Annotated in this window: 57 protein-coding genes, 1 pseudogene and 1 riboswitch (1 of these 59 only partly in view); of the genes and pseudogenes, 26 read left to right on the top strand and 32 right to left on the bottom strand. The window is 72.2% G+C overall.

Features of this window, described 5'->3' with window-relative positions:
- The 3 genes from AB0C59_RS02125 to AB0C59_RS02115 form a co-directional block, all read left to right on the top strand.
- Nucleotides 1–761: the 3' portion of a glutathione-independent formaldehyde dehydrogenase gene (locus tag AB0C59_RS02125; protein WP_363000214.1), read on the top strand. Its footprint begins 415 nt before the window's first position; only the last 761 of its 1,176 coding nucleotides appear in the window; the start codon falls outside the window, past its left edge; its stop codon occupies nt 759–761.
- Between the two features lie 315 nt (nt 762–1,076).
- The gene (locus AB0C59_RS02120; RefSeq protein ID WP_363000213.1) at nt 1,077–3,254 is read left to right on the top strand and encodes an FUSC family protein; all 2,178 of its coding nucleotides are present in this window, start codon (nt 1,077–1,079) and stop codon (nt 3,252–3,254) included.
- Nucleotides 3,255–4,255: 1,001 nt separating this feature from the next.
- Nucleotides 4,256–4,465 (top strand): hypothetical protein, encoded by a 210-nt coding sequence (locus AB0C59_RS02115; protein WP_363000212.1) that lies wholly within the window; start codon nt 4,256–4,258, stop codon nt 4,463–4,465.
- 206 nt (nt 4,466–4,671) lie between these two features.
- On the opposite strand, the gene AB0C59_RS02110 is transcribed toward AB0C59_RS02115, so the two are convergent.
- The gene (locus AB0C59_RS02110) at nt 4,672–5,187 is read right to left on the bottom strand and encodes a GNAT family N-acetyltransferase (RefSeq protein WP_363000211.1); all 516 of its coding nucleotides are present in this window, start codon (nt 5,185–5,187) and stop codon (nt 4,672–4,674) included.
- A gap of 483 nt (nt 5,188–5,670) precedes the next feature.
- On the bottom strand, nt 5,671–6,255 hold the full coding sequence (locus AB0C59_RS02105) for a TetR/AcrR family transcriptional regulator (RefSeq protein ID WP_363000210.1): 585 nt from the start codon (nt 6,253–6,255) through the stop codon (nt 5,671–5,673).
- A 213-nt stretch (nt 6,256–6,468) separates the two neighbouring features.
- Between AB0C59_RS02105 and AB0C59_RS02100 the strand changes: the two genes are divergently transcribed.
- Nucleotides 6,469–7,407, top strand: coding sequence for an alpha/beta hydrolase (locus tag AB0C59_RS02100; RefSeq protein WP_363000209.1), 939 nt, complete (start codon nt 6,469–6,471; stop codon nt 7,405–7,407).
- A 545-nt stretch (nt 7,408–7,952) separates the two neighbouring features.
- On the opposite strand, the gene AB0C59_RS02095 is transcribed toward AB0C59_RS02100, so the two are convergent.
- Together AB0C59_RS02095 and AB0C59_RS02090 are read right to left on the bottom strand one after the other, a co-directional pair.
- Entirely contained in the window at nt 7,953–9,074 is a 1,122-nt protein-coding gene (locus tag AB0C59_RS02095; protein ID WP_363000208.1) for an FAD-dependent monooxygenase, read from the bottom strand.
- A 319-nt stretch (nt 9,075–9,393) separates the two neighbouring features.
- Nucleotides 9,394–9,777, bottom strand: a complete 384-nt coding sequence (locus AB0C59_RS02090) for a hypothetical protein (protein ID WP_363000207.1) — start codon at nt 9,775–9,777, stop codon at nt 9,394–9,396.
- A gap of 221 nt (nt 9,778–9,998) precedes the next feature.
- On the opposite strand from AB0C59_RS02090, the gene AB0C59_RS02085 reads away from it, so the two are divergent.
- Together AB0C59_RS02085 and AB0C59_RS02080 are read left to right on the top strand one after the other, a co-directional pair.
- Nucleotides 9,999–10,391, top strand: coding sequence for an SgcJ/EcaC family oxidoreductase (locus AB0C59_RS02085; protein WP_363000206.1), 393 nt, complete (start codon nt 9,999–10,001; stop codon nt 10,389–10,391).
- 427 nt (nt 10,392–10,818) lie between these two features.
- Nucleotides 10,819–11,469, top strand: coding sequence for a hypothetical protein (locus AB0C59_RS02080; protein ID WP_363000205.1), 651 nt, complete (start codon nt 10,819–10,821; stop codon nt 11,467–11,469).
- 159 nt (nt 11,470–11,628) lie between these two features.
- Here the strand turns inward: AB0C59_RS02080 and AB0C59_RS02075 are convergent, their stop codons facing one another.
- From AB0C59_RS02075 to AB0C59_RS02065, 3 genes are all read right to left on the bottom strand, one after another.
- A complete protein-coding gene (locus AB0C59_RS02075; protein WP_363000204.1) occupies nt 11,629–12,501 on the bottom strand; it encodes a CbtA family protein in 873 nt (290 codons plus the stop codon).
- A 31-nt stretch (nt 12,502–12,532) separates the two neighbouring features.
- On the bottom strand, nt 12,533–12,748 hold the full coding sequence (locus AB0C59_RS02070; protein WP_363000203.1) for a CbtB-domain containing protein: 216 nt from the start codon (nt 12,746–12,748) through the stop codon (nt 12,533–12,535).
- 62 nt (nt 12,749–12,810) lie between these two features.
- Nucleotides 12,811–12,880, bottom strand: a riboswitch (cobalamin riboswitch).
- 132 nt (nt 12,881–13,012) lie between these two features.
- Nucleotides 13,013–13,666 (bottom strand): biliverdin-producing heme oxygenase, encoded by a 654-nt coding sequence (locus AB0C59_RS02065; protein WP_363000202.1) that lies wholly within the window; start codon nt 13,664–13,666, stop codon nt 13,013–13,015.
- A gap of 164 nt (nt 13,667–13,830) precedes the next feature.
- Between AB0C59_RS02065 and AB0C59_RS02060 the strand changes: the two genes are divergently transcribed.
- Nucleotides 13,831–14,187, top strand: a complete 357-nt coding sequence (locus AB0C59_RS02060) for a PadR family transcriptional regulator (RefSeq protein WP_363000201.1) — start codon at nt 13,831–13,833, stop codon at nt 14,185–14,187.
- Nucleotides 14,184–15,227: a hypothetical protein gene (locus tag AB0C59_RS02055; RefSeq protein WP_363000200.1), complete on the top strand. Its 1,044-nt coding sequence runs from the start codon at nt 14,184–14,186 to the stop codon at nt 15,225–15,227. The genes AB0C59_RS02060 and AB0C59_RS02055 overlap by 4 nt, the downstream gene beginning before the upstream one ends.
- Nucleotides 15,228–15,248: 21 nt before the next feature.
- Here AB0C59_RS02055 and AB0C59_RS02050 read toward each other — a convergent pair whose 3' ends face one another.
- From AB0C59_RS02050 to AB0C59_RS02035, 4 genes are all read right to left on the bottom strand, one after another.
- Nucleotides 15,249–16,640, bottom strand: coding sequence for a HAMP domain-containing sensor histidine kinase (locus AB0C59_RS02050; protein ID WP_363000199.1), 1,392 nt, complete (start codon nt 16,638–16,640; stop codon nt 15,249–15,251).
- The gene (locus AB0C59_RS02045) at nt 16,637–17,341 is read right to left on the bottom strand and encodes a hypothetical protein (RefSeq protein WP_363000198.1); all 705 of its coding nucleotides are present in this window, start codon (nt 17,339–17,341) and stop codon (nt 16,637–16,639) included. The genes AB0C59_RS02050 and AB0C59_RS02045 overlap by 4 nt, the downstream gene beginning before the upstream one ends.
- 164 nt (nt 17,342–17,505) lie before the next feature.
- Nucleotides 17,506–18,507 (bottom strand): SRPBCC family protein, encoded by a 1,002-nt coding sequence (locus tag AB0C59_RS02040; protein WP_363000197.1) that lies wholly within the window; start codon nt 18,505–18,507, stop codon nt 17,506–17,508.
- Between the two features lie 3 nt (nt 18,508–18,510).
- Nucleotides 18,511–19,452 (bottom strand): histone H1-like repetitive region-containing protein, encoded by a 942-nt coding sequence (locus tag AB0C59_RS02035; RefSeq protein WP_363000196.1) that lies wholly within the window; start codon nt 19,450–19,452, stop codon nt 18,511–18,513.
- A 153-nt stretch (nt 19,453–19,605) separates the two neighbouring features.
- Between AB0C59_RS02035 and AB0C59_RS02030 the strand changes: the two genes are divergently transcribed.
- The 8 genes from AB0C59_RS02030 (at nt 19,606) to AB0C59_RS01995 (ending at nt 23,554) form a co-directional block, all read left to right on the top strand.
- A complete protein-coding gene (locus tag AB0C59_RS02030; RefSeq protein WP_363000195.1) occupies nt 19,606–19,968 on the top strand; it encodes a gas vesicle protein in 363 nt (120 codons plus the stop codon).
- 85 nt (nt 19,969–20,053) lie between these two features.
- Complete coding sequence (locus AB0C59_RS02025) at nt 20,054–20,542, top strand: gas vesicle structural protein GvpA (protein WP_363000194.1); 489 nt, start codon at nt 20,054–20,056, stop codon at nt 20,540–20,542.
- A 2-nt stretch (nt 20,543–20,544) separates the two neighbouring features.
- Entirely contained in the window at nt 20,545–21,258 is a 714-nt protein-coding gene (locus tag AB0C59_RS02020) for a GvpL/GvpF family gas vesicle protein (RefSeq protein ID WP_363000193.1), read from the top strand.
- A gap of 47 nt (nt 21,259–21,305) precedes the next feature.
- Nucleotides 21,306–21,560, top strand: a complete 255-nt coding sequence (locus AB0C59_RS02015) for a gas vesicle protein GvpG (protein WP_363000192.1) — start codon at nt 21,306–21,308, stop codon at nt 21,558–21,560.
- A gap of 57 nt (nt 21,561–21,617) precedes the next feature.
- Nucleotides 21,618–22,034 carry a gas vesicle protein gene (locus AB0C59_RS02010; protein ID WP_363000599.1) on the top strand — a complete coding sequence of 139 codons (417 nt, stop codon included), beginning with the start codon at nt 21,618–21,620 and terminating at the stop codon, nt 22,032–22,034.
- The gene (locus tag AB0C59_RS02005) at nt 22,027–22,899 is read left to right on the top strand and encodes a GvpL/GvpF family gas vesicle protein (RefSeq protein ID WP_363000191.1); all 873 of its coding nucleotides are present in this window, start codon (nt 22,027–22,029) and stop codon (nt 22,897–22,899) included. Before AB0C59_RS02010 ends, AB0C59_RS02005 begins: the two co-directional genes overlap by 8 nt.
- The gene (locus AB0C59_RS02000; RefSeq protein WP_363000190.1) at nt 22,896–23,144 is read left to right on the top strand and encodes a gas vesicle protein; all 249 of its coding nucleotides are present in this window, start codon (nt 22,896–22,898) and stop codon (nt 23,142–23,144) included. Before AB0C59_RS02005 ends, AB0C59_RS02000 begins: the two co-directional genes overlap by 4 nt.
- Complete coding sequence (locus AB0C59_RS01995; RefSeq protein WP_363000189.1) at nt 23,141–23,554, top strand: gas vesicle protein K; 414 nt, start codon at nt 23,141–23,143, stop codon at nt 23,552–23,554. Before AB0C59_RS02000 ends, AB0C59_RS01995 begins: the two co-directional genes overlap by 4 nt.
- Before the next feature lie 36 nt (nt 23,555–23,590).
- On the opposite strand, the gene AB0C59_RS01990 is transcribed toward AB0C59_RS01995, so the two are convergent.
- Nucleotides 23,591–24,067 (bottom strand): hypothetical protein, encoded by a 477-nt coding sequence (locus AB0C59_RS01990; protein WP_363000188.1) that lies wholly within the window; start codon nt 24,065–24,067, stop codon nt 23,591–23,593.
- A gap of 127 nt (nt 24,068–24,194) precedes the next feature.
- Here AB0C59_RS01990 and AB0C59_RS01985 point away from each other — a divergent pair, with 127 nt between their 5' ends.
- Nucleotides 24,195–24,548: a DUF6479 family protein gene (locus AB0C59_RS01985; protein ID WP_363000187.1), complete on the top strand. Its 354-nt coding sequence runs from the start codon at nt 24,195–24,197 to the stop codon at nt 24,546–24,548.
- Here the strand turns inward: AB0C59_RS01985 and AB0C59_RS01980 are convergent.
- Nucleotides 24,534–25,268, bottom strand: a complete 735-nt coding sequence (locus AB0C59_RS01980) for a GAF and ANTAR domain-containing protein (protein ID WP_363000186.1) — start codon at nt 25,266–25,268, stop codon at nt 24,534–24,536. The two genes, AB0C59_RS01985 and AB0C59_RS01980, sit on opposite strands and share 15 nt — an antisense overlap.
- A 185-nt stretch (nt 25,269–25,453) precedes the next feature.
- Nucleotides 25,454–25,909, bottom strand: coding sequence for a hypothetical protein (locus AB0C59_RS01975; protein WP_363000185.1), 456 nt, complete (start codon nt 25,907–25,909; stop codon nt 25,454–25,456).
- A gap of 304 nt (nt 25,910–26,213) precedes the next feature.
- On the opposite strand from AB0C59_RS01975, the gene AB0C59_RS01970 reads away from it, so the two are divergent.
- Complete coding sequence (locus AB0C59_RS01970) at nt 26,214–27,209, top strand: FUSC family protein (RefSeq protein WP_363000184.1); 996 nt, start codon at nt 26,214–26,216, stop codon at nt 27,207–27,209.
- Nucleotides 27,210–27,255: 46 nt separating this feature from the next.
- Here the strand turns inward: AB0C59_RS01970 and AB0C59_RS01965 are convergent, their stop codons facing one another.
- From AB0C59_RS01965 to AB0C59_RS01955, 3 genes are all read right to left on the bottom strand, one after another.
- Entirely contained in the window at nt 27,256–28,722 is a 1,467-nt protein-coding gene (locus AB0C59_RS01965) for a DUF2079 domain-containing protein (protein WP_363000183.1), read from the bottom strand.
- Nucleotides 28,723–28,792: 70 nt separating this feature from the next.
- A complete protein-coding gene (locus AB0C59_RS01960) occupies nt 28,793–29,899 on the bottom strand; it encodes a glycosyltransferase (RefSeq protein ID WP_363000182.1) in 1,107 nt (368 codons plus the stop codon).
- 38 nt (nt 29,900–29,937) lie between these two features.
- Complete coding sequence (locus AB0C59_RS01955) at nt 29,938–30,711, bottom strand: peptidylprolyl isomerase (protein ID WP_363000181.1); 774 nt, start codon at nt 30,709–30,711, stop codon at nt 29,938–29,940.
- 2,594 nt (nt 30,712–33,305) lie between these two features.
- Here AB0C59_RS01955 and AB0C59_RS01950 point away from each other — a divergent pair.
- Nucleotides 33,306–33,518, top strand: coding sequence for a hypothetical protein (locus AB0C59_RS01950; RefSeq protein WP_363000180.1), 213 nt, complete (start codon nt 33,306–33,308; stop codon nt 33,516–33,518).
- Between the two features lie 45 nt (nt 33,519–33,563).
- Here the strand turns inward: AB0C59_RS01950 and AB0C59_RS01945 are convergent, their stop codons facing one another.
- The 9 genes from AB0C59_RS01945 to AB0C59_RS01905 form a co-directional block, all read right to left on the bottom strand.
- Entirely contained in the window at nt 33,564–35,690 is a 2,127-nt protein-coding gene (locus AB0C59_RS01945) for a glycosyltransferase family 39 protein (protein WP_363000179.1), read from the bottom strand.
- 224 nt (nt 35,691–35,914) lie between these two features.
- Nucleotides 35,915–36,868: a UTP--glucose-1-phosphate uridylyltransferase gene (locus AB0C59_RS01940; RefSeq protein ID WP_363000178.1), complete on the bottom strand. Its 954-nt coding sequence runs from the start codon at nt 36,866–36,868 to the stop codon at nt 35,915–35,917.
- 102 nt (nt 36,869–36,970) lie between these two features.
- Nucleotides 36,971–38,941: an alkyl sulfatase dimerization domain-containing protein gene (locus AB0C59_RS01935; protein ID WP_363000177.1), complete on the bottom strand. Its 1,971-nt coding sequence runs from the start codon at nt 38,939–38,941 to the stop codon at nt 36,971–36,973.
- A 191-nt stretch (nt 38,942–39,132) separates the two neighbouring features.
- A complete protein-coding gene (locus AB0C59_RS01930) occupies nt 39,133–39,768 on the bottom strand; it encodes a TetR/AcrR family transcriptional regulator (RefSeq protein WP_363000176.1) in 636 nt (211 codons plus the stop codon).
- A 121-nt stretch (nt 39,769–39,889) separates the two neighbouring features.
- Nucleotides 39,890–40,318 (bottom strand): hypothetical protein, encoded by a 429-nt coding sequence (locus AB0C59_RS01925; protein ID WP_363000175.1) that lies wholly within the window; start codon nt 40,316–40,318, stop codon nt 39,890–39,892.
- The gene (locus AB0C59_RS01920; RefSeq protein ID WP_363000174.1) at nt 40,315–41,076 is read right to left on the bottom strand and encodes a methyltransferase domain-containing protein; all 762 of its coding nucleotides are present in this window, start codon (nt 41,074–41,076) and stop codon (nt 40,315–40,317) included. The genes AB0C59_RS01925 and AB0C59_RS01920 overlap by 4 nt, the downstream gene beginning before the upstream one ends.
- The gene (locus AB0C59_RS01915) at nt 41,073–41,837 is read right to left on the bottom strand and encodes a DUF2071 domain-containing protein (RefSeq protein ID WP_363000173.1); all 765 of its coding nucleotides are present in this window, start codon (nt 41,835–41,837) and stop codon (nt 41,073–41,075) included. The genes AB0C59_RS01920 and AB0C59_RS01915 overlap by 4 nt, the downstream gene beginning before the upstream one ends.
- A complete protein-coding gene (locus AB0C59_RS01910) occupies nt 41,834–42,781 on the bottom strand; it encodes a hypothetical protein (protein ID WP_363000172.1) in 948 nt (315 codons plus the stop codon). Before AB0C59_RS01910 ends, AB0C59_RS01915 begins: the two co-directional genes overlap by 4 nt.
- Nucleotides 42,778–43,176, bottom strand: coding sequence for a DoxX-like family protein (locus AB0C59_RS01905; protein WP_363000171.1), 399 nt, complete (start codon nt 43,174–43,176; stop codon nt 42,778–42,780). Before AB0C59_RS01905 ends, AB0C59_RS01910 begins: the two co-directional genes overlap by 4 nt.
- Before the next feature lie 109 nt (nt 43,177–43,285).
- On the opposite strand from AB0C59_RS01905, the gene AB0C59_RS01900 reads away from it, so the two are divergent.
- Nucleotides 43,286–44,389 (top strand): MerR family transcriptional regulator, encoded by a 1,104-nt coding sequence (locus AB0C59_RS01900; protein WP_363000170.1) that lies wholly within the window; start codon nt 43,286–43,288, stop codon nt 44,387–44,389.
- Between the two features lie 32 nt (nt 44,390–44,421).
- Here the strand turns inward: AB0C59_RS01900 and AB0C59_RS01895 are convergent, their stop codons facing one another.
- From AB0C59_RS01895 to AB0C59_RS01885, 3 genes are all read right to left on the bottom strand, one after another.
- On the bottom strand, nt 44,422–44,649 hold the full coding sequence (locus tag AB0C59_RS01895; RefSeq protein WP_363000169.1) for a hypothetical protein: 228 nt from the start codon (nt 44,647–44,649) through the stop codon (nt 44,422–44,424).
- 167 nt (nt 44,650–44,816) lie between these two features.
- On the bottom strand, nt 44,817–46,331 hold the full coding sequence (gene glpK, locus AB0C59_RS01890; protein WP_363000168.1) for a glycerol kinase GlpK: 1,515 nt from the start codon (nt 46,329–46,331) through the stop codon (nt 44,817–44,819).
- 44 nt (nt 46,332–46,375) lie between these two features.
- A complete protein-coding gene (locus AB0C59_RS01885) occupies nt 46,376–47,143 on the bottom strand; it encodes an IclR family transcriptional regulator (RefSeq protein ID WP_363000167.1) in 768 nt (255 codons plus the stop codon).
- Between the two features lie 146 nt (nt 47,144–47,289).
- Between AB0C59_RS01885 and AB0C59_RS01880 the strand changes: the two genes are divergently transcribed.
- Nucleotides 47,290–47,724, top strand: coding sequence for an ATP-binding protein (locus tag AB0C59_RS01880; protein ID WP_363000166.1), 435 nt, complete (start codon nt 47,290–47,292; stop codon nt 47,722–47,724).
- A 15-nt stretch (nt 47,725–47,739) separates the two neighbouring features.
- Here AB0C59_RS01880 and AB0C59_RS01875 read toward each other — a convergent pair whose 3' ends face one another.
- Nucleotides 47,740–48,726: a hypothetical protein gene (locus AB0C59_RS01875; RefSeq protein WP_363000597.1), complete on the bottom strand. Its 987-nt coding sequence runs from the start codon at nt 48,724–48,726 to the stop codon at nt 47,740–47,742.
- Nucleotides 48,727–49,657: 931 nt separating this feature from the next.
- Between AB0C59_RS01875 and AB0C59_RS01870 the strand changes: the two genes are divergently transcribed.
- The 4 genes from AB0C59_RS01870 (at nt 49,658) to AB0C59_RS01855 (ending at nt 52,691) form a co-directional block, all read left to right on the top strand.
- Nucleotides 49,658–50,548, top strand: coding sequence for an LLM class F420-dependent oxidoreductase (locus tag AB0C59_RS01870; RefSeq protein WP_363000165.1), 891 nt, complete (start codon nt 49,658–49,660; stop codon nt 50,546–50,548).
- 82 nt (nt 50,549–50,630) lie between these two features.
- Nucleotides 50,631–51,197, top strand: a complete 567-nt coding sequence (locus tag AB0C59_RS01865; RefSeq protein ID WP_363000164.1) for a cysteine hydrolase family protein — start codon at nt 50,631–50,633, stop codon at nt 51,195–51,197.
- A 100-nt stretch (nt 51,198–51,297) separates the two neighbouring features.
- The gene (locus AB0C59_RS01860; protein ID WP_363000595.1) at nt 51,298–52,155 is read left to right on the top strand and encodes a pentapeptide repeat-containing protein; all 858 of its coding nucleotides are present in this window, start codon (nt 51,298–51,300) and stop codon (nt 52,153–52,155) included.
- Nucleotides 52,152–52,691: a hypothetical protein gene (locus AB0C59_RS01855; RefSeq protein WP_363000163.1), complete on the top strand. Its 540-nt coding sequence runs from the start codon at nt 52,152–52,154 to the stop codon at nt 52,689–52,691. The genes AB0C59_RS01860 and AB0C59_RS01855 overlap by 4 nt, the downstream gene beginning before the upstream one ends.
- A gap of 111 nt (nt 52,692–52,802) precedes the next feature.
- On the opposite strand, the pseudogene AB0C59_RS01850 reads toward AB0C59_RS01855, so the two are convergent.
- Nucleotides 52,803–53,090: pseudogene (locus AB0C59_RS01850) on the bottom strand (HTH domain-containing protein); the annotation flags it as partial.
- The gene (locus AB0C59_RS01845; protein ID WP_363000162.1) at nt 53,087–53,716 is read right to left on the bottom strand and encodes a helix-turn-helix domain-containing protein; all 630 of its coding nucleotides are present in this window, start codon (nt 53,714–53,716) and stop codon (nt 53,087–53,089) included. The gene AB0C59_RS01845 and the pseudogene AB0C59_RS01850, both read right to left, overlap by 4 nt.
- Nucleotides 53,717–53,797: 81 nt before the next feature.
- Here AB0C59_RS01845 and AB0C59_RS01840 point away from each other — a divergent pair, with 81 nt between their 5' ends.
- Nucleotides 53,798–54,439: an MBL fold metallo-hydrolase gene (locus AB0C59_RS01840; RefSeq protein ID WP_363000161.1), complete on the top strand. Its 642-nt coding sequence runs from the start codon at nt 53,798–53,800 to the stop codon at nt 54,437–54,439.
- Nucleotides 54,440–54,522 lie beyond the last annotated feature (83 nt).

The following is a 54,522-nucleotide window of genomic DNA, read 5'->3' as shown; positions in this document are numbered from 1 at the left end:
ACTTCAACGCGCTGCGTCTGGGTGAGGACGCCGCCGAGCGGCAGACCGACTACGTGATGCTCGCCGACATCTTCCCCACCGGCTATCACGCCACCGAGATGGCCCACGTCAAACCGGGTGACCAGACGATCGTCTTCGGGGCCGGTCCCGTCGGGCTGATGGCGACCTACTCCGCCCTCCTCAAGGGCGCCGGACGCGTCTGGGTGGCCGACCACCAGCCCGACCGGCTGCGCAAGGCGGAGGAGATCGGGGCCATCCCGATCAACACCGCCGAGCAGAAGCCGGCGGAGGTCGTCAAGGAGGCCACCCTCGGTCTGGGCGCCGACAACGGCTGTGAGTGTGTCGGCTACCAGGCACACGATCCCGAGGGACACGAGGACGCCAGCCTCACGCTCAACGGACTGATCGACTCGGTCAGGTTCACGGGCGACATCGGTGTGGTGGGCGTGTTCCTGCCCCAGGACCCCGGCGGCGCGGAGGCCCAGGGGGAGCTGGAGGCGCAGGGCAAGGTCCCGATCGACTTCGGCATGATGTGGTTCAAGGGCCAGCGCATGGGCACCGGGCAGGCGCCGGTGAAGAGGTACAACCGGGCGCTGCGGGATCTGATCGCAGGCGGGAAGGCAAGGCCGAGCTTCGTCGTCTCCCACGAACTCAGCCTGGACGAGGCCCCGGCCGCCTACGAGCACTTCGACGCCCGCGACGAGGGCTGGACCAAGGTGGTCCTGCATCCGAACGGACACGGGAACGGCCACAAGCGGTAAGCAACCCAGGCCGCCGTCCCGCCTGTTTCCCCCGGACCGGTCCGGGGGGCAGGTGGCGATCTGCCCGCCCTCCGGCCAGGGCTGGGGCAATCGCCCGCGCTCCGGCCGGACCTGAACCAACGGCGACTGCCCGCGCTCCGGCCCGGTAGGACGGACGGCGGACGCTCAGCAGTGTCCGCAGTGGCTGCGCCCCGTCCGGCGGCTGCGGCCGCCAGCCTGTTCGCGGGGCGTGCGGGAGGCTACCTTGCCCGACGGCTGCCGCACCTCAACCAGGCCGACGCGACCCGGCGGGGTGTTCCGGCTAGGCTCACACCCGTGACGTGGCTGCGGGCCTTCGGGGAGGTCGTGCGATCCGGGCTCACGATCGAGGAGACGCGGCTGGAGCCCCTGCTCGCGCTGCGCACGGCCGCTGGGGTGGCGATCGTCGTCGGGCCGGCGCTGTGGCTGGTCTCCCCTGCGTATGCCGCGTCCGCCGCCCTCGGCGCCTACTCCGCGGGTGGGGCCACCTTCCAGCGCACCTGGCGTCCACGCAAGGTGATCGCGCTCGGCGCGGGCGCGGGTCTTGCGCTCAGCACCTTCGTGGGCTACCTGGCGGCGGGGCGACTCGTGACGTTCCTTCCGCTGCTGGCCGTATGGGCCTTTGCCGCGGGAATGGCGTGGGCCGTCGGATCGACCGCTGGGATCGTCGCAGCGACGACCGTCGGCAGCATGCTGGTGACCATCACCCTGCCCACGAGCGTCGGGCGGGCCCTGGAGCACGCCGGGGTCATCGCGCTCGGGGGCGTGACGCAGGCCGTGCTGATCTTGCTGTTCCCGATCCGGCGTTGGGGAGCGCATCGTGACGCGCTCGCCGACGCCCTGGCCGCCGTGGCGGACTACGCTCGCAGGCTGCGGCACGACCCGACCTCCCCGTTCGACCCGGAGCCGTTGAGGACGGCCCGGGACGCGGCTGCCGTGACGCCGTCACAGGCCCGAACCCGTCCCCCCGTCCTCCACGGCCCCCGGGGCCTCGCCGAGCGCATTCGTCCGGTCGTCGCCGCGCTCGCCGACCCGGACGTCGGCGCCCCGGCGGAGGGACCCGGGCGGGACCGCGCGCGGGAGTTGCTCGACGCGGCCGCCGACGTCCTGGATGCGGCCGCCCGTTCGATCCGCCGCGGCACTCCCGCCGAGGTGCGGCCCGGAAGCACGGACGTCCTGCGCGTCGACGAGGAGCACGAGGTGCTGGAGGGCCCCGCGCGGCAAGCCGCCGAGCGGCTCGTGGAACTGCTCGGCGAGGCGTTGGAGATCGCCGGGAGCGGCGGCGCGCGCCGGAGGACGCCCACGCCGCCCGACCCCGCCGGCGCCCAGTTCCTGTTGCGCCCGACAATGCTCCGGCTGGTCCCGGTCGTCGTCCGGGCGGTCCGCCGTGAGCTCCGCCGGGACTCGCCCGTGTTCCGGCACGCCGTCCGCCTGGCGGCGGTGGCCACGCTCGGCTATCTGATCGCCGCCCGGCTACCCCTGGGCCACGGCTACTGGGCGCCCATCGCCTCGGTGATGGTGATGCGGCCGGACTTCCACCGGACGTACGCGCGTGCGGTGGCCCGTCTCGCCGGGACCCTGGCGGGGGTCGCGCTCGCCACCGGGATGGTGCGGGCCCTGGGCCCGGACGCCCATGTGTTCGGCACCCTGGCGGTGGTCTCGGCGGGCCTGTCATACACGCTGAACCGTACCGGCTACGCCTACTCCCAGTGCTTCACCGCCGCGTACGTCGTCTTCCTGCTCGGCATGGGCGGCCAGGCATGGGAGCAGACGGTCCCGGAGCGGGTGGTGCTCACCCTGCTCGGCGGGGCCCTGGCAATGCTGGCGTACGTGGTGTTCCCCGCATGGGAGACACCCCGACTGCCGGGCCGGCTTGCGGACTGGCTCGCCGCCAACGGCCGCTACGCGGCCGCGGTGCTCCGCAGCTACGCCGAGCCGTCCCGGGAGCATCTCGCCGACATGCGCAGGGCACTGCTGGCGAGCAGGGAGGCACGTGCCGCCTGGCAGGAGGCTTTCGACCGCGCAAGGCAGGAACCGGTCCGCCCCAGGGGTCTGACGTCTCGCGAGGCGCAGGAGGCGCAGGAGGCGCTCAAGCGGTTCGGCCGGGCGGCGATGCTCATCGAGAGCCACGTCCCGCGGGCGGACAGCCGGGTCGTCCCCGAGGCGGAGCAGTTCGCCGAGGCCCTGGAGACGGACACCGCGAAGGCAGCAGTCGACGTGCGCGAGCACAGGAATCCGGACTGGGGGCACCTGGAGGAGGCGCTCCAGGCGTGGGAGGACGCTGCCGTCGGCAACCGGAGCCCGGTCGTGCGGCGCGAGGCGGAACTGCAAAAACGAGCCTTGGAAGACCTCGCGACGGCCGTGAGTCGCACACCCCTGGAACGGGACGTCGGCTCCGCTCGCGAGGAGCAGCGGATGCGGGCTGCCGTGGCGGCGGAAGGTGACGGATCAGGCACCGCGCACCGGGGCGGGTGACGAAGTCGGCCGCGGGAAGCGCCGCACCTCCTGGAGCAGCAAGTAGTCTCCCGGCCGCGTCGGGCGCCGCCACACATACGCCGCTGTCGACATAACGAGGATTCAGCCCAACCAGGGTGCGTGCTGCGGCGATGATGTCGTTTCAGCGGTGGGGCGAGCGGTTGTCGGCGGTGGTTCCTCCCTCGGCGGGAAGGACGGCGAGCCGCGTGCGACCGAGCCGTTCTTCCAAGGCCGAGCCGATCCGCGATCTGCCAGTTGGTCAGCTCTTCGGCGACCGAGTTCGGCCACCGTGGACTACCTTACGGTGAGCCGGAGCCGCTCGTCGGCGGCGCGGCCATCGCGCCTCGTTCGGCCCTCGCCGCTCCCGGCACCGAGCACGTACGCGCCCAGCCGCTCTCCGCGCATGCCATGTGTCCAGCGCTTGCTGGTGGCCGTGGATCAACCGGCGATCGAAGTGAGCTCGGCGAGGCACTCGTAGAGCGAACAGAGTAGGCACGTGCGATGTTCGCGAACGTCGGGTGAGGAGGAAGTCACCGACGGCCTCGCTCGGGACGTCGGGGGTGAGATACGGGGACCACTGCGCAAACCGCAAACGGCGTGGTCAGACCCTCGGGGCGGAGACCTGACACACGATCGGCAGCTCACCAAGGTGTTACGGCTCGTTCGGCCATACCCCGCAGGCGGCGTGCAGCCGCCGGGCCCTCCTCACGACCAAGATCCGGACCATTTCCGGTCCAGCGAACCGCGGGCGCACCTCAATGAAGGCTATTGCCGCAGATCAGCGAGGGACCGACCGTGTATACCGACAGCAGACCAAGAATCTCCTTGTTTCGTACAGCCCGAAGAAACTCGGATTCTTCTAGAGCCTGACGTCGCTTACCTACGGGCATCGGCGCGTTCCAGGTGTCCGACACGGCCATCGGCTGGCCAGGGCAGCGGCCCTCCGCGCCTTGTTCTCGGGTTCGACCGACTTCAGGACTCTGGCAAGGTACGGGATGTCCGTGAGCAGACCACGCAGCGGGCTGGCACCGTTCCAGTTGGATGCGCCGGCCGATCCGCCGTGGACCAGTACGACGGTGGGCTTGGTCGGCGCGGCACTGTCACGGTTGCCTTCAGCCGTCGAAGCCGAGGGCGGCAAGGATGCGAAGACAGCAGCGCCTGCCCAGCCCTGCCGACATGGCGGCGCCTCCAGCGATGTGGCGATGGTGTGACGAGGACTTGAGGACCGTTCGCCTGTCGCGGTGATGACGGACTGACGTGAGGGCTCACTGGGCGCCCGTCGACCGTCGCGGTCAGCAAGAGGTCGGTCTGCAGGCGCCGTCGGAGGCGGCGCGGCGGACGGTCAGCCGCGGGCGGCCTGCTTGACCACCGCAACGCACGGTCGCGGCGCCTGCTTGAGGCCGGCTTCGGGTGGCGGTCACCCTTCGACGTATCCGACACCGCATTGTTCCGAAGGAATGCGGAACTCGAATTCAGGACGGTCCCACGGCACGGCGGGCGGGTTCGCGAGCGCGGTCCCGGTCCGTACCGCACCGGCGCGGTGGTAGAAGCCCTCGGCGGGAACATGCGACACGACCTTGACTCGGTCGAGCCCGGCGGCACGTGCCTCGGACTGCATGTGTGCGACGAGTCGACGTCCGATACCCCGTCGTTGCGCGTCGTCGGCGACGAACAACAGGTCGAGCTCGGGCGGTGCGAGGACGAGCGAGTAGAACCCGAGGATCCGGCCTCCATGCTCGCCTGCGCCCACGGCCACGAAGGTGCGGTGGGCCTCGATGTAATCGGGACCAACCTGGTAGCCCACGACTGCGGCCGCGTACTTGCCCTCATGGGCGCCTGAGCGACGCACGAGCCGTGTGAGCCGTTTGGCGTCCCGCGCGACGGCCCTCCGTATCGTGATCGGCTCGCTGACCGGGGAAGTACGTGAACCCATCAGGAGAGTATCTCGCAGCGGAGAGCGCCATCCCGCGGTGGGTCCGCTGCTCGGGCAGGCGTTCCCGCACCACTCCCGGGAAACACTCGTGCGAGCGCAACCGGGCCTCACACCCATGCCTCCATCGGGTCTTGCCCTCCTGAGCGCGGCGCTCTTGCGTACGCCCGGGTACGGTCATCGCAGCGCAGCCGGGTGAACACCGTGCAGGGTGGCGTTGGCCTGCCGGGTGCCGCCGTAGGTGAGCCGGCGCATGCTCCGACGGCCCGGCGGACACTCGAGAGGGCTGGCCCCGGGAGCCAGCGCCTTCTCATCGTGATCACACGGCGAATACGACAGGCCCCGGAACTCGCGTTCCACCTGGCCTCGCGCGATTGGCGACGAAGCCACCAGGCCCGAGCCGTCGGCACCACTGCCGCGCACGCCGCGAACTCATGAAACGACTGTGCGTACCAGGCTGCGAGTCCGACGGCCGGATCAGGTTCGTTACGCGCGAAACGTCTGCGACAGCGCGTCCACGGTCACGCCCACGATAGCCAGGAGCTGCGCCGGGCTCGCCCCTGCCCTGCTCATGACGGCGAGCGACTGGTTCACAGCCGCCGCGTGCACAGCGAAGGCTTCGGCGTCCTGGTCGGTCAGTCGGCCGGCCTTCAGCGCGGTGCGCAGACGCAGGCGCTGGAGGCCGAGCGCCTGCTTGGCGTGCGCTGCGACGCTCGGACTCAGCACGGGGATCGCCATGGCCGACTGGGCAATCAGGCATCCATCAGGCAGTGCGGGATCGGCGATGCGCTGGAGGGTGACGTCGAAGAACGCACGAACAGCGGCGACGGGCTCCGCGGCTGCACACGACAGGGCGGCGTCGTACTTCTCGCCATAGCGTGCGGCGTAGAGATCCAGGCAGCGCAGGAAGAGCGTGTCCTTGTCGCCGAGGGAGGAATAGATGGAACTGCGGTTCAAGCCGGTTGCCCGGGACAAATCGTCCAATGAGGTATCGGCGTAGCCGTCGCGCCAGAACTGGAGCATCGCGGCGTCGAGCGCCGTGTCCATGTCGAACTGCTTCCTGCCTGCCACGCGGCACTTCCTTACCGATGCGTCGATGGTCGGACCGTGTCGCGCACCATCCTATCTTGAACTGATCAGTTCAAGATGTGTAGCCTTCAAGCGTGATCACGGCTGGGCATGCCGCGCACTTCGCGACCGCACGAGAGACACACCACGTGGCTCCAGCCACCGCCGTCAGCCGCACCGTTCCCACCGCACACCTGACACCGATGGAGGATCCCCGTGACCAGCCCAGCAACCAGCACTCCGCACACCTCCGAAAGCAACCCCATCCGCGACCTGCCCCTGCAGCACCTGGCCGGATTCACTCACCGCTGGGTCGACGCGGACGGCGTCCGCCTTCACGCCGTCGAAGGGGGACGACCGAGCGGCCCGACCGTCGTCCTGCTCGCCGGATTCCCGCAAACCTGGTGGGCCTGGCGAAAGGTGGTGTCCGGCCTCATCCACCGGTTCCACGTCGTCGCGATCGACCTGCCGGGTCAGGGCCACTCCGAGCGTCCGGAGCGCGGCTACGACACGCACGCGGTCGCCGCGCACGTCCACGCCGCCGTGAAGGCTCTCGGGGTGTCGACCTACTCCCTGGTCGCCCACGACATCGGTGCCTGGGTCGCCTTCTCTCTCGCCCTCAACCATGAGAGCCACCTGCGCCGGGTCGCTCTGCTCGATGCCGGAATCCCCGGCATCACTCTCCCGGAGACGATTCCTACCGACCCTGATCGAGCGTGGAAAACGTGGCATTTCGCTTTCCACACCGTGCCCGATCTGCCCGAGACGCTGCTTGCCGGCCGCGAACGCGATTACGTCGCCTGGTTCCTGAAGGTAAAGGCCCTGTCCCCCGACACGTTCGACGACGCCGAGATCGACCACTACGCGGCGGCCGTCACCGTCGACGGCGGCCTGCGCGCTTCCCTCGCGTACTACCGAGACGCGGCGGAGTCAGCGCGTAAGAACCGCGAGGCGCTCAAGCGGCGGCACCTGACTGTGCCGATCCTCGGAATCTCCAGCAGCCACGGCTCCGTTCCGGACATGGCCGCCTCCATCAGCCCATGGGCCGACAACACCACCGGAATCGTCGTGCCCGACGCTGGACACTTCATCCCCGACGAGCAGCCCGAAGCGATCGCTGCCGCGACAGCGGACTTCATCACCGACGACGACTGAGACCCGTCGAACCCACTCGACCGCGCCGCACCAGGGCGCCGAGGCCATCTTGACGCCGACACACTGCTTGCCGAACTCACGACGGCCAGCCCGCTCGGTGGTTCCAGGACGTGTGTGGACGGCCGCCACGTACGCGCACGGAATGGCGAGCCATGGCGCGAAGGAGTACCCATCCGGGCGTGGCGCGCAGAAGGCGCGGAACCGGCTGATCGGCAACGAGCGGGCTCCCGTAGCGCAGGGCTGTCCGCACGGAGCCGCCACGCGCCCCTGTCGGCACCGGTGCCTGCGATGACGGCCACGCGGCTGCACTCCACTTGGTTCACGCACTTCTCGTTCTTGGTGTGTACCCGTCCAGGAACAGCCCGGGTTTCCCTCTGCCATCGAAGCTTGGGAAAACCGACACAGCACGCACTTGAACCACCGCGACATCCGTTCGGAACCTCAGCGCCACCGGACGACGTTGGAGCGCGACCTCCGGTGACCACGCGACGGCAGGCCCGTTCCTCGCCGGGTCCGCGACGAGAGCGCGTACCCGGACCCCGGTGTCAGAAGTGATCGAAGAGCGTGACCACGCTCTGCGGTGCTTCCCGGCCGAAGAAGGTCTCCAGGTTCTTCGCCGAGCGGTCGGCGACGTCGCCACTACGCGGGAACAGCCTCTCTTCGTAGGCGGTGAGCGCGACCTCGATGTCGGGTTGCTCAGTCAGCTTGCTCGCCAGGTCGGCGCCGTCGTACATGGCGAGGTTCGCACCCTCGCCGGCGAAAGGCGACATCAGATGCGCGGCGTCGCCGACGAGCGTCACGCCGGGCACCCTGTCCCAAGTGAGGCCGACAGGCAGGGCGTAGATGGGGCGGAGCCACGGTTCCGCATCGCTCTGCGTCACAAAGGCGGTGAGCAGCGGCGACCAGCCGTCGAACTCGTCGGCAAGGCGACGGAGGCCGGCGGAGGGGTCGTCGAAGTCGATCGACCTCATCCACCCCTCGGGCCTGTTCAGCGCCACGTATCCGCGTACGTGCCCGTCGGCGTGGCGATGGGCGATGATGCCCTTCCCCGGCGCGACCGCCATCAGCGTGCCACTGCCGATCGCGGCCACGCTCGCCCGACAGTCCTGGCCGCGCGAAGCGAGGGCGATCTCGATGAAGCAGGTTCCGCTGTAGAGAGGCTCGGCGGGCGTGAGCAGCGGACGCACCTTCGACCAGGCGCCGTCCGCGCCGATGACTGTGTCGGCGTGTGCGGCGGAACCGTCCGCGAAGGCGAGGTCGTAGCCGCCCTCCGCACGGTGCCGGATCGAGGTGAGCTTGTGACCCCACCTGATCGTTCCAGGCGCCAGTGAGTCGACGAGCAGGCGCCTGAGTTCGCCACGATCCACCTCTGGCCGGGCCGAACCGGGGTCCGCAGGCAGGTCGAACAGGATCGTGCCGTGGCGGTCGACCACGCGCTTGGCGTCCTCGCCCGGGCGGACCAGAGTGAGGAACTCGTCGTACACACCGGCTGCGCGAAGCGCGACCTGTCCGGTCTCCACGTGAATGTCGAGCAGGCCACCTTGCGCACGGGTCTCCGCCGACGCCTCACCCTCGTAGATCGTCGCGGCGACGCCGCGGGCCTGAAGCACGCGCGCGAGCGTCAGCCCGCCCAGTCCTGCTCCGACAATGGCGATGGTCTTCGGCATGCTGCGCTCCTCCGTTGCGCCGACACGCGTCGGCGGTGGTCAGCGCCAAGAGCGGGCGGAACGCACGATCTCGGCAAGGAGACGCTCACCGATCAGAACCACCTGCATCGATGTACGAGCGATGTTCGGCAGATGGATCCGCGGAACATCGTTTTTCGCGACGTCGTGACTATAGCTGGGCATCCGCCTCACGGTGACCGCGTAACAGAGCTCTCCCGGACCAATGTGCTGTCCACCGCTGACAGGGCGCATGATTCCCCAGGTCAGAGCAGGTTCATGCCCGCTGACAGGCGCGTCCGGTTGCCGCCGTTCGTGTCTGTCAGCGGGTCAGCAGGAACGCGGCGAGCGACATCACGAGCATCGACGTGACGCAGAACGCGAGATGGGAGCGCGGGTAGTCGTACCGCTCGCGCGTCTCTCCCCGGCCGATCTCACGCGCCCACGCCGTGAAGAGCCTGCGAGTCGGGTACATGCCGATCGTCATCCCGAGGAGCGCGAACGAGGAGACGGCGAGCACGCGTTCCAGGGGGAAGCCCCGCGATGCTCCGTACGCCACCGCTCCGACGCCGCACACCACCCAGATGAAGGGGTACGCCGTCTGGAACCTCTGGAGCGGTATCCACTTCGCCATGGCGGAGCAGTGGACCACGAGAGCCGTGATGGCCAATATCCACGGCCACTCCGCGGCAACCGACGTGAGCACGGACTTCCCCCCTGAGTCATGCGAACCAGCAGAGGTTAACAGCGAGGGGAGAGAGGCCCCGTGGGCAGGCTCGCGTGCCGAGCGCCGCGGGGAGAAACCCGGTGGCGCCTCGCGACCGGTGGCCGCCAGGATCACCGCATGCATGTGCGTCGGGAGACTGACCGGCTCCGGTCCCTGATCGCCCGGATACAGGCCGGTTCCGCCGCGACGGAGGCTCGCCCATGACCGCTGCCACCCATGAGGTGTTCGAGCGCTACCACGCCTGCTGGGAGGCCCGCGACCCCGACCGGATCGCCGAACTCCACACGCACGACTCGGTGTTCCATCTGCACTCCGGCCAGGCTCCCGTGCGGGGGCGGCAGGAAATCCGTGAGGCGGTGGCCGGGATGTTCGCGCTGGTCCCGGACCTGGCCTTCGAGTTCCTCTCGCTCCGCACCGGCGAGGACTTCTGGGTCGTCCGGTGGAAGCTGACCGGGGCATCCGCGACCGGTGCCGCGGTCGACGTCGATCTCGCCGACTTCGTCGTGGTGGAGGACGGCGCGGTGAAGGAGAAGCACTCCTACGTGGACGGCGTGGCGATGCAGGCCGCTCTGGCCTCTGAGGGGACGGCCTGAGCGACGGTGGGGCGGGCGCGGTCCACGCGGCAGAGGGGATGGCCGCGGTCCGGTCCCTGCACGGGCGGCACGGCGAACTGGAACGCGCACTGCGAGCCGGAGCGACGGCGGGCACCCCCAGCGCCTGGACGGAGGGCAGCCGGGCAGGGCGAGGAGTGGCCGAGGCCGGGCTCGGCCGGGCCGAGGGGACACGACGGCGGGACACGGCGGCGGGAGTCCCCGACGCCCCCGGGCAAGAGGGCTTCCCGTCAGGGCCTTGGCCGGAACTCCCGTACCGCTGCCGTGCACGCCGTCCCTAGAGTGCGGGCATCGGTACCGGCCCCGACTCCGCATCGGCACCATGCCGGACCGCACGACACCTTGCTCGGAGCCTCGGCCGCACCTGCGGATCGCCCGCTCGCCCCTTCCCCTCGGAGAGGACCTCGCCATGTCGCACACCGTCCCGCACTCCACCCGAACAAGACCCCGCGGCACCCTGCGCAGAACACTCACCGCCGTCCTCACCGGCGCCGCGGCACTCGTCGCCGCGGTGCTGCTCCCGGCGGGGCCGGCCACCGCCGCGCCCGCGGCGCCGGCCACGGGCTCGACCACGCTGACCATCATCAGCGCCGTGAACCTCGACGCCTACTGCCGCTCGGTGGGCCACCCCAACGCCGTCCAGAACTCGGCGAGTCCCTCGGGCTGGTCCTGCAGCGGCGGCGGCCAGGTGAACATCACCTCGGCATGCCAGTACCAGTACGCCGACGCGATGGCCAAGGGCATCGGCGTCTACGAGTACCAGCAGCGCTCCGGCCCCACGGGATGGGTGTGCCAGGGGGCGGTGACCAAGCGGATCGACCTGAGTGGCGGGCTCGACCTGTCCGGGTACTGCCACTCCATCGGCCTGGGCGACGCCTACAACGCGGTGCACAACGTGGACGGCTGGATGTGCGGCAACGGCGGTGCCGGTGTGCGCATCGACCTCAGTGCGGCCTGCCGGTACCAGAACCCCGGCTATGTGCAGGCCGGTTACGCCGTCGTGCACGGCTACCGGGACTTCACGTCCTGGACCGGGATCGGCTGCCTGGCTCTGGCGTAGCGGCGCGTACCGCCGCGGCCCTGCGCCCCACGTCTCAGCTCGGCGTGGAACCCGTACCCGGCGAGCGCGACACGGCTCGACTCGACCGTCGACACAGAACTCGGGCGTACTCCGAGGGCCACGCCCCGCCGTGGCGGTGGGGCGTGGCCCTCGGGCGTGTCATGCCGCGCCGACGGGCTCCGGCTGGTTCGGTGCGGGCCTGGCCGACGTCCGCGCCGCCGGGTCGAGCAGCCGCTCGGCCATGGGGGCGAAGACGAGGCCCAGCGCACCCCACAGCAGGGCCTGGGCGGCGAGGGAGTAGAAGCGGAAGGAGAACAGGACGTCCGCCGGGAAACCCGGGAAGACGATGGTGCCCTTGGCGTCGGTCAGGGGCAGGGGTGTCTCCGTCGCGTGGTGGCCGTACTCCTTCACGTTGGCGGAGAGTTCGCCGAACTGCGGCAGCACCGCCATCACGATGCCGATGACGACGGCGTAGGCGGCGCCGGCCAGCAGGACGGCGTTCCAGTTGCCGAAGCGCGCCTGCAGGCGCTTGCCGAGCCAGACGGCGCCCACGAGGAAGACCACCGAGCAGAGGACCATCAGCAGGTAGAGGTTGCTGCGGTCCCTGATCGTGTCCTCGTGGCCGATCGCCGGCGGGTTGGCCGGGTACTTCAGGAACGGCACGAGGTACATGCCGAGGAACCCGCCGAGGGCCACCAGCAGCGCCAGGTTGCGGGGGCGCAGCTTGCCGACCCGGCCGACGCAGATGGCGTAGGCGACGGCGAACAGGGCTCCCATGGCGATACCGAAGAAGACCATGCCCACACCGATGCCGACGTCGGCCTGGATCGTCCGGCTGAAGAGCTCGGGCTCAGCGGCTCCGGGCGCCATGCCGGCGGCCTTGTCGAGGGCCTCCTGCGCGGCGTCGCGGCCGCTCTCGTAGTCGATGGCCTTGGCGATCTGGGGCTCGGCGAAGATCCGTGCGAAGACGAAGGCGAGCAGACCGGCGACTGCGCCGGCGAGGACGCCGCGCAGTATGAATCTCTTTTCCATGTTCAGATGTCCGTGTCCGTGCGGGCTCTCGTCAGTGGCAGGGGAAGCCGAGGAAGTGGCGGGCGTCGTGCACGAACTCGTGGACGTGCGCGTCCTTGCCGAAGACGGAGTAGGCGCCTTGGTCGACACCGATGAAGTAGTAGAAGGCCAGCGCGATCAGCGCCGTGCCGACCAGCCAGAACACTGCCTTCGCGGCGGGCAGGACGACCGGGGTGGGGATCGCGGCGGGCGCGGACATGCTGCTCATGAGTGAGCCTCCTTCAGGGGATCGTGCGTCCCTCGTACAGTGGAGCGTCGCGACGGCCAAGGGTCTGACTCCGGCCCCCGCGGGAGGGGCCGTTCACAGTGGCGCGACCGTGCTGGATTCTCACCAGCTTCCTTAGGCCGTCAGTACAAACGGAGCGTACGGAAACGCGAGAGGGTCCGTCAATCAGTCGGCGCCCGGGACAGCCACCCGACCCGCCGGGCCGAGGGCGCGGCACTCGGCCCGGCGGGCCCGGACGCGCCGCGCTCACGCGATGCGCGGGAACTGCTCGCCCAGGGTCCGGAAGAGCGCGGTGTTCAGGCTGAACGCGTGCCGGCACTCGACCACGATCCGCTGCCTGCCCAGCTCGTCCGCCCGGACCCCGTCGAGCAGTTCGCGGTACTCCCGCTTGAACGCGGCCGGGTTCGCGATGCGGTCGAAGGTGTAGAAGCGGACGCCGTCGCCCTTCCTCGCGAAGCCCCAGGTCCGCTCCGCGTGGTCGCGGATGACCTGGCCACCGGAGAGGTCTCCGAGGTAGCGCGTGTAGTGGTGGGCTATGTAGCCGGCCGGCCACCGCTCCCGGCACTCGCGCACCCGGGCCGCGTACTCCTCGGTCGCGGGCAGCGCGCGCAGGCTCGTGCGCCAGTCGGCGCCGCGCAGATGGGCCAGGTCCCGCTCCAGCGACGGGAGCCGGAAGAGTTCCGGCCGGACGAAGGGGCCCGCCACCGGGTCGGCGGCGACCGTGGCGGCCTCTGCCTCCAAGGCCTCGTAGACGAACCAGAGTTGCTCGGTGTAGCTCGCGTACGCCTCCACGCCCAGGCGGCCGCCGAGCAGGTCGCCGACGAACGTCGCGCTCTCCGCCTCCCTGTGCTGTGCGTGTGAGGCGGTACGGAGCAGGGTCGAGAAGGGGAGGGAGTCCATGCCCCGGATCATCCGAGGTTAGGTTTACCTAAGTCAACCCTTGCCGGCGCTTCGTCGGGAAGATTTTCCCGGCCCGCACCGCCATGGGCATCCGCACCGTCACTCACTACTCTGAAATCGAACTAGTCCACATTTCTGAGTAGAGAGCGGAGGCGACTACGGGGATGTCCGCGCACGAACCGTCCTCCGGCTGGCTGCGCGGCGTGCTGCCCCTGGCCGTCGCCGCCGTGCTGGCGCGGGACGACCAGCACGGATACGCGCTGGTCCAGCAATTGGCCACGCACGGCTTCGGCACCATCCGCGGCGGCGCGCTGTACCCGGTGCTCGGGCGCATGGAGACGGACGGGCTGGTTGAGGCCCGCTGGGAGCCCGGGGAGGGCGGGCCGGGCCGCAAGGTCTACCGGCTCACCGACGCGGGGCGGGCCCGCCTGCTCGAGGAGACGGCGAGCTGGGAGCGGTTCTCCCGGTCGATGGACGGTCTGCTGGGGCAGGCGGCACGAGGAACGAGGGAGGGGCCGTGACCAGCACGAACAGCAGGGACAACACAAACACCACGAACGGCACGGGCAACGCGGACAGCACCCGGTGGAAGGCCCGGCTGGCCCTGGCGCTGGCTCGGCGCTCGGTGGACCGGGTGACCGTCGACGCGGTGCTCGACGAGGTGGACCAGCACTGCGCGCAGAGCGGCGAGAGGCCCGAAGAGGCGTTCGGTTCCGCCGAGGAGTACGCCGCCGCCGTGGTCCGCGATCGCCAGCCACCCGAGCAGCGCGCACACCGGCGCTGGGACGGTACGACCTTCACGGACCACGTCCGCGTGGCGCTCGCCCAGACCGGGATCGCGGCTCTCGTGGGCGGCGCCTGCACGTGGGCCTGGGCCGGAACGAGACCGACGGTCACGCCCGCCGCGCTGGCCGGCGGCGCACTCACCGGGGTCGCCCTGCTGAGCGCCTGCCTGGCGGCGAGCCTCGCCGGTTCCCGCGTGCGCGGCTCCATCGGGTGGGGAGTCGGCGCCGCCGCGGCGGTAGTGGCGGCCGCCGCCGCTTTCACCCGGCTACCCACCACCTCCCTCGGCCGTCCGCCGGCCCCCGCGCTGTGCGTCCTCGGCATCCTGATGCTGTGGGCGGCGGCACGTCACGAACCGACCCGCACCCCTACCCCTGATGAATCCGCCATGCCGCCCCCGCCCCGGTCCGAGAACTGGCTGGTCACCCTGCCCCGCCTGCTGGAGGAGCGGCACGGCCTCTCCCGCGCCCGCGCCACCGCGCTCGCCGGCGAGGCCGCCCGCCACCTCGCCGCCACGGGCCGGGCTCCCGAGGAGGAGTTCGGGCCGGTCGAGGTGTACGCGCTCAGGCTCGCCGAGGAGCAGTCCGCGCCCCGCGCACGCCGGTGGACGCGCGGGGACGCCCAAGCGGCACTGCTCGCAGTCGTCCTCGCCGGCTATCTGGCCGCCAACCTCGCCTCCGGTGGGCCGTTGTGGCTGACGGTGCTGGCCGCGGTCGCCCTGGCGACGCAGGTGGCGCTCCTCGGTGCCGAGGTGCGGCGCAAGCGGTCCACCGGGTGAGGCGGTGACGCCGTACGCGGATCACGGCAGGCGAAGCGACGGCCGCCCGTACTCGCCCGTGGAGCTGTCGCGCTCCGTGTCCGCGCCGCCGGTGGGCGGCCCGCCTCCCTCCTCCGGGTGGTCCACCGAGTGCGGGTACTCGGGCAGAGCCAGCCGGGCGACGGCGCCGCCGTCCGGCGCGTTGGAGAACGTCAGCTCGGCGCCGATCACGGCGGCCTGGCCGACGGCTATCGTCAGCCCGAGGCCGTGCCCCTTGCCGCCCGACTCGGTACGGAACCGCTGGGGGCCGTGCTCCAGCAGATAGTCCGGATACCCCGGTCCGTGGTCCCGGACGGACACCACGGGCCCGTCGACCGACACGACCACCGGATGGGCGCCGTGCAGATCCGCGTTGGCGATCAGGTTCCCGAGGACCCGTTCGAGCCGACGCTTGTCCGTCTCGACGTTCACCTCCCGAAGGACGCGCACCTGCGTCCGGACACCGGACGCGCGCATCATCCTCGCCACCCCCTCGGTGAGGGGCGCGAGTTCGTGGACGGCCAGGTCGACGCGCTCGCCGCCCGCGTCGAGACGCGATATCTCCAGCAGGTCCTCGGTCAGCGCCCGCATCGTGCGGACCCGGTCCTGCACCAGCTCGGAGGGGCGCCCCGGGGGCAGCAGTTCGGCGGCGGCGGACAGGCCCGTCAGCGGGGTACGCAGCTCGTGCGCCACGTCGGCGGTGAAGCGCTGCTCGCTCAGGAGCTTCGCCTGCAGCGTGGAGGCCATGGTGTCCAGGGCGTCGGAGACCGCCGCCACCTCGTCCTCGGGGCGGGAGGAGTGCCGGCCGCGGGCGTCGTTGACCCGTGCGTCCAGATCACCCGCGCTGATCCGGCGGGCGACGAGCGCGGTGAGGCGGAGCCGCCCGGTGACGCGGCTCACCGCGAACGCGCCCACCAGCAGCGTCGCGCCGATCGCCAGCGCCGAGGAGTAGACGATGGCCTGGTCCAGGCCGTTGATCGTGTTCGCGCCCAGGGAGTAGTCGAGGTCCACGGCGATGACGCGGCCGTCCGCCGGACCCGCCGCCCACATCGTAGGCCTCCCGTGCACGTCCCCGACCATCGTGCCGCGCTGCCCGTGCTGGGCGAGCTCCCGCAGCTGGGGCGGCAGCCCCGGCGGGTCCACGCCGCCGAGCTGGCCCAGCGGGTCGCCGGCCTCGTAGGCCTCGGTCACGTCGTCCAGCCGGTGCAGCGCGTCCTCGCGCGCCTGCTCCACCGTCTGCCGGGTCACCGAGACATGCACCAGGACTCCGAGCAGTGCCGCCAGCGAGCAGCACATCACGGTGATGAAGACCGCCGCCTTCCAGGTCAGCGTCGCCGACCAGGCGGGCAGCCGCAGCGGGTGCCGCCGTGCGCCGGGCGTGGGCCCACGGCTCATGGTGTTTCCGTGGGCACTTCGGGGCTGCTGGAGCCGGTGGGCTTGATGCGGATGATCTCGTCGCGGGTGGGAAGCATCGCCCGCTGCCGATCGTCCCAGCTCCAGGCGGTCCGGTACTCGTAGCCGGGAATGCCCGCCGAGAGGGAACGCGTGATCAGGTCGCCGCGGGCCAGCGAGACGCCGATGAACGGTTCCGCGTCCTGGAGGATGCGGGTCAGGCCGCCCTTCTCCGGCATGTAGACCCGGACGGAGGTCTGCCGGTCGGGCATGGAGATGCCGACGATGAGCTCGTCCTTGCCGTCGCCGGTGAGATCGCTGTAGTACGGCTTCATGATCGGACAGGTGCTCGGCTTCGGAACGCAGGCGATGAGCTTGTCGACGGTCGCCGCGGCGAGCCCGTCGGTGCGGGGGCCCTTGGCGGGCTCCGTGGAGACGTCGGCCCGGACCACCACCGCCGGGTTCAGGGCGTGCACGTCGCCGTCCGGCGCCTTGACGCCGGGTACGGTCCGCGTGTCCCTCTCGCCGTAGCCGATCGGCGGTACGGATATGGTGGGGAGCCCACCCGGCCACAGCTGGACCGGGGCCACCGCGGTGCGGGTGGCGCCCGCGCCGACCGGTCCGCCCGGATTGCCGCAGCCTGCCAGCAGCAGTGCACCGGCGGCCGCCAGCACGGCGCCGGTGACAACGCGTATCGGGCTCACGGGGCTCCCTGGGGTGGACGTCTTCCCGTAGACCCTAAAGGGATTCCACGGAAAAGTCCTATTTATCCATCTTGTGGATCGTTTGAACGCGGAGAGTGACGGACTGTGACGCCCGCGTGGGCCGCACCTGGCGGTGCCGCCCACGACCGGGGGCCTGCGAAGGCTCACGCCTGCTCGTCCTCGTACTCGTCCTCCGCCTCCTCGTCGTACTCCTCCTCGCCGCCCTCGCCGCCCTCGCCGTCCTCGCGACCCTCCTCGTCGTACTCCCCCTCGTACCCCTCTTCCTCGTCGTACTCGTCCTCCGGGTAAGCGCCGCCCTCCTCGTCCCCTTCCTCGTACTCCGCCTCCTCTTCCTCCATCGCCTCCTCGTGGGTGCGGACCACCTCGCCGTCCCTGATCTCGCCGCGCCAGCCGTCGGGGTCCTCGTCGGAGAGCGTGGCGTAGCGCTGGAAGTGCTTGGCGTCCAGCCGCAGTCTGCGTCCCTGGGCACGCCACAGGTTGCCGGTCTTCTCGAAGAAGCCCGAGGGGTAGTACTCGACGACCAGCACGATGCGCGTGAGCGTGGGCGTCAGTTCATGGAAGCTGACACATCCGCGGGTGGTGCCCTTGGCTCCGTCCGACGTCCACATGATGCGTTCGTCGGGGATCTGCTCCTGGATCGTGGCCTTCCAGGAGCGGCTGGAGGGGCCGACCTTCACCTTCCAGTCACTGCTCGTCTCGTCCCCCTGGGACACGCTGCGCACGCCCTTGGTGAAGGAACTGAACTTCTCGAAGCGGGTCCAGTGGTCGTAGGCGGTGCGGAGCGGGACGCCGACATCGATGTGCTCGATGATGGTGGTGACCTTGTGGCTGCCCGACTTGCGCCCCTTGCCGCCGCCGAACAGGTTCGAGACCTTCTCGGTCACGCTGTCCTTGACGCTCTTCGCCTTCTCGCCGAGGAATGCCTTCACGGGCGAGTCCCCCTGCAGCACACGTGCCCCGACCTTCGGGAGGACACCGCCGTTGTCGGCCACGTCCATCAACTGGTCGGTGAGGCCCTCCACTTTGCCGCCGGCCACGTCCGCCAGATGCTCCATCTGAGCACCGAGGTAGTCGGTGAGTTCCTCGCGCAGCCGCTCCAGGCCCGAGGACTGGTCCTGTTCAGACTTCTGTGCCGTCCTGGCCATGGCCTACCTCCGCCGTGTGGACGTCGACTTCGCGGCCGTCGATCTCTTGGCCGTGGTCTTCTTCGCAGTGGTCTTCTTGGCCGCCGCGCTCTTCTTGGCCGGAGCCTTCTTGGCGGTCGCGCTCTTCTTGGGGGCCGCCTTCTTCGCGGCGGTCCTCTCCGGAGCCGTCTTCTTCGCCGCGGCCTTCTTCGCGGGTGCCTTCTTAGCGGGCGCCTTCTTCGCCGCGGTCTTCTTGGCCGGGGCCTTCTTCGCCGGGGCCGCCCTCCTCTCGGGCGCCTTCTTCGCCGGCTCCGCCTCCTTCGCGGTGGACCTGCGCGCCGGCGCCCTGGGCGCCCTGGGCCGTCCTGCCTGGCGATCACCCCCGCGACGGTGCCTCCTGGGCTCCTCCCCCGCCTCCTCGGCACGATGGGCGGGACGCCGCCGCCTCGGCGCGGGACGCCGGGAGCGCGGTGCCTCTTCCTCGGGCTCCTCTTCCTCCTCGGGCTCCTCTTCCCCTCCCTCGTCCTCCTCGTCCTCAGGTTCCTCTTCCTCAGGTTCCTCTTCCCCCTCGTCCTCGAGTTCTTCCTCCTCCGGCTCGTACTCCTCCTCGTCCTCCTCGTCCTCTTCCTCCTCTTCACCCTCCTCGTCCTTCTCGCTCCCGATGCGAGCGGTCCGTTCACGCAGGGCGTCCGCGAGGTCGGAGAACTTGCGGTCGGCCGCGGCGGCGAGCGCCCTGCCGCCGGCGTCCTTCAGTTCGCCGCGCAACTGCTCGTTGAGGTCGGCCACTTGCGGCAACTCCTGGAGCCTTTTGAGGCCTTCGGTGAGCAGTTGCTGCGGCTGGAGGCCGAAGCGCCGGCCCGCGAGGTAGGTGGCCAGCCCGAAGGCGAGTCGTGCCTTCTTCGTACGGCCGAGCACGTAGCCACCGGCGACTGCGGCAGCGAGAGCGACTTTGGTCGAATCGTTCATGGGTGGATCCCTCCCGGTGAGCCGCTCGCGCACCCGGAGGGTGCGAGGCGATCAGGTGTCCATCGCGGCTCACTTGCTAGGGGTATATGTTGAAATAGTACGTTTGATTGGCATGGGAGCGCCGCTCCAACCACGGAGGTCGGAGTCAGGAACATGGCCGCGTCGGACAGAGACGGCACAGGGAGTGGCAGGCGGTCCCCCCGCCGTGACAGCGCCGCTCGCCGCTCGTCCGGCGGCGAGCGGCCTGCGTCCGGTAAGCGGTCGGCGGCATGGGCCATGCGGTCCGCGGCGGGCCAACTCCAGGAACTTCTGGGACGTGCTCCCGAATCGGTCTCCGCGATCAAACCGACGGATGACGGCTGGGAAGCGGAGGTCGAGGTACTCGAACTGGAGCGGATCCCCGAGACGACCAGCGTGATGGGCACCTACCGCGTGACGCTGGACGAGGAGGGCGACCTGGTGGCGTACGAGCGGACCCGGCGCTACACGCGCGGGCAGACGGACCGGCGCGGCTGAACCCGCGTACGCAGCCGCGCGCCACCGATCGAAACGGGGAGCGGTACAGCCGGACGCGCGAGGGGGGTGGAAGGGAGAAGACGCCATGACGATGGTGCCGCAGGGCGGAGGCGGTGTGTCGCGCGGGGGCGGACGCACGGGCAGCCTCTACGACGTCCTGGAACTGATCCTCGACCGCGGCCTTGTCATCGACGTCTTCGTCCGCGTGTCCCTCGTCGGTATCGAGATACTCAAGATCGACGCGCGCATCGTCGTCGCGAGCGTGGACACCTATCTGCGCTTCGCCGAGGCCTGCAACCGCCTCGACCTCGAATCCGGCAACCGACAGCCCGCACAGCTCACCGACCTCGTCGGCGAGATCACCGAAGGCGGCGCCAAGGGCAAGTCCAAAGGGGCGCTCACCGGTGCCGTCGAGGCCGTCAAGGACTCCCTGACGGGTGGCGGTGACGAGGACGAGGACGACGCGGAAGCGGACGAACCGGAGGCCGAGGAGGAATACGAGGAGGAGCCGAGGCGCCCGCGCCGCAGGTCGGCCCACAGGACGACGTCCCGACGCGCTCGCGAGAGGGAGTGACCATGGCCGTCTACGTCTACTCCGTCATCTCCAAGAGCCACCCGGCGTCCTTGGACGAACTCCACGGTGTCGGCGATCCCCCCGGCGACCTGCGCACGGTGACAGCGGGAGTGCTGAACGCGGTCGTCAGCGACGCACCCGCCGACCTGCGCCCCAAGCGTCGTGATGTCACGGCTCACCAGGAGGTCCAGGTGCGGCTCATGGCCGACGGGGCGGTGCTGCCGCTGCGGTTCGGGATGACGGCCGAGAGCGACGACGCGGTGCACGCCGCCCTGGAGGAGCACGCGAGCGAGTACGAGGAACGGCTGCGCGGGCTCGAGAGTGCCGCGGAGTACAACCTGAAGGCGTCCTGGGACGAGGAGGCGCTGCTGCGGCGGATCCTCCAGGAATCGGAGGAGGCCCGCCGGCTCAACGACGCGGGCCGCGGCGGCTCGGCGACGCCGCAGATGTCGTTGGAACTCGGCGAGATGGTCGCCCGCGAGGCCGAGGCCCGGCAGCAGGCGCTCGCCGCGGGCATCGTGGAGGCACTGCGCCTGCACACACGCGAGGACAGCGTCTCCCCGCCCGGGGGCCAGGACTTCCTGAACGTGTCGTTCCTGGTCGGCGAGGACGAGGAGGAGATGTTCCTGGCCACCGAGATGAGCCTGGCCAACCAGCTGGGCACGGAATGCGAACTCAGGCTGCACGGACCACTCCCCCCGTACAGCTTCGTCTGATCCGAGGGCCTGTCCGGGACGGCCGAGAGCCGAGGAGGTGCCCACCGATGGGGCTGCTCACCGAGATCCTGGCCCTGCCCCTCGCGCCCGTGCGCGGCGTGGGCTGGGTCATGGACCAGGTCGTCGAGACGGCCGAGCGCGAGTACTACGACCCCGAGCCCGTCGAGCGCGAACTGGCCGCGCTGGAGAAGGACCTGCTGGCCGGTCGCATCGACCAGCGCACCTTCGACGAGCGCGAGGACCTGCTCCTGGACCGCCTGGAGGAGATCGCGGCCTACTGGCGGGGAGACGACGCTCTCTGAGCGGGAAAGGGAGGCGACCGCGTGACGGACTCCGCTGCGGGCTCGCCCGCGAGCCGGCTGGGCTCGTATCCGTCCCGGGCATCCGCCCCGTACGGATACGGTCAGGGTCAGGGCTCGTCCGCGAACCTGGCCGACATCCTGGAACGCGTCCTGGACAAGGGCATCGTCATCGCCGGCGACATCCGGATCAACCTCCTGGACATCGAACTCCTCACCATCAAGCTGCGGCTGATCGTCGCCTCCGTCGACAAGGCCAGGGAGATGGGCATCGACTGGTGGGAGCACGACCCCTCGCTGTCCTCCCGGGCCGACGACAGGGCGCTGAGCGAGGAGAACCGGCGGCTTCGCGCCGAGGTCGAGGCGCTCAAGGAGGAGCGGGAGCTGTCGCCGGGCCGGCGGGAGCCGGGCTCCGCTCGGCGCCGTGGCACGCGGTCCACCTCCCCCGGGCGGCGGAGCGGAGCGGACGATGGGTGAACCGGTCGTCTACGCCTACGCCGTCCTCGGTGACACGGAAGGCACCGCCGGGGCGTTGGAGGGCGCGCGGGGGGTGGCGGGGGCGCCCGTCCACCTGGTGGGCGCGGGGGCCGGTGCGGACGGCGCGCCGGATTCCGGGAGTTCCCTCACGGCCGCCGTCAGCACGGTGCCCGCGGCCGACTTCCAGGAGAGCGCCCTACGGCACCATCTGGAGGATCTGGAGTGGCTGGAGTCCGTCGCCCGCGCCCACCACACCGTGATCGAGTGTCTCGCCGCGCACACCACGGTGCTGCCGCTGCGGCTCGCCACCGTGTATCTCGACGAGGAGCGGGTGCGCACGATGCTGCGGCGGGACGCGGAGGCGTTCTCGCTGGCGTTGCGGAGGTTGGCGGGTCACCTGGAATGGGGCGTGAAGATCTACGTCGAGTCGGGGACCGACGCCGTTCAGCCGAGCACCGGACCCGCCCCGGCCACCGAGGGGACGGCGGGCGCGGCCGACCAGCTCGGTCCGGGACGGTCCTATCTGCGCGCACGCCGTGCCCAGCGGCAGTCGCGTGAGGCGTTCCACCAGGCCGCCCGGGAGGCCGCCGAGCGTGTCGAGGCCATCGGCGCCACCATGGCGACGGGGCATGCCCGGCACCGGGTGCAGCAGGGGGAACTCGCGGGTGGCGCCGGGGAGAACGTCGTCAACGACGCCTACCTCCTGGCGCGGGAGAACGCCGAGGAGTTCCGCGCACGGGTCCTCGACGCCGGCCGGGGGCTGCCCGGTGTGCGGATCGACGTCACCGGACCGTGGGCACCGTACTCCTTCGCCGCACCCCCCGGCAGGGAGCATCCCGCCGAGGCGGCGGACCCGGCGTCATGAGTTCTGTGGAGCGGTCGCCCGGGGCCGAGCCGCTGGCGCAGCGTCAGGTGGCGCTCGTGGATCTGCTGGACCGGTTGCTGAGCGGCGGCGTCGTCCTCACCGGCGACGTGGTGCTGTCGATCGCCGACATCGACCTCGTCCGGGTGTCTCTGCGGGCGCTCATCGTCTCGGTGAGCGCCCAGAACCCGTCGCCCTGGCAGGAGCCCGGCCGGAAGGCCGTCCCCGGCTCGGAGGGCGCGTCGTGACGGACCCACCCGGCCCCGCGGACCGCCTCGGTGAGGTCGCCGACGCGGCGGCACGCGCGTTCCGGCTGCTGCCCGCCGTGCCGGAGGACATCGCGTCGGCGCAGCCGCGCCGGCCACCGCGCCCCGCGCGCCGGATCAGCGCCGACCCCGACACCGTGGAACGGGACCTGATCAGACTCGTTCTCACCCTGGTCGAGCTGCTGCGGCAGCTCATGGAGCGGCAGGCGCTGCACCGGGTGGACCAGGGAGACCTGAGCGAGGAGGAGGAGGAACGGCTCGGCGCCACCCTCATGATCCTCCACGACCGCATGAACGACCTGTGCGCCCAGTACGGCCTGACCATGGAGGACCTCAACCTGGACCTCGGTCCGCTCGGCACACTCCTGCCGCCCGCCGAACCGCCGGACTGAACGACCTCCGGACTGAACGTGCCGGATGAGCGCCGTTCAGCCGAGCACTCCGACCGCCTCCTGCCTGCGTACGGCGTCCACGGTGCCGATCTGCCGCCGGGCGCGGTCCCGCAGGTCCCGCAGCCGTTCCTCGTCCAGGCCCGAGTCCGGCGCGAGCGAGAGCAGCGTCTGCCACAGCAGGCTCTTGCCCTCGATGCCCAGGCGCAGAGCCTCCAGTTCGAGGACCTCGCTCAGACCCGAGCGCCGGTTCAGGTGACCGTTGAACTTGAGCAGACGCGCCTTCTCGGCGAGCAGGCCTGCGGCCACCTTGTACCGGTGCGCCGGTATCCCGAGGCTGTCCATCACCTCCAGGAGCGCCCGGCGGTCCTCCGCGATCTCGTCCGCCACCTTGCGCAGTTCGCCGCCGTGCGGCGACGCGCGGTGATGTTCCGCCAGGTGCCGCGACAGTCGTTGTCCCGCGGTCGCCCCGGCCAGATGGTCATTGAGATAGATCTTGAGAGCTCCCGGACTCATGGTGCCTCCTCAGCGGGGTCGCGCAGGGCTCGTCGAGTACCCGACCGGCGGTGAGGCACACGCCGCACGGTGCGGCTCGCCGGACACGAGCGGGGTGTATCCGTTCCGGCCGGGGTACTCGGGGTCCATGATGAGGATCGCTGTTGTTTTCGTCGCTTCGGGCGCCGCGGGGGCCATGACCGTCGCCTTCGTCGCGGGTCTCGTCGTCGTCGCGGCTCTGGTCTGGTCCATTCGCTTCGGGATCCGGGTGCGCCGCCGGGAGCAGGCTCCTTCCCGCACCACCCCTCAGGCCCGGCGTGGGCCCGCCTCCGGACCGGACATGGACTCCCGTGAGAGGAGGGAGCCCGAGGCGGTGCCGCGTGCCGAGCAGCAGGGCGATCGCCTGACACCGCACGACCTCCACTCCGCCGGGAGCAGGCGCAGCACCGATCAGAGGCGGCCGCGCTGGAACTCCGGATCCGGCGGGTCAGGCACCGGCTGAGGGTGCCTCGCCGGACCGGTCGGGGCCTCTTCGGTCGAGGCCGCCCTCGTCGCAGACCCTGCGGGCGACCTCACGGAGTTTGACGTTGTTCTCCTGGGAGTAGCGCCGCAGCACGTCGAAGGCCTGCTCCTCGGTGAGACGGTGGCCGCCCATGAGGATGCCCATGGCCTCCCCGATGACGTGGCGTGTGGCGACGGCCTGCTGCAACTGGGCGTCGGTGCGGGCGCTGGAGAAGGCGACCGCCGCGTGCGAGGCCAGCAGCCACCCCGCCGTCTCGCTGGCTTCGGTGAACGCGCCCGGACGGTGGGAGTAGAGATTGAGCGCGCCGAGATCCTCGTCCTCGGTGAACAGCAGGAAGCCCATCATGCTGCCCACACCCAGGGCACGGGCCGCGCGGGCGAAGCCCGGCCAGTCGGGCTGACGCTCGGTGAGGTCCGCGATGCGGAAGACCCGCTCGCCTTCGCGCCGCAGGGCGGCGTCGAAGCAGGGGCCCTCGGCGAGGCGTTCCTGGAGCCGGTCGCTGTCCGCGACGAACTGGTGCGTGGGCGCGAGCGACTTCACCTGCCTGCCGCGCAGGACGAGGATGCCCGCCGCGTCGCAGCCCTCCACCAGTCGGACCGCCGAGCGGGTGATCCGCTCCAGGGTGTCGTCGACCGTCTCCTGTGCGAGCAGATCCCTCGCCATGGCGGCCATCTGCTGCGCGAACGTACGCCAGTCCATTCCGTACCGCCTCTCCTCGGACCTCGGCACCTGTCCTGGCGTGCCGTCTGCTCGCCCACGCCCCCTTCACACGATCATGGTCCGTCGGATCGGTCGTCCGGGCCCGCGACCCGCCCGCGTGCCGCGCGCGCCGCCATGACCCCTGCGCCGCCGTGCTCTCGCGGGGGTCATGGCGGCGGCTCGGTTCAGCGGACCGTCACGTTGAAGACGGGCGAGGCGGTGGAGCCGTTGACGATGCGCAGGTCGTTCTTGCCCTTCAGGCCGAGCTTGACGCCCAGCGAGTAGGAGCCGCCGCGCGCGACGGGCGTGGAGGCGGGCAGGGTGACCCACGCGCCGTGCTGCTTCTGCTGAAGGGTCACCTTGCTGCCGGCGGTGAGCCCCGTGGTCTTGCCCGTGACCCGGAACAGCTGCCAGGCGCGGACGGAGGACACCGAGGGGGCGGCCGTGATGGTGGCCTTCACCGCGGGAGTCTTCGCGGCCGGGGTCTTCGCGGCCGGGGCCTGGTGCGCGGCGGCGGACGACGTCGCGTGCGGGGCCGGGGTCGGGGTGGACGCCGCCATCGCCGTGCCGGTGAGGGCCAGGGAGGCCGCGCCGAGGGTGCCGACGACGGCCGTACGCAGGGAGCGCCGCTTGGAGATCATCACTATGTGTCCGTTTCCATGTCGAGATTGTCGTTTAGCACCAAAGGGGAGCTACCTGCCGATTGGCGCAGTCACAAGAAATGACGACAAGACCGACCAATGCGTTCATCGGCGTCATGTCGCTGTCTTGTAACAGCGGAAGCGGAACGCGGACGCGAGGCTGCCGGGCTCTGGCGCACCCCCCGTCTACGCTTCTCGTGACGCGCCGGCGGGCCTTGCGGCGTGCCTGGCATCCAGCGGTCGGACTCGCCCCATGAGGTGGTCGTCACATCGGGGAAGTCCTCTCCTTCCGGGAGGGCGACGCATGCCGCGACCTCCCCGGCCTCGCGTGCACCGCGCCGCCGCGCTCACGGTGGGTGTGGCCGCCGTGCGGGCCGTGGCGGTGGTGGTGCCGCTCACGGTGGCCGCCGGTCTCGGCCGTCCGGCCGTCGGGGCGGCAGGCTCCTTCGGGGCGTACCTGATGGTGGCGGCGTTCTCGTCGCTGAGCGGCAGGCCGCGCGGCACGGTCCTTCTCGTCGGCGCCCTCGGACTCGGTCTCTGGGCGGCGGCCGGCGCGCTGGCCGCCGCCCTCCCCTCGGCCCTGGTCGCGGGTACCGCCGTGGTGGCCGCGCTGCAGGGGCTGTGGGAGGTCGCGGGCGGTCCACTGCGCATGGCCGCGTCCATGGCCGCGCTGTCCTTCCTGCTGGCCGAGATCAACCTGGCCCCGGGGGTCCGCTGGTGGCAGTACGCGGCGGGCTTCGCCGGCGGCGCCCTGTGGCAGGCCGGCGTCATCGCCGTCACGGGCCCGGCGTCCGGGCCGACTCCCGCCCGCTGCGTGGCGGACCTGCGGGCGCGGGCCCGTGAGGGCGCGCCCTATGCGACCACCGTGGTGGCGACGGGGGTCCTCGGGGTCGCCACGGCCTGGTTCCTGCCCATCCCCCATGCCGTGTGGCTGGCGACGTCGGCGCTGCGTGTCACCAAGCCGGACACCGTGACACGGCACGGCCGGGCACGGGACCGGGTGGTGGGCACGATCGGCGGGGGCATGATCGCCGCGCTGCTGCTGACCCCGCCGCTCACCGTGCCGCAACGCGCGACGATCGTGGCGGTGACCCTCTGCGCCATGCACCTGGCCGGGGCCGCTCACTACGGTTGGTGGACGCTGTGTCTGACCGTCGTGGCACTGTCCTTCGACATGCGGCACGGCGCGGGCGACTGGCAGTTGGCCGCCGTGCGCATGGGCCTGACCGTGGCCGGAGCCGCACTCGCCCTCGCCGTCGGCGGCCTCACGGACCGGTGCGGGGCCCGGCCCCCTCCCTGACGCGCCGGCGGCGCGCGCCGGTACGGCCCGAAGCCGTGGTGGCCCCTCAGCCGGGGCGGTGCAGCAGGACGTATCCGAAGGTGTCGGCCACGGTGGTGTAGCCGCCCGCGCGCGCCGCGTCCAGGGCGGCCCGCTCCTGCGGAAAGGTCTGCGGCCAGCGCAGGTTCGCGGGCACGAACGTGTCCACCAGGATCCACTGCGGGTTCGGCCTGCTGGCGTACCAGCCGAAGAGACTCACCGTCGTGCGGTTGCTGAGCTGCGGCACCAGATACGTGGACGCCTGCACGGTGGCGCCGTCGGGGATGAGGCGCATGACGGCACGGGCCGTACCGATCCTGATGTCGTCGCGCCAGGTGGCGGGCTGGAACAGCTGCCACATCGGGAAGTTCGGCAGCAGGAGCAGGGCGACCCCGCCGACGCCGACCAGATGGCGGCGCAGGCTCGCCGCGCTCGGACGGCGCTTGATCAGCGCGTCGATGAACGCCGCGAAGAAGACGGTCATGACCACCAGGGAGTAGTGGTATCTGGTTCCCCAGTCGGGCGAGTAGTTGGAGGCGAACCGCCACAGGAAGGTCGGTACGGCGACCAGGGCCAGCGGTGACCGCACCGCCAGGAACAGCACCGGGGCCAGGCAGAACAGCAGGGTGGTCGCCTTGTCCAGCGGGGTGACGAGCCCGAGCGTCGCGTGGTCCAGCAGGCCGAGCAGGCCCCCTCCCCTGCCGACGGCGTCGATGCCGAACCAGTGCGTGTAGGAGCCGGTGGTGTTGAACGAGGGGATGATCACCAGCACCGTCAGCAGGGCCGCGCCCGCACCGATCCCGGCGGTCACGAATCCCGTCCGACGGGCGCCGCGCCGGGCGATGAGCAGACCGATGACGCACACGGCCATGCCCAGGTCCTCCTTGACCAGCAGCAGCGGCAAGGACCACAAGGCCGCCGCGCGCATGCGGCCCTGGCCGAGAGCGGACAGGGAGAAGGCCAGCAGCGGGGCCGCGAAGGCCACTTCGTGGAAGTCGAAGCCGATCGCGCTGGCCACACCCCAGGACAGGCCGTAGGCCGCGCCGATGACGAGGGCTGCCGGCTGTCCGAGGGACCGCCGGGCCCACCGGGCCAGCGGGACGACACTCAGCGCCACCAGGGCGGCTTGGGCCACCAGCAGGGTCTTGGCCGTCGGCCACACCAGGTAGAACGGGGCCAGCAGGGCGAGGATGGGTGAGAAGTGGTCGCCCAGGACCGGGGAGTCGGGGCCGTTGAGCTCCGAGACCGGAAGGCGGCCGTGCGCGTAGGAGCGGACGGCCTGGTCGAAGATGCCCAGATCGAAGCTGTTGGAGAGCATCCGTTCCTGGGTACGCAGCCCGACCAGCATGTACATGAAGCACAGGACGGCCGCGAGCGTCCAGATCTGCCACCCGACGCCCCGCGCCTCGTCCGGCGAACCGGCATCCGCCTCCCGTCGCGGTGAGCCCACCTTGGGCCGGGGAAAGGTGCCGGAGGAAAACGCGTTGATGACCATGTCTGCTCTCTGGTGATAGGGGTCGAGCTGTTCACCGTGGTCCGGTCCTGGACGCGCGGGCCTCGGCCGCCTACCCGGCGGTCGCGCCGGTCCCGGTCCCGCGCCGGGCCTGCAGGCGCTTCTCGACGGAGAACCTCCGGTTCTTGCCCACCTGTTCGCGGATGGCGTCGGGCAGGTCACGCATCGACAGCAGCTCGTCGCACGCGACGATGGACCGGTCGTGGGCGCCCACCCAGTAGGAGGTGATCGAGTACTCGAACAGGAGCCCCCATCGGTACACCCAGGGCTGCGTGAACAGGATGTCCTCCGTCGGCATGGGCTTGCGGATCGCATGGCCGAGCAGGGCGTACGCGGTGTGGTGGCGCCCCATCATCCGCAGCCGCGAGGCCATTTCGTAGCACGCCTCGAGGCGCTGCGGGCGGGTCTCCCACGCCTTGGTGAAGGCCTCGGCGGCGTGCGGCCAGTCGGAGGCCGCCGCCTTGAGGATGCCGACCTGCACCAGGGAGAAGTACACCTCCTCCACCCAGCCGCCCATGGCGGCACGACGCTCGTACAGGTCGATCGCCTCGGCGTTGCGGCCCAGGTCCCGCATGGTCTGCGCCAGGTAGAACACGGTGCGCGGGTTGTCGGGGTCCCGCTGGAGTTCCAGGCTCAGCAGCCGTGCGTCGCGCTCGAACTTGTCGTGCTTGGAACCCCCGTCGCCGTGGTCGCGGATGACCAGGGCGTCCAGGTTCTCGCGGGTCGCGTCGCGGTCGCAGGTGAGGTACTCGTGGGTGACGCCCTCGTACCGCCACGGCAGGTCGCCGCGGACCAGGCGGGGGATGCGGTACGACGTGTCGCCCTCGTGGCGCAGCATGTACGAGTCGGCCGTCAGGGAGGGCAGCCGGCCGGTCTGCAGCACTTCGAGGTCCGCGTCCACCAGCAGCAGGTAGTCGGCCTTCCCGAGGGCGCGCTGGATGTTGCGCGTCCGGTTGTGCCCGAAGTCGACCCAGGGTTCCTCGTGCAGTTCGCCCGGGACCCCGTCGAGCGCCAGGCGGATCATGTCCTGGGTGCCGTCGGTGGAACCGGTGTCGGTGATGACCCAGGTGTCGATGACGCCCTTCGCCGCGGCCAGGCAGCGTTCGATGACCTTCGACTCGTTCTTGACGATCATGCACAGGCAGATGGTTGGCTTCATGAGGTCTCCTGAAGAGTGCTGCCGCCCGCGGCGGTCGACTACCGGACGGTCACGGATTCGATGACCACGGGCTTCTTCGGCCTGCCGTCGAAGGAGCCGTCGGCCGTGCCGTTCCCCCCGATCCGCTTCAGGACGTCGAGGCCGCCCACCACCGTCCCGAATGGCGTCCACGCCTGCGCCATGCGGACCTGCGGGTCGGCGTAACTGATGAAGAACTGGCTGCCGTTGCGACCCGGGACGACTTTGGACATCGCCACCGTGCCGGCCTTGTAGGTGGCACCCGCGAGGTTCTCGTCCCCGAAGTAGTAGCCGGGGTCGGCCGTCCCCTTTCCGGCCGGGTCGCCGCACTCCAGGACGAAGATGTTCCGCGTGGACACGCGGTGGCAGGCGCTGCCGTCGTAGTAGCCCGCGCGGGCCAGGTGCACAAGGGAGTTCGTCGCGCAGGGCGCGGCCTCGCCGAGCGTCTCGAAGGTGATCGCGCCCATGCTGGTGGCCAGCTTCACGGTGTACGGCCTTCCGCGCGCCGGCGGGGCGGTGGAGGGCAGGGGCACGCGCTTGTGCGGGTCGCTGAGGGTGTACGCGCAGGATCCCACCTTCTGCGACAGGGGCTTGAGGTCGGCGCTCTCCTCGGTGACCGTGACCGCGGCCCACGTCAGCGCCCCGAACCCGAGGGTGACGGCCAGTGCCGTGGCGGCGCCCGCGACCAGCCTCGGCCTCGCGGGGCGGGCCGGGCCTGGCGCGGGGATGCCGGTGCGGCTCCGCCGCTCGTGCTCGACGGCGTGCGGCTCCTGCTGCGGCTCTCCGCCAGACATGCTCATTCAGCCCCACTAGGTAACGATATGCCCTGATTCGCGCTGGGAGCGTAGCCACGGTCGGCTTCCACGAAGGGCTGCAACGCCGATCTCTGACGAAATGTCAGGCATACGGTGGGGTCGTCGAGGGGGCCGCGATCGGGGGCCGCCGGCCCTGTCCAGGCTGCTGAAATGTACAGCCGATTGATCGACAAGCAGCTTATTTCAGTGATGCCTTCGATCACGTTAAGCGTATTTTCAGTCGTTTTAGGCGACAATCCACCCCATCGCTCCCTGCCGGGAGCGGCATGTCCCTGCGCGAAGGTAAGGCGATGAGCACACGAGCTGGACAGGGCTCCGACAGGGCACGTCGACGGCGCATGTGGGGCGCCGTGGGAGGCGTGACGCTGGCGACCTCGGTTCTGTCGATGCCCGGACTCACCGGCCTGGTGACCGCGGCCGACGCCGCGACGGCCCAGCGCCCGTGCAAGGACGACGACCACGGCCGGGATCACGGGCATCGCACGGTCCCGGCGCCGGCGGGCGGGTGCGACGGCGGAAGGACCGGCCACACGGGGCCCACCGGGGCGAGGGGTCCCACCGGCGCGACGGGTCCCACCGGTGGGACCGGCGCCTCGGGGGGCCCGGGCGTCACCGGCTCGACCGGGGCCACGGGCCCCACCGGACCGACGGGCCCGACCGGCACCACGGGCAAGCCCGGCTCGACCGGAGCGACGGGCGCCACGGGCGCAGGAGCCACGGGACCCACGGGAGGCCCCGGACCCACAGGAACGACCGGCGCCACAGGCCCCACCGGCGCAGGAGCAACAGGCCCCACCGGACCCGTAGGAGGCCCCGGAACCACCGGCGCCACAGGCCCCACCGGCGCAGGGACAACAGGACCGACCGGACCCACCGGAGGCCCCGGAACCACCGGCGCCACAGGCCCCACCGGCGCGGGCGTGACAGGACCCACCGGGCCGACAGGAGGCCCCGGACCCACAGGAACGACCGGTGCCACGGGCCCGGTCGGCCTCGGCGTCACTGGACCGACCGGCCCGACCGGCGCCACGGGCGAACCCGGCACCACCGGGCCCACGGGACCCACCGGCGCAGGGGCAACAGGCCCGACCGGCCCCACGGGAGGCCCTGGCGCCACCGGCACAGGCGGAGCCACGGGCCCCACCGGACCGACCGGCTTCGGCACAACAGGACCCACCGGACCGACCGGCACCACAGGCGAACCCGGCACCACCGGGCCCACCGGGCCCACCGGGCCCACCGGCGCAGGCGCGACAGGACCCACCGGTCCCACGGGAGGCCCCGGCGCCACCGGCGCGAACGGAGCCACAGGCCCCACCGGAGCGGGCGCAACAGGCCCCACCGGACCGACAGGAGACCCTGGCGTAACCGGAACGACCGGCGCCACGGGCCCCACCGGCTTCGGGGCCACCGGGCCCACCGGGCCCATCGGAGACCCCGGCGTCACCGGAGCAACCGGAGCGACGGGCGCCACCGGCGCGGGTGCAACCGGGCCCACCGGCCCGACGGGAGGCCCCGGCGCCACCGGCACAGACGGAGCGACAGGCCCCACGGGCCCCACCGGCTCGGGCGCCACCGGCCCCACAGGCCCGACCGGCACCACGGGCGAACCCGGCACGGTGGGACCCACCGGCCCCACCGGCTTCGGCGTCACCGGACCCACCGGCCCGACCGGCACCGCCGGCGAACCCGGCTCCATCGGACCCACGGGCCCCACGGGCGCAGGCGCAACAGGCCCGACCGGACCCACAGGAGACCCCGGCGCCACCGGAGCAACCGGAGCCACGGGCGTCACCGGCGCAGGCGCGACAGGGCCCACCGGACCCACAGGAGACCCCGGCGCCACGGGAGCGACCGGCGCCGCAGGGGCTACCGGTGCTACCGGGGTCCCGGGGGCGACCGGCGCCACCGGCGCGGCAGGAGCGACAGGTGCCACCGGAGCCACCGGAGATCCGGGTGCGACGGGCGCCACGGGTGCCACCGGTGCGACGGGAGACCCCGGCGCGACCGGCGCCACGGGCGCGGCCGGAGCGACGGGTCCCACCGGCGCCGCCGGGACCACGGGCGCCACCGGAAGTAACGGGACCACCGGCCCAACCGGCCCGACCGGAGCCACGGGCCCGACCGGAGCGACCGGCCCAACCGGGGCCACCGGAACTGACGGGAACAGCGGAGCCACCGGCCCAACCGGCCCGACCGGAGCCGACGGAGCCACCGGCGCGACCGGCGCCACGGGCCCGACTGGAGCGACCGGTCCCACCGGAGCCACGGGCGCCACCGGAACTAACGGGAGCACCGGAGCAACAGGCCCAACCGGCACCGACGGAGCCACGGGCCCGACCGGAGCGACCGGCCCCACCGGCCCCACCGGGGCCACCGGGGCCACCGGGGCAACGGGAACTGACGGGAACACCGGAGCCACCGGCTCGACCGGCCCGACCGGCCCGACCGGCGCTGACGGAGTCACCGGCTCCACGGGCGCCCCCGGTAGCACGGGTGCCACCGGTACCACCGGGGCCACAGGTGCGACGGGGGCGGGGCTTGCCGCGGTCGTTCAGCGGGACGGGGTGCCGGTGACGCTGGAGAACACCCAGTCCGGTCAGTCCAACGCTGACTGCGCGGCGGGCGAGCTCGCCGTCGGCGGCGGGTACACCCTGACCAGCACCGATCTCATCGTCACCAGCACCGTCAAGAGCAGCACCAGCGAGACCTGGCTCGTGGACGTCACCAACAACGGTGCCACGGCCACGTTCACCGCCTTCGTGATCTGCGCCCGGACGTCGTGACGTCGTCCGCACGCAACCGGTGCGGCGTGCCCGACAGGGCGGGGCTCAGGAGGTGTTCTTCCGCGTCAGGTCGTACAGGGTCGCGCCGCCGACGGTGACCTTCTTGAAGTTCGACGCCACCCAGGAGGTGATCGTGGTCGAGGAGCCGGTGCCGCCGCTGATGAAGTAGTGGATCCTTCCCTGGGCCACCAGCTTCTTGAAGGCGGCCGGAGTCGGGGACGGGTCGGTTCCGTTGAACCCGCCGATGGCCATCACCGGCTTCCCCGTGGCGAGTTGGTACGCGGCGGTGCTGTGCGTGCTGACTCCGGCCGCGACCCAGGTGTACCGGCCCGCGTCCTGCTCCAGCAGGGCGGTCACCTTGCTGTCGGCGTTCTCGCCACCACCCGGCCCACCGCCGGGCATGCCCTCGCCCCGGCCGACCCCGGGCGGAGCCTGTCCCCCACGGCCACCGCCGGGCACCTGGCCCCCACCGGGACCACCGGGCGGCATGCCGCCACCGGGCATACCCGACCCTCGGCCTTGACCCAGGCCACCTGGCCCCAGCCCCTGGCCCTTCCCCTGGCTCCGGCCGGGCCCGCCCCGGCCCATCCCGGGCGGGAGGCCGCCGCCGGGGCCGCCCGACCTCGCGGTCGAGGCGGGGCCGGCCGTCGGCATGCCGCCCTTGTGCACGGTGGTGAGCGTGGTCACGGAGTAGGCGAACGGGCCCGCCAGCGAGGCCGCCAGACCCAGCCCGGCGATCCCGAGGACCGCACGGCGTCCCCACCGCGCGGCGAACCGCAGGCTCAGGGCCGCGGCGAGCCCCCCGCACAGCACGAACCACTTCAGCGGGCCGTAGTGGCCGGTGCGTCCGAGGAGGACGTACCCCCACACCGCCGTCGCGGCGACCGCGGCGCCGAGCACCACGAGGGCCCACCTGCCGGCGCGCGCCCGCCACAGGGCGACCGTGCCCATCCCTACCAGGGCGGCGATGTACGGGGCGATCGCGACGGTGTAGTACGCGTGGAAGATGCCCGACATGGAACTGAAGACCGCGGCGGTCGCCAGCAGCGCGCCGCCCCAGGCGAGGAACGCGGAACGGGCGATGTCGGTCCGGCCGGCCCCGCGGGTGAGGACCAGGCCCGCGACGAGCAGGATCAGCGCGGCCGGCAGCAGCCAGGACACCTGCCCGCCCAGGCTGTCGTTGAACAGCCTGAGCGCCGAGGGCGAACCCGTGCCGCCGATGCCGCCGCCACCGGCACCACGGCCACCGGGGCCGCTACCGCCGCCGCTGACCCGGCTGAGGCCGTTGTAGCCGAACGTGAGGTTGAGGAAGGAGTTGTCCGTCGAGCCGCCGATGTAGGGGCGCGAGCTAGCGGGCCACAGCTCGACCAGCGCCACCCACCAGCCGCCCGCGACCACCATCGCGAGCCCGGCCGCCAGCAGCTGCCCCAGTCGCCCGCGCAGCGTGCGGGGGCCGCACACCGCGTAGAGCACCGCGAGCGGCGGCAGGACGAGGAACGCCTGCAACTGCTTGGCCAGGAAGGCGAAGCCGACGGCGACCCCGGCCCCCACCAGCCACTTCGTGCGCCCGTCCTCCAGCGCGCGCACGACGAGGTACACGCTCAGCGTGAGCAGCAGCGCGAGCAACGCGTCGGGGTTGTCGTAGCGGAACATGAGCGTGGCGACCGGCGTCACCGCGAGCGTGCCGCCGGCCAGCAGTCCGGCCGCCGGGCCGAAGTGGCGCCGTACGGCCGCGTACAGCACGGCCACGGTCGCCACACCCATCAGCACCTCGGGCACGAGGATCGACCACGGGTTCACGCCGAAGAGCCTCACCGACAGGTCCATGGGCCACAGCGAGGCCGGCGGCTTGTCGACGGTGATGGAGTTCGCCCCGTCCAGCGAGCCGAAGAGGAACGCCTTCCAACTGCTGCCGCCCGCCTGGACCGCTGCGGAGTAGAAGGAGTTGGCCCATCCCGAGGCGCTGAGGTTCCACAGCTGGAAGAGGCCGGTCACCAGGAGCAGCGCCAGGAGCGCGGGGCGGCCCCAGCGGGGGTCCTCGGGCCTGCCCCGCCCCATCCGGGCGAGGCGGGAGCCGCCGGCTGCTCGCCCGCGCGCGTGCGCCTCGCCGTCCGGCGCGGTCGGGGGCGGTGCGCCGTACACGGTCCGTGGGGGGTGGGGTGTCGTGGTCATGCGTCTTCCTCGGGGTGGTGGTGGTCCGGGGCGGCCGTGCGGGAGGGGGCGGGTTCAGGGGCAGGGGTGCATGCCCAGATGCTCGTGGAGCGTTCTGTCACACGGGTGTGGTGGGCCTGTGGCGCAGCTGTGGAAGGGGCCGCGGTCCGCTGTTCTCCCCGGTCGCCTCCGTGGTCGCCTCCGTGGTCGCGCCGAAGCGCGCACGGAAGCGGGGGTGATGGGCGTCAGCCGTGCGCGGCCACCCGGCCCGACCGCACGAAGTCCGTGAGCCAGCGGCGGAAGTCCGACCCGAGGTCGGGGCGCTCGCAGGCGAGCTCGACGACGGTGCGCAGATAGGAGGCGCGGTCGCCGGTGTCGTACCGGCGGCCGGAGAAGACCACGCCGTGCACGGGGTGGTCCTCGGACGCCGCCAGTTCCCTGAGCGCGTCGGTGAGTTGGATCTCACCGCCGTGGCCGGGCGGGGTGGCCGCGAGGACGTCGAAGACCGCCGGGTCGAGGACGTAGCGGCCGATGACCGCGTAGCCGCTCGGGGCGACGTCGCGGGCGGGCTTCTCCACGAGGTCGCTCACGCGCACCAGCGTGCCGTCACCGGCTCCGATGTACTCGACGGGCTTGACGGCGGCGCACCCGTAGAGGTGGGTGCGGTCCGGCTCGACCTCCATGAGCGCGACGACGCTGCCGCCGTGGCGTGCCCGTACCCGGAGCATGTCGGTCAGCAGGGTCTCTCCCGGGCCGATGAGGTCGTCGCCGAGGAGGACCGCGAACGGCTCGTCGCCGACGTGGTCGCGCGCGCACAGGACGGCGTGGCCGAGACCGAGCGGGGCGCCCTGGCGGACGTGGTGGATCCGGGCCAGGCCGGTCACCCCGCGGACGGCGGCCAGGCGCTCGGTGTCGCCCTTGGCGGCGAGGGCGTGTTCGAGTGCGGTGTCGCTGTCGAAGTGGTCCTCCACGGCCCGCTTGCCGCGGGCGGTGACCAGGAGGACGTCGTCCAGTCCCGCGCTCGACGCCTCCTCCACCACGTACTGGATGGCCGGCCGGTCGACGACCGGCAGCATCTCCTTGGGGGTGGCCTTGGTCGCCGGAAGGAATCGGGTGCCGAGCCCGGCCGCGGGGATCACGGCCTTGGTGACCGTGGCGGACGCCGTGGAGCGTGCCGCGGTGGGGGTGGGTGCGTTCATGGCCTTCACTCTCACCGTCCGAGCTGGGCGGCACCTGTGGGGAGCCTGGGTCGGGGCGATGCGTCGCACCGCCGCCGGACCGGGGGCTCCCCCGGGCGGGGATCAGGGCGTCACGATGGCGAACTCCTTGTCCGGGGTGTCCAGTACCGCGAGGAGCGAGGTCAGCAGGTGCGGATCGCCGGTCATGGAGATGCCCTGGGTCCCGCCCCCGGCGAGCATCACCAGGAGCTGGGCCCTGGTCATCGTCATGGTCAGGCCCGCGTCCTCGTTCGCGGTCGTGCCGGTCGTGTGGGTGAGGACTCCGTGGGCGAGGCGCAGGTGCCAGTGGTCGTCGCCGATGTGCCAGTCGATGGCGAGGTCCAGCTTCCACGCCTTGGGGCCGTCGACGCGGACCGCGATGCCGTCGATGAGTTGTCCGACGGTGAGGGCCTGGTACACGTCGGCGCCGTAGGTTCCGGCGGCCGCGGGGCGCACTCCGTGGGCGAGTTCCTGGGCGCCGGTGAGGTAGAAGTTGCGCCAGACGGCGTTCTCCTGGGCGTGGCCGAGCCGGGTGTAGAGATCGGCGAGCCGGCGCTTGGCCTCGGTGTCGTCGGGGTCGTTGAAGACGGCGTGGTTGAGGAGGGTGACGGCGAAGCGCAGGTCGCCCCGTTTCGCGTACTGCTCGGCGCGGGCACGCACGGCGGCCTGTCCGCCCAGGCACTCCACCCAGCGACGGGCCTCGTCGGCGGGCTGGTGCTCCCACAGATGGGCGGGGTTGCCGTCGAACCAGCCCATGTAGCGCTGGTAGATGCCCTTGACGTTGTGGCTGAGGGAGCCGTAGTAGCCGCGGTTGGCCCACACCCCCTCCAGCGCGGGCGGGAGTTCGAGGGTTTCCGCGATCTCCGCCGGGGTCAGTCCCTGGTTGATCAGGCGGACGGTCTGGTCGTGCAGATAGGCGTAGAGGTCCCGCTGGTGGGTGAGCAGGGTGACGATCCGGTCGTTGCCCCAGGTGGGCCAGTGGTGGGAGGCGAACGCGACGTCGACGTGGCCGTCGTAGAGGCCGATGGACTCGGTGAGGAAGCCGGCCCAGGCGCGGGCGTCGCGGACCTCGGCGCCGCGCAGGGTGACGATGTTGTGCATCGTGTGGGTGGCGTTCTCCGCCATGCACACGGCGCGCAGGTCCGGCAGGAGGAGGTTCATCTCGTCCTGGCACTCGGTCCCGGGGGTCATCTGGAAGCGGACACGGACCCCGTCGAGGGTGACCTCCTGTCCGGTGGTGCTGATGTACCGGGTCGGCGCGATCAGGCCGACGGTGCCCTGGGAGACGGCGAGACCGAGGCCGCAGCCGACCTGCGCGCCGGCGCCCGCGGGGAGGGTGGCGCCGTACATGTAGGCGGCTCGCCGGGTCATCGCGGGGCCCGCGTAGACGTTCTCGCTGACCGCGTGGTCCATGAAGCCCTGTGGCGCGAGCACCGGCACGTCGCCGGCGCCCTGGGGCAGGACACCGCGGCAGCCGCCGAAGTGGTCGACGTGGGGGTGGGTGTAGATCACGGCCTTCACCGGGCGGTCGCCGCGGTGGGCCCGGTAGAGCCCGAGTGCGGCGGCGGCCGTCTCGGCGGACGTCAGCGTGTCGATGACGATCACACCGGTGTCGCCCTCGACGATCGTCATGTTGGCCAGGTCCAGGCCGCGGACCTGGTAGATCCGGTCGGCGACCTTGAACAGGCCCTGCCGGGAAAGCAGTCGGGCCTGCCGCCACAGGCTCCTGTCGACGTCCTCGGGCGGGGTCTCGTGGCCGCTCGTGAGGAAGCGGTAGGTGTCCGGGTCCCATACGGTCGCCCCGGACGCGGTCCTGATCACGCCACCGGTGTAGGGGGCGACCAGTCCGCGCTCGGCGTCGGCGAAGTCCGCCCTGTCGTCGTAGGGGAGGCTGTCGGTCCGGGTCGGCGACAGGTTCGCGCCGCCGCGCGGGGGGTGGGAGGGCGGGGGGCCGGTGGCCGCCTCGTGCGCCTCGGCGGTGGATGTGTTCAGTGCCAGTGCCGTCGCCGCGGCACTGGCCGCGGTGACGAAGCCGCGCCGGTGTATCGGGGTCATGGCGTACGCCCCTTCTCGCATGTCGGGTCGGTGCATGTCGAGCGAGGCCCCGGTCGCGGCCGCAGTTGCAGTCGGACTGCAATCGGGGTTGGGGGCCACTATTGCAGTCGAACTGAACGAAGAGAAGGTCTGTCGCCCACACGGCAGTTCGGGAGACCGCCGGGGACGGCGTGGCCGCACGGGGGCACGGCTCAGCCCCGCGTCACACCCAGCAGAGCGCGCAGGCTTCGCCCCATCGCCGCCCTGGCCGCCGCCTCGTCCAGGCCCCGCCGCGTGAGCAAGTGGTCCCAGGCCGCCCAGGACGCGGCGACCTCCAGGGCGTCGAGGAGCCCCCCGGGCCGGCGCGCCCCGGGCACCTCGCGCAGCTCCGGGGCGAAGACGCGGGCCAGGTCCTCCCGGAACCAGGTGTCCCCCTGGGCCATGATCCGCCGAAGGCCCGGCGAGTCGGGCTCGATCCCGAGGCCGATCCTGCGGATCGGCGTCATCACCGCGTACATCCGGGCGCGTTGGGCCAGCAGCGCGCGGATCCTGCGTGCCGCGGCCCACTGCGGCGGGACCGGCTCGGCCAGGGCCCGCCATCGCTCGGCCTGCCGCTCGGCGGCGGCGACGTAGAGCGCCTCGCGGTCGACGAAGTGCACGAAGACGGTACGCTCCGACACGCCGGCCCGCTCGGCGATGGCCTTACCGGTGGGGGCGCGCACTCCTTCGGCGAGGAGGTCCAGCAGGGCGTCCACCAGCGCCGTGTTGGTGCGCCGCGGATCACGCCGCGCGCGGGGCGCGTCCCCCGCCGCGACCGCGCGCCTTTTCCGCTCTTCCTGTGCACTCACGGCATCCATGGTCTCAGGAACCGGTGCCCCGGCACCCCGGCGTGCGTCCCGCACCGGCGGAAGGGCCACACGTGCCCCTCGTGAACGGGCGCACCGGCCCCGGCCCGCCGGTGCGTCCGTGTCACCACGTGCCCGTCCGGACCAGGGCCGTGGCGAACACGGCGGTCACCCAGGTCCACAGGACGGCCAGGGCGATGTGGCCGAGTGTGTACAGGCGGTGCCCGCGCCACAGCCCCGGGGAGAAGTAGGCGAACTGGGCGGCCCAGCGCAGGCCCCAGAACACGGTCTGCCCCGCCAGCAGGGCCGTGGGCAGCCGGGCCCCGGTCAGCAGGTCGGGCGCGAACGCGAGCGGGAGCGCGCCGAGCAGCGCGCAGACGAGACCGATGAAGAAGAGGTGGGCGTAGGAGACCTGACGGGTCAGCAGCGTCGTCGTGGACAGGTCGGCGGGCCAGTCGAGCAGCCTGGGCAGGACGATGTGGACCAGGCCCATGACGATCAGGGCGAGGCCCACCAGCCGCAACTGCCCGGTCAGGGTGAGTAGTTCGCTCACGTGTCCGTCCCCCTGCGGAAGGCGAACGCGGTGACGAGCCGCGCGACGCGGCGTTCGGCCGACGGGGTCAGCCCCGCTCCGGCGGCGAGGTCCAGCCAGGTGGAGCGGGGGTAGAAGTGCCAGGCGCCGGGGCCGAAGACGGCGGTGTTCGCGGCGTCCCTGAGGTGTTCCACGAGGACGAGGCGGCCGCCCGGCCGCAGCGTGCGTGCGCATTCGGCGAACAGCCGCTGCCGTTCGGCCGCGTGGCGCAGCTCGTGGGCCGAGAAGACGAGGAACACGGCGTCCGTCGAGGCGTCCGGCACCGGCAGGGCGTGCGGCTCGCCGGGCAGGGCGTGGGCGGGCGGCGGTACCCGGCGGCGGGCGCGGCGCACCGAGCCCTCGGTCATGACGGCCGGGTCGTAGAGGTCGACGGTGGTCTGCCGCGAGGCCGGCCAGCGGGCGGCGAGCGGGCCGCTCGTCTCGTCGAGCCCGGTGCCGACCACCAGATGCGCGGCGGGCGGGGCGGGCAGCAGCTCGTCCAGCCAGTCGAAGTCGTACAGCCCGGAGCGGTCGTAGACGAGCCAGGTCGCGAGCGTCGTGGAGGCGAGCAGTCCCGTCGCCGCCAGCGTGCCCGCCCTGGCCAGGGGCCGCAGCGGTCCGGGCAGCCTGCCGTGCAGGGCGGCGGAACCGGCGCAGGCCGCCAGTCCGGTGGCGTACAGCGGCCAGTTGTAGGCGATGACGTCCCGGACGCCGGAGCGGTGGTGCGCGGGGGTGTTCACAGCGCGCCGCCGTCCTGGGCGCGGCGTACGCCCCGTTCCCAGCCGTAGTCGACGTCCGCCACGTGGAAGGCGTTGGCGAGCAGGGGCCGGGTGCCGGCGAACGGGCCGTGGTCGAAGAAGGTGAGCCGGCGCACGTCGACGTGGACGGGTCGCGGGTCCCAGTGGGTGCGGAAGGCCTTGATGACGATCATCGAGCGGGTCTGCGGCTCGTACTCGAAGGTGTACGGCAGCGGTCCGGCGAACCGCCGGGCCTCGCGCGCGTCGGCGAACGGGCTGCCGTCGGGCAGCGGCGCCGGGTCGCCGCCGATGCCGGCCCTGACATGGAGGTCGGCGCGCCCGTCCGCGCTGTCGACCCGGAACTCCAGGGTGCCGCCCGCGGCGTGGGCCTGGATGCGGGCGAAGTGGTAGTCGTAGCGGGTGAGCAGGTTGCCGCCGAGCACCATGAGACGCCGGTCGGTGTCGCTGCGCAGGATCCGCAGCCCGCGCATGGTCCGGCCGCCGGGGGTGGGGAAGCGGGCGAAGATCCGGTAGCCGGTGAGGTGGTAGTCCGCGCCGAGGGCGGCCGGGAGGACGGCGGGGCGCAGGTTCCGGGTGCTGACGAGGGCGGCGGCGACGAACCCGTGCTCGCCGTGGGTGTCGAGTTCCAGGCCGGGCGGCAGCAGCGGGCGGAGCACGTCGGCGGGCAGGGCGTAGGTCAGGACGAGGGAGTGCACGAAGTGCGTGCGTATGGGCACGGGGTGGCGTTGGAGCAGATGTCTCACGGCTCGATCCTCCGGTCGTCGTCGGCGGTGGCTCCCAGGCGCACCGCGCGTTCCACGCCCCACAGCACCGACCGGTCCTCGGCGGCCCAGCCGGGCCCCGCCGGTCCGGGTTCGCGGGCACTGCGGAGCACCACGGTGCCGCCGGGCCGTACCGCGTGCCGTACGGCGGCGCGCAGTCGGCGGGCGTAGGCCCGGCCCGGCCCGTCGAGCACGTTGGAGAGCGTCACCGCGTCGTAGGAGCCCGGCCTGGCCCGTTCGAGGACGGCGGCCACGTCGTCGTGGACCAGCCGCACGTGCGGGGCGTACGGGGGTGGGCTGCCCGGCGGGTCCTCGCCGGTGAGCAGGCGGGACAGCCAGGGGTTGGTGGCGTTGGGGTGGCGTACGACGGTGCGTTCGATCCGGTGACGCAGCACCTCGTCGAAGCGGGCGGGGACGACGCCGGCGAAGGAGGGCCGCAGCACGGTGGCCAGGACTCCGCCGGGCCGCAGGGCGAGCCGCATCAGCCGGCGCAGGCCCGGCCCGTCCAGGTCCTGGTGCCAACGGCGTTCCTGCTCGGCCGGGTCGGCGAGGCGCAGGAAGTCCCGCAGCGGGTCGGGACGCCAGGGGGGCAGCAGCAGGGCGGCCGCGGACCGCCCCCGTCGCATGCCCTTCTCCGCGACGCCCTCGAGGGTGGGGCCGCCGGCCAGCCGGGCGCGGGCATAGGCGAGTTGGTCCGGGTTGATGTCGACGGCGGTCACCTCCCAGCCGAGGCCGGCCAGGGCCGCGGCGGTGTCCCCGGCGGAGGCGATGCACAGCGCTCTCGGGCGGGGCCCGGTGCCGGGGGCGGCCACCGGGAAGACGCGTCGTTCGACGTGCCAGTCCTCGTACATGCGGCCGAACAGCAGCCGGGGTCCGCCGAACCGGCCGGTGAGCCGCCCCTCGGCCCAGGGCGTCGCGGTGCTCACGCGTCCGCCGGGCGGGGGGTGGCCGTCAGCCAGATCAGGGCCAGGAACACCAGGTTCTGGGTGAGCAGCCGACCGGGCTCGTCGATCTGTCCGGGGGCGAACAGCAGTCCTCCCGCGTTGAACAGGGCGATCAGCGCCGTCTGGACGACGGCCGCGGCCCGGGTCCACCGCCCGCTGAGCACCCACAGACCGATCGCCACCTCGGTGAGCCCGATCGCGACGAGAGCCGCCGTGGTGGCCCAGCCGGGCAGCAGCGGGACGTCGGACACGATCGCCCGCTGGTCCGCCCGGCCCGGCCAGACCTTGCACCAGAAGCCCTCGTAGAACCAGACCAGCGCGATGGCCCACCGCGCCGCCGCCGGTCGCCACCTCCGCCCCCACCCCGCGTCGATCATGCGCACATCATGCACCTGGAGTGAGGGGCCGGTGCGGGGCGGGGCCCCGCTCACCGTGGTTGACTCTCCACCTTGTCGAGGGCTCAGGGTCGCGGGTGTGGAGAGCGAGATGCGCAGTATCGGGGAGATGGCCCGGGACAGCGGACTGAGCGCGAGCGCGCTGCGGTTCTACGACCGTGCCGGGGTGCTGGTCCCCGCCTGGGTGGACCCGGTGACCGGCTACCGGTGGTACGACCCGGAGCAGGTGGACGAGGCACGGGTGCTGGGCCGGCTGCGCCGGGCCGCGATGCCGCTGGCGGACATCCGGCTCGTGCTGGCCGGCTGGACCGGATCCGACACGGAGCTGGTCCGGACGCTGCTCGATGCGCATCTGCGTCGGCTCGAAGCGGGCGTACGCGACGCGCGCGGCGAGTTCTCCCTGCTCCGGGCCCTACTCGACCGCAAGGAGAACCCCATGACCTCGACCCCGGCCACCGGTGTCCGACTGTCGCTGCCCGCGCCCGCCCTGGCCGCCGCGCTGGACGCGGTCCGCTTCGCGGTCTCCACCGATCCGGAACTCGTGCGTCTTTGCGGGGTGTTGTTCGACTTCGACGGCGGGGCGGCCGGGGACCAGGGCCCGGGGCTGCGCGTGGTGGCGACCGACCGCTACCGGCTGGCCGTCGCGCACGCCGTCGCCACCGGCGGAGAGGCCGGTGGCGGCCCTGTCCAGGTGGTCGTGCCGGCCGCGCTCGTGGACGCCATGCGCGCGCTGCTGGACGGGGACGACCCTGTCGTCCTCGGGGTGGAGGGCGACCGGGTGAGGTTGGTGGCCGGGGACCGCGAGGCGGCCGGGCAGTGCCTCGGCCATGGCTTCCCCGACTATCGGCGGCTCGTCCAGGTGCCGGCGGGCCGGAAGGCCGCCGTGGACGCGGTGGCGTTCCGCGGGGCGCTTCGGGCCGGTCCGGTGCGGTGGAGCGAGCCGACGGAGGCGGGCGGGGCGCCCTGCGCGCTCAGCGTGCTCCGGGTGAGGGGGGACCGCACGGTGGAGATCTGCGCCGAGGGGGACGAGGGGGACGAACTCGTGGGCGTCAACCGGGAGTTCCTGATCCAGGCGCTGGAGGCCGGGGGGCGGGGCGAGCGGGTGCTCGAACTGGGTGCGGCCACCGCTCCGCTGGTGGTGCGGGGGGCCGGCGCGGGGACGTACTCGTTGCTGATGCCGGTGCGACTGGGGTGAGCTCGGGGGCCCGGCCCCGCGCCCTCGCTCCGCTACCGGCTTCGGTGGTCGAGGGACGCCAGCTGGTCCAGGATCCACGGGTCGGCCGCCCTGAGCTGGTCCGCGATCCACGGGTCGGTGGGCGTCGCGCGGGCGGGCCCGGGCGCGGCGACGGCCACGGGCGTGGCGGCGACGGCGTCGCCGCCCGTGGCCAGGAAGGTTCCTCCGGCGAATGCCGCGAAGGCGCCGACGGTCGCGATACGCCGCGTGAGCTTGTTCATGACGTTCTCCCTGCACGAGTGCCGATGTCCTCGGCGTGGCTCAACCTATGCCGCTCGCGTTAGTTGAACAATGAACTAAAGCCGTGAAAGACATCACGTACCGATCTGTGACGAAGGCGGTCCGGAACACGGGCGGGCGGGGCGCACGCCCGCTGCCCCGGCGAGGATCAGCGCTCCTCGCCGGGGCGGACCCAGCCCAGCGAGCGCTCGACGGCACGCTTCCAGGAGTCGTACTCCCGCCGCCGGACCTCGGGGTCCATGTCGGGCATCCACTGCGCGGCCCGGTGCCAGTTGCGGCGCAGCACCTCCAGGTCCGGCCAGTAGCCCGCGGCGAGGCCGGCCGCGTAGGCGGCGCCCAGGGAGACCGTCTCGGCCACCAGGGGCCGTACCACGGGCACGTCGAGCACGTCCGCGAGGAACTGCATGAGGAGGTTGTCCGCCGTCATGCCTCCGTCCACCTTGAGTTCCTTCAGGGCGAGCGCCGAGTCGGCGTTCATGGCGTCGACGACCTCGCGGGTCTGCCAGCCGGTCGCCTCCAGCACGGCCCGGGCCAGATGGCCCTTGGTGATGTACGAGGTGAGCCCGACGATGACGCCCCGGGCGTCGCCGCGCCAGTGGGGCGCGAACAGACCCGAGAAGGCGGGGACGATGTAGCAGCCGCCGTTGTCCGCGACGGTCAGTGCCAGCGTCTCGATCTCGGGCGCGCTGTTGATCAGCCCCAGCCGGTCGCGGAACCACTGGACGAGCGAGCCGGTCACGGCGATCGGGCCCTCCAAGGCGTACACCGTCGGCCGGTCGTCGATCTTGTAGGCGACGGTGGTGAGGAGTCCGTGCGTGGAGCGCACCAGGTCGGTTCCGGTGTTCATCACCAGGAAGCTGCCGGTCCCGTAGGTGCACTTCGCCTCGCCGGGCGCGAAGCAGGTCTGGCCGAACAGGGCCGCCTGCTGGTCGCCGAGGGCGGCGCAGATGCGGATGCCGGGCAGCAGCGCGCGGGCCTCGCCGTAGACCTGCGCCGAGGGCCGTATCTCGGGCAGCATCGCGCGCGGGACGCCGAAGAACTCCATCAGCTCCGCGTCCCAGTCCAGCGTGCGGATGTTCATGAGCATGGTGCGGCTGGCGTTGGTGGCGTCGGTGATGTGCAGCCCGCCGTCCGGGCCGCCGGTCAGGTTCCAGATCAGCCAGGTCTCGATGGTCCCGAACAGCACCTCGCCGTCCCGGGCACGCTGCTCCAGTCCCTGGACGTGGTCGAACAGCCAGCGGATGCGGGGGGCGGAGAAGTAGGTGGACGGGGGGAGGCAGCAGCGGTCGAGGAAGAAGTCGGTCCCGGGACGCTGTTCGAGCTCCTCGACCAGGGACGAGGTGCGGACGTCCTGCCAGACGACCGCCCTGCCCAGGGGGACACCGGTACGGCGGTCCCACAGCACCGTCGTCTCGCGCTGGTTGGCGATCCCGACGGCCGCGATCTGGGCGGCCTCGATGCCGAAGCCGGCCAGCGCCTGGGGCACGATGCTCCGCACGTTGCGCCAGATCTCCAGGGCGTCGTGCTCCACCCAGCCGGGGTGCGGGAAGAACTGCTCGTGCTCGCGCTGGGCGACCGACACGAGCCGTCCGCGATGGTCGAACAGGATGCACCGCGTGGAGGTGGTGCCCTGGTCGATGGACATCACATACCGTTCCACCATGATCGGCTCTGCCTGCCTTCCGATGCGTCGCGGCGGTGCCCGGGCTACCAGCGGGCCGCGCCCAGGTCTCTGGAGATCGCCCGGGCCGCCTCCCGCAGCAGGGTGATCAGGGGCGGCTGCGGCTGGCCCTTGCTGTCGCAGATCCGCTCGACCGGTCCGGACACCCCGAGGGCGCCCACCACGAGGCCGCCGTGCCCGCGGATCGGTGCCGCGACCCCGGCCTCGCCCATGGCCATCTCCTGCACCTCGGCGCCCCAGCCCTGCTCCCGGATCTCCACGAGCGCCCGGTTGAGGTCCTCCGGGAACACCAGGGTGTGCCGGGTGTACGCCTCGAGGCCCGACTCCAGCAGCGGCTCCACGGGCTCGGTGCCGAACGCCAGCAGGACCTTGCCGAGCGAGGAGGCGTGCAGCGGCAGCAGCGCGCCCACGTCCAGGGTCTGGAGGGTGTCGTCCGGCCGGAAGACGTGGTGGACGATCAGTACCTTGCCCTCCAGGGGGGTGCCCAGGCGGACGGCCTCGCCGCTGCGGGCGGCCAGGGCGTCGGCCCAGTTGATCGAGCGCGACCGCAGTTCGTTGACGTCCAGATAGCTGGTGCCGAGGTGCAGCAGGGCCGCACCGAGCTGGTACTTCCCGGTGGCGGCGTCCTGCTCGACGAAGTCCACGTGCTGGAGGGTGCGCAGGATGCCGTGGGCGGTGCCCTTGGCGAGCCCGAGCGAGGAGGCGACCTCGCCGAGTCCCAGTCGGCGAGGGCCACCGGCGAGCAGCCTCAGGATCGCCGCCGCTCTCTCGATCGACTGGACCGGTCCGGCCATGAGCCGATCCTAGCCCCGATTCATCCCGATTTCAGGCTGGTGTTCGGTAATGGCGACCCGGGTTCATTGACCGCACCCGATTCGGACCTTACCGTGCCATAACCGCCCGGTAACTTGCCGGGAGCCGGCCCGGCGAAGGAGGGCTCATGTCCATAGCGCAGCTCAGCGCCGCGCCGCGTGAGGACGTCGCACACGTCTTCCCGCTCCCCCATGCCGCCCGGGCCGTCCCGACCGTCCGCCGGCGGGCGGAGAGGGTGGTCGCCCACTGGAACCTGCCGCCGGAGGTGGCTGAGGACGTCCTGCTGGTGGTCTCGGAGCTGCTGACCAACGCGGTCGTGCACGCCCTGCCGCCCGCGGCCCTGCGGCTGACCCGGGTGCGGGTCCGGGGGCGGGCGGCCGTCCGGGTCGAGGTGACCGACCTGGGGCCGGTGACTCCGGCGGCGGCCTCGGCCCCGGACGCCTCGATCGACCCCGACGAGCACGGCCGGGGCCTGTGCATCGTCAGGGCGCTGGCGGACCGGTACGGCGTGGAGGTGCACCCCGGTGGCACCTGCCGGTGGGCGGAACTCGCGCTGGAGTGAGGCCGGAGCGCCGGGTCACGGCCGCGCGGGGTCCGGGGCCGCCCGGCGCAGGGCCGCGATACAGGTGGACACCGCCTGCTGGAGTTCCTCCAGACGCTGGAGCATGTCGTCCTCGTAGAGGTCGTCGAGCTCGTCGGCGTCCTCGAACGTCAGCTCCTCGAAGACCTTGGTGGCCCGCTGAAGGCTGCTGTAGAACTTCGTGCGGCGTTCCTTCAGGTGCAGGTCGGGATCGGCCTCGACGGCCTGGAGCACCAGCTCCTTCACCGAGTCGTACGCCTCGGTGGCCCAGGTGCCGGCCTCCTCGCCCTCGTCGAGTTCGTCGAGGAGCGACAGATGGCGCTCGGCCTCCGCGCGCAGGCCGGCGGGCGCCTCGATCGTCTGCCCGGCCGGGGTCTTGACCTGGCCCTTCTCCACGATCTGCCGGACGTAGCCGACGCGGTCCGCGGTCCGGGTCTCGGTGGCCACCGCCTTCTTCAGCTCGTCCGTGCGGGCGATGTCCCGGGCCAGCTCGCTCTGGAGTTCCGGATCCTCGCTCAGCCGGTCGAGCAGCGCGGTCCGCGCGGCGCGGGCGGTCGCGGGGTCGGCGAGGATCGCCGCGCGCAGCGCGGTCGGGTTCTCGGCGACCTCCAGCGCCTTGGTCGGCCTGATGCCCTCGGCCTCGGCCGCCGCCGCGATGGCGCCGCCGCGCTCGGAGGAGGCGCTGGAGCGGGAGGCGTAGTACGACACCCAGACGTCGGAGTCCGGCAGCTCGATCTCCTGGCCCGGGACGAGGATCTCGAAGTGCGGGACGAGGCCGTCATCGGCGGCTTTGTCCCAGGCCTTGTAGTAGCGCATGACCCGCTCCGGGGAGCACCCGGCCAGCTCGGCGAACCGCTTGGCGGAGACCTTCGCGGTCCGGCCGGCCGGCTCGCCCCCGGGACGCACGCTGCGCGCCACCTTCAGGGCGAACGCCCAGCCGCCGGTGCGCGCGTACACCCCGAACTCGCGCGCGTCACGCACCACGGTCCCGGCTTCGGGGACGCCGCCCGCCTCCCCGACGCCGGGAACGTGCGCCTCGGCCGCGTCCGGCTCCGCCGCGTAGGGAACGTCCGGGTGCACCGTCTCGGGCAGGTCCGGGTGCGCTACGTCGGGCACGCCGCCCGGGTCCGTCGCATCGGGCAGGCTCGGCTCCGCCGCCTCGGGCACATCCAGGTGCACCGTCTCGGGCAGGTCCGGCTCTGCCGCGTAGAGCACGACCGGGTCCACCGCCCCGGACGCCTCGGTGCCCGCCCCACGGGGTGCGTCCGCTTCCGCCGCGTCGGGCAGGTACAGGTCCACCGTCTCGGACGCGTCCGGGTGCGCCGCCTCAGGCACGTCCGGGTCAGCCGCCTCGGACGCCGCGATGTCCGTCCCACGGGGCGCGCCCAGGTCTGCCGCCTCGGGCGCGTCCAGGTCTGCCGCGTAGGGGACGTCCGGGTCCACGGCCTCGGGCAGGCTCGGGTCCGTCGCCTCGGGCGCGTCTGTGTCCGCCGCACGGGGTGCGGGCGACGGGGCCGGGGCGACCTCGACTGTGTGGCCCTCGGCTCCCGCGGAGGCGGGGGCGGCTCCCGGCTCCGTCCAGAAGCCGTCGTCCTCGGCGGGCGCCCCGCCGTTCGGCGCGGCATCGGCCGGACCGCCGGCTCCGGGAGGGACGAGGGACAGGGGCACTGGGAACTCCCGGGGGCATGCGCGGACGGTGGAAATCGGAGCCAGCAGCCTATACGCACCCGCTCCGGCCACTGCGCCCTTCTCCGCGAGGACGGGCCCCGGGCGCGGGACACCCCGAACCGGTGCGCGGCGCGGAATACGCGGCCTCGGACCGCCGTTGAGCCTGCCACGACCGAGCGATCTTGAACGGCGCGCAGCGGTGGAGACCGCGAAGCGGCAGAGGCGACGTACACGGAGGGACGAGGACATGAGCGAGGACACCGGGGCGCACCACCGGAACCCGTGGCGGCGACGGCTGGGCCGATACGGCATCTGGAGTGTGGGACTGCGGTCGCAGGACCCGGCGCTGCGCGGCGAACTCGGCGAGGCGACGGCCGAGTTGGAGGAGCTCGGCTACGGAGCCGTCTGGCTGGGCGGCAGCAGCGCGGTGACGCACGCGGTCCCCCTGGTCCGGGCGACGTCGCGCATGGTGGTGGCGACCGGCATCCAGAGCATCTGGGAGCACGGGGCGCAGGAGACCGCGGCGCGCCTCGGCGAGTTGGAGAAGGACCACCCGGACCGGTTCCTGCTCGGACTCGGCGTCAGCCACGCCGCGTTGACGACCGCGTACGCCCGACCGTACTCGGCCATGGTCGCCTACCTGGACGCGCTGGACGCCGCCGGGGTGCCCGCCGAGCGGCGGGTCCTGGCCGCCCTGGGCCCGAAGATGCTGAAGCTGTCCCACGACCGGGCCGCGGGCTCCCACCCGTACCTGGTGACACCCGAACACACCGCCATGGCCCGCGAGATCCTCGGCGAGGGACCGCTGCTGGCACCGGAGACCAAGGTGATCCTGGACGAGAACCCGGACACCGCGCGCGCCACGGCACGCCAGGGGCTGGCGCGCTACCTGGCCCTGCCGAACTACACCACGGCCCTGGCACGGTTCGGCTTCACCGAGGAGGACTTCAGGGACGGCGGCAGCGACCGGCTGGTCGACGCGTTGTTCGCCTGGGGAGACGACGACCGTGTGCGGGAGCGGATCGACGCCTACCTCTCGGCCGGGGCGGACCATGTGGCGCTCCAGGTCATCGACGAAGGCCCCCGCGACACTCTCCCGCGCACCGCCTGGCGTCGTCTCGCCGGGCTGCTGCGCTGAGGCCGAGGCCGAGGCGCACCCGATTGTCAGTGGTGCGCTCTAGCGTGGGAGTCGAGAACCACGACGAGGAACCGGAGATCCCATGACCACCCTGCCCGGCAGGCCGCACAGCGCGTTGCTCGTCATCGACGTCCAGAACGGTGTGGTGGCGGGCGCCTACCGCCGTGACGAGGTGATCGCGAACATCAACACCCTGATCGGCAGGGCCCGGGCGCAGGACGTGCCCGTCGTGTGGGTGCAGCACTCCGACGAGGATCTCCCCGTGGGCAGCGAGAGCTGGGGTTACGTGCCGGAGCTGGTCCGCCGCGAGGAGGAGCCCCTCGTCCACAAGCTCTACGGCGACTCCTTCGAGGACACCGCGCTGGAGGCCGAGCTCGCGAAGCGCGGGGTGGGACGGCTCGTCGTGACGGGCGCCCAGACCGACGCCTGTGTCCGCTCGACGCTGCACGGAGCCCTGGTCCGGGGCTACGACGTCACGCTGGTCGGTGACGCCCACACGACGGAGGACCTCACGGCCTACGGGGCGCCGTCCCCGGAGCAGGTGATCGCGCACACCAACCTGTACTGGAAGTGGCAGAAGGCTCCGGGCCGCCGTGGCGGCACCGTCGACACGGCGGAGGTGGCCTTCACGTCGGACGGGGAGGGCTGAGCGGCCGGTCGTCTGCGAGAATCGCGGGATCTTCTCGTGGCGCCACGGTACGCGCGGTGCTCAATACCCGTCAGGAGCCAAGAGGTTGTCGCCCGAGCACATAGCCCCGTCCGCCTCCCGCGAGGGCGAACCCGGCCCCGCGCGCGAGGACCGCGAGCGTCTGCGGGCGGACTGCGCCGACTGCTTCGGCCTGTGCTGCACGGCCCTCCCCTTCGCCCGCTCCGCGGACTTCGCCGTCGACAAGCCCGCGGGGCAGCCCTGCTCGCATCTCCAGCGCGACTTCCGCTGCGGCATCCACGCACGGCTGCGGGACAAGGGCTACTCCGGCTGCACCGTGTTCGACTGCTTCGGCGCCGGACAGAAGGTGTCCCAGGTCACCTTCGGCGGCACCGACTGGCGTCGGGACCCGCGGACGGCGCGCTCGATGTTCGCCGTCTTCCCGGTCATGCGGCAGTTGCACGAACTCCTCTGGTACGTCACCGAGGCTCTCGGCCTCGCGGCGGCCCGGCCCGTGCACCCGGAGCTGCGCCGGGCGCTTATCCGGGTCGAGGACCTGACCCACGGCAGCGCCGAGTCGTTGGCCGGCCTCGATGTCGAGACGCTGCGCGGCGAGGTGAACTCCCTGCTCCTGCGGGCGAGTGAGCTGGCGCGGGCCCAGGTGCCGGGCAGGAAGAAGAACCATCGCGGAGCCGATCTGATCGGCGCGAAGCTGCCGGGGGCCGCGCTGCGGGGCGCGAGTCTGCGCGGCGCCCTGCTCATAGCGTCCGACCTCAGCGGCGCGGATCTGCGCGACGCCGATCTGATCGGGGCCGACCTGCGCGACACCGACCTCCGTGGCGCCGACCTCACCGGTGCCCTCTTCCTCACCCAGGCCCAGCTCAACGCGGCCAGGGGCGACGCGGCGACCAGGCTGCCGGCCGGACTCGACCGACCCGCCCACTGGACGGCCGCGGCATGACCGTTCCCGAAAGATCCCCGGTGTGGCCCGTCGCGCTGCTCGCGTCCCTGGTGGGCCTGGTCGTCCTCGCGACCGCCGGGTTCTTCGTGTTCGTGGTCCGCGGGATGTCGGACCCGGTGCCCCCGTATGTGGGCTTCCGGGTGGAGGGGAACACGATCGACGTCAAGTTCCCCGTCTGCCCGTCCGACGTGGTCCACCGCGTCGAGGTCAGGGACTTCACCGACACGAACGAGGAGCCGCGCCTGCTGTGGTGGGCGTCGGAGCCCACGGCCGCGCCGGCCGCGCCGGGCGTCGTCAGGCTCTGGTCCGGCGAGGGGTTCGCACGTCACGCCCCGGCATCCGCCCCCTCCGCCCCGCCCCGCGTGCTCGACGTGTCGTACGCGGGCCCGTCCGGGCGGGGCGCGTCCGGTGTCCTCGACCTGCGTGAGGCGTCCGCGGCGAAGACCGCTCCCGGGCAGTACTGGACGGAGGAGGGCTCCAGGACCGCCGAGCAGATCGACGCGCAACTCCACTGCCGCGACCACACGGCCGGCTGAGCCGACCCGCCGGGCGACGGCAGCGCACCTCAGGGGAGCCGCACGCCCCGCCAGGCCCGGCCCGTACGATCCGGGCCGTCGTCAGAGGGGATCGTGCGGGCCCGCGTCCGGTTTCAGCTGGACCGCCGCGAGGTCGGCGCCGAGCCCCAACACGGAGGCGGGACCGGGCAGACCGGCCAGCGCGAGGGCGTCGGCCTCGTCGTCGTGCAGTCCGGTCAGCCGGGTGCGGTAGCCCTCGACCAGGGCGAAGCCGCCCGCGTGGCCCGGCTCGCCGTAGACCGGGACGCCGGCGGCGGAGAGCGCGTCCACGTCCCGGTGGACGGTGCGCACGGAGACCTGAGACCGGCGCAGACCCGGTCGAGCGTGAGGTCGTGGTCTCGCGAGCGGCCGGTCGTTCAGCGGGGCAGGATGCGCAGTACTGCCTCGTGTTCGCCGCTGAGCCGCAGGCCTTGCTGTACTGCGGCGCTCAGATCGAGGTCGCCGAGCAGGGTCGCGGCCAGCAGGTGCGGCGGTCCGGTCAGGGACGCGGTGGGGTGGTCGACCCGGCCGGCGTGGGTGTGCACCGAGCCGTCCTTGACTTCGATGACCAGGTCCTCGTTGCCGTCGGCGTGCAGTTGCAGGGCGATTGCCGGCTGGTCGGGGCGGTGGTCGGTCAGTGCCCGGGCGGGCATGTCCAGCCAGTGGGTGCGGAAGGTGTCGCTGCCGGCCGGCTCACGCAACAGCGGCACGCCCCACCGGCTCAGCTCCTGCAGCACCGGCTCCAGCGCGCGGCCACGCTCGGTGAGGGAGAACAGGGTGGTGGCCACCGGCGGCGGGGCGGCCTCGCGGTGGATCAGGCCGGCTTCCTCGAGTTCGCGGAGCCGGTCGACCAGCAGGTTGCTGGCGATCCCGGGCAGCCCGTTGCGCAGGTCGGTGTGCCGGCACGGACCCAGGGCGAGCAGTTCGCGGACGATCAGCAGGGTCCACCGGTCGCCGATGGCGTCCAGTGCTTTCGCGATGCCGCAGTACTGCCCGTAGGTGCGCATGCCACCACCCTACATTGTGGCGTTGAGATTCAAAACTCTCTTGTTGACTTTCTCAACAACGTCGGTCTAGCGTCGCTCCCCATGACCCCCACCCTTTCCGTGCGTCGGCTGGCCTGGGCCGGCGTCGAGATCCGTCTCGGCGACACCCGCCTGCTGATCGACCCGCTCGAGAACGTCGCTCCGCTGGCGCCGGTGATGGGGCCGCCGCACCGGCCGGTCGACCCGGTCGACACGCCGCCCGGCACCCACGCCCTCATCACCCACCTGCACCCCGACCACTACGACCACGGCCTGATCGCCCGGATCGCGGCCACCGGCACGATCGGCTGCCACACCCCGAGCGCGGCGGCGCTGCGCGAGGCGGGCATCACCCCCGTTGCCCAGGACCTGGGCCAGTCACGCCGCATCGGAGAGCTGACCGTCACCCCGGTGACCTCGCTGGACTGGCGCGGCAACGACTGTGACCAGGTCGCCTGGGTCGTCGAAGGCGCCGGCCGGCGGGTCATCCACTGCGGCGACACCCAGTGGCACGGCAGCTGGTGGCAGATCGCCCGCGACCACGGCCCGTTCGACGTCGCGTTCGTCCCGGTCAACGGCGTCATCGCCCACTTCGAGGGCTACGCGGCCAACGTCCCGGCGACCATGACCCCCGAGCAGGGCGTCGAGGCCGCCGTCGCACTCGGCGCCGGCACCGTCTGCGCCATGCACTACCTTGGTCTTTAACCTGTGCGGCGAGGTCGCGGAGTGGTCGACTTCTTGTTCCGGGACGTGGTGGTGCCCGTCTTGCGGGGTGTGTGGACGTCGTG

Source organism: Streptomyces sp. NPDC048664, assembly GCF_040650555.1.
In the GTDB taxonomy this organism is placed as follows: Bacteria; Actinomycetota; Actinomycetes; order Streptomycetales; family Streptomycetaceae; genus Streptomyces.
This window is presented reverse-complemented; position numbering and strand designations above follow the sequence as displayed.

What these genes read in the sequence shown, in the direction of transcription:
- AB0C59_RS02110 (WP_363000211.1), bottom strand. Translation starts at nt 5,187, where the DNA reads ATGGGTTCACGTACTTCCCCGGTCAGCGAGCCGATCACGATACGGAGG.
- AB0C59_RS02095 (WP_363000208.1), bottom strand. Translation starts at nt 9,074, where the DNA reads ATGCCGAAGACCATCGCCATTGTCGGAGCAGGACTGGGCGGGCTGACG.
- AB0C59_RS02085 (WP_363000206.1), top strand. Translation starts at nt 9,999, where the DNA reads ATGACCGCTGCCACCCATGAGGTGTTCGAGCGCTACCACGCCTGCTGG.
- AB0C59_RS02080 (WP_363000205.1), top strand. Translation starts at nt 10,819, where the DNA reads ATGTCGCACACCGTCCCGCACTCCACCCGAACAAGACCCCGCGGCACC.
- AB0C59_RS02075 (WP_363000204.1), bottom strand. Translation starts at nt 12,501, where the DNA reads ATGGAAAAGAGATTCATACTGCGCGGCGTCCTCGCCGGCGCAGTCGCC.
- AB0C59_RS02070 (WP_363000203.1), bottom strand. Translation starts at nt 12,748, where the DNA reads ATGAGCAGCATGTCCGCGCCCGCCGCGATCCCCACCCCGGTCGTCCTG.
- AB0C59_RS02065 (WP_363000202.1), bottom strand. Translation starts at nt 13,666, where the DNA reads ATGGACTCCCTCCCCTTCTCGACCCTGCTCCGTACCGCCTCACACGCA.
- AB0C59_RS02060 (WP_363000201.1), top strand. Translation starts at nt 13,831, where the DNA reads ATGTCCGCGCACGAACCGTCCTCCGGCTGGCTGCGCGGCGTGCTGCCC.
- AB0C59_RS02050 (WP_363000199.1), bottom strand. Translation starts at nt 16,640, where the DNA reads ATGAGCCGTGGGCCCACGCCCGGCGCACGGCGGCACCCGCTGCGGCTG.
- AB0C59_RS02040 (WP_363000197.1), bottom strand. Translation starts at nt 18,507, where the DNA reads ATGGCCAGGACGGCACAGAAGTCTGAACAGGACCAGTCCTCGGGCCTG.
- AB0C59_RS02035 (WP_363000196.1), bottom strand. Translation starts at nt 19,452, where the DNA reads ATGAACGATTCGACCAAAGTCGCTCTCGCTGCCGCAGTCGCCGGTGGC.
- AB0C59_RS02030 (WP_363000195.1), top strand. Translation starts at nt 19,606, where the DNA reads ATGGCCGCGTCGGACAGAGACGGCACAGGGAGTGGCAGGCGGTCCCCC.
- AB0C59_RS02025 (WP_363000194.1), top strand. Translation starts at nt 20,054, where the DNA reads ATGACGATGGTGCCGCAGGGCGGAGGCGGTGTGTCGCGCGGGGGCGGA.
- AB0C59_RS02020 (WP_363000193.1), top strand. Translation starts at nt 20,545, where the DNA reads ATGGCCGTCTACGTCTACTCCGTCATCTCCAAGAGCCACCCGGCGTCC.
- AB0C59_RS02015 (WP_363000192.1), top strand. Translation starts at nt 21,306, where the DNA reads ATGGGGCTGCTCACCGAGATCCTGGCCCTGCCCCTCGCGCCCGTGCGC.
- AB0C59_RS02005 (WP_363000191.1), top strand. Translation starts at nt 22,027, where the DNA reads ATGGGTGAACCGGTCGTCTACGCCTACGCCGTCCTCGGTGACACGGAA.
- AB0C59_RS02000 (WP_363000190.1), top strand. Translation starts at nt 22,896, where the DNA reads ATGAGTTCTGTGGAGCGGTCGCCCGGGGCCGAGCCGCTGGCGCAGCGT.
- AB0C59_RS01990 (WP_363000188.1), bottom strand. Translation starts at nt 24,067, where the DNA reads ATGAGTCCGGGAGCTCTCAAGATCTATCTCAATGACCATCTGGCCGGG.
- AB0C59_RS01985 (WP_363000187.1), top strand. Translation starts at nt 24,195, where the DNA reads ATGATGAGGATCGCTGTTGTTTTCGTCGCTTCGGGCGCCGCGGGGGCC.
- AB0C59_RS01980 (WP_363000186.1), bottom strand. Translation starts at nt 25,268, where the DNA reads ATGGACTGGCGTACGTTCGCGCAGCAGATGGCCGCCATGGCGAGGGAT.
- AB0C59_RS01975 (WP_363000185.1), bottom strand. Translation starts at nt 25,909, where the DNA reads ATGATCTCCAAGCGGCGCTCCCTGCGTACGGCCGTCGTCGGCACCCTC.
- AB0C59_RS01970 (WP_363000184.1), top strand. Translation starts at nt 26,214, where the DNA reads ATGCCGCGACCTCCCCGGCCTCGCGTGCACCGCGCCGCCGCGCTCACG.
- AB0C59_RS01965 (WP_363000183.1), bottom strand. Translation starts at nt 28,722, where the DNA reads ATGGTCATCAACGCGTTTTCCTCCGGCACCTTTCCCCGGCCCAAGGTG.
- AB0C59_RS01960 (WP_363000182.1), bottom strand. Translation starts at nt 29,899, where the DNA reads ATGAAGCCAACCATCTGCCTGTGCATGATCGTCAAGAACGAGTCGAAG.
- AB0C59_RS01955 (WP_363000181.1), bottom strand. Translation starts at nt 30,711, where the DNA reads ATGTCTGGCGGAGAGCCGCAGCAGGAGCCGCACGCCGTCGAGCACGAG.
- AB0C59_RS01945 (WP_363000179.1), bottom strand. Translation starts at nt 35,690, where the DNA reads ATGACCACGACACCCCACCCCCCACGGACCGTGTACGGCGCACCGCCC.
- AB0C59_RS01940 (WP_363000178.1), bottom strand. Translation starts at nt 36,868, where the DNA reads ATGAACGCACCCACCCCCACCGCGGCACGCTCCACGGCGTCCGCCACG.
- AB0C59_RS01935 (WP_363000177.1), bottom strand. Translation starts at nt 38,941, where the DNA reads ATGACCCCGATACACCGGCGCGGCTTCGTCACCGCGGCCAGTGCCGCG.
- AB0C59_RS01905 (WP_363000171.1), bottom strand. Translation starts at nt 43,176, where the DNA reads ATGATCGACGCGGGGTGGGGGCGGAGGTGGCGACCGGCGGCGGCGCGG.
- AB0C59_RS01900 (WP_363000170.1), top strand. Translation starts at nt 43,286, where the DNA reads ATGCGCAGTATCGGGGAGATGGCCCGGGACAGCGGACTGAGCGCGAGC.
- AB0C59_RS01895 (WP_363000169.1), bottom strand. Translation starts at nt 44,649, where the DNA reads ATGAACAAGCTCACGCGGCGTATCGCGACCGTCGGCGCCTTCGCGGCA.
- glpK (WP_363000168.1), bottom strand. Translation starts at nt 46,331, where the DNA reads ATGGTGGAACGGTATGTGATGTCCATCGACCAGGGCACCACCTCCACG.
- AB0C59_RS01885 (WP_363000167.1), bottom strand. Translation starts at nt 47,143, where the DNA reads ATGGCCGGACCGGTCCAGTCGATCGAGAGAGCGGCGGCGATCCTGAGG.
- AB0C59_RS01880 (WP_363000166.1), top strand. Translation starts at nt 47,290, where the DNA reads ATGTCCATAGCGCAGCTCAGCGCCGCGCCGCGTGAGGACGTCGCACAC.
- AB0C59_RS01870 (WP_363000165.1), top strand. Translation starts at nt 49,658, where the DNA reads ATGAGCGAGGACACCGGGGCGCACCACCGGAACCCGTGGCGGCGACGG.
- AB0C59_RS01865 (WP_363000164.1), top strand. Translation starts at nt 50,631, where the DNA reads ATGACCACCCTGCCCGGCAGGCCGCACAGCGCGTTGCTCGTCATCGAC.
- AB0C59_RS01855 (WP_363000163.1), top strand. Translation starts at nt 52,152, where the DNA reads ATGACCGTTCCCGAAAGATCCCCGGTGTGGCCCGTCGCGCTGCTCGCG.
- AB0C59_RS01845 (WP_363000162.1), bottom strand. Translation starts at nt 53,716, where the DNA reads ATGCGCACCTACGGGCAGTACTGCGGCATCGCGAAAGCACTGGACGCC.
- AB0C59_RS01840 (WP_363000161.1), top strand. Translation starts at nt 53,798, where the DNA reads ATGACCCCCACCCTTTCCGTGCGTCGGCTGGCCTGGGCCGGCGTCGAG.